This is a genomic window from Streptococcus macacae NCTC 11558 (assembly GCF_000187995.2).
Lineage (GTDB): Bacteria > Bacillota > Bacilli > Lactobacillales > Streptococcaceae > Streptococcus > Streptococcus macacae.
In genome coordinates, this window is record NZ_AEUW02000001.1 from 634388 (window position 1) to 692058 (window position 57671).

At 36.9% G+C, this 57671-nt stretch carries 53 protein-coding genes (2 of these 53 running past the window's edge); 12 read left to right on the forward strand and 41 right to left on the reverse strand.

Translation table 11 applies throughout. From position 1 onward, the window contains the following. The 5 genes from STRMA_RS03110 to STRMA_RS03130 form a co-directional block, all read right to left on the reverse strand. On the reverse strand, positions 1–414 hold the beginning of the coding sequence (locus STRMA_RS03110) for an ROK family protein (RefSeq protein WP_003081070.1). The gene continues 546 nt to the left of window position 1, outside the view; only the first 414 of its 960 coding nucleotides appear in the window; its start codon is at positions 412–414; its stop codon lies off the left edge, out of view. A gap of 106 nt (positions 415–520) precedes the next feature. After that, positions 521–1543 carry an alcohol dehydrogenase AdhP gene (gene adhP / locus STRMA_RS03115; RefSeq protein WP_003081077.1) on the reverse strand — a complete coding sequence of 341 codons (1023 nt, stop codon included), beginning with the start codon at positions 1541–1543 and terminating at the stop codon, positions 521–523. 332 nt (positions 1544–1875) lie between these two features. Continuing rightward, the gene (locus STRMA_RS03120; protein WP_003079285.1) at positions 1876–2724 is read right to left on the reverse strand and encodes an alpha/beta hydrolase; all 849 of its coding nucleotides are present in this window, start codon (positions 2722–2724) and stop codon (positions 1876–1878) included. Between the two features lie 182 nt (positions 2725–2906). Further along, the gene (locus STRMA_RS03125; protein ID WP_003079643.1) at positions 2907–3392 is read right to left on the reverse strand and encodes a GNAT family N-acetyltransferase; all 486 of its coding nucleotides are present in this window, start codon (positions 3390–3392) and stop codon (positions 2907–2909) included. Positions 3393–3439: 47 nt separating this feature from the next. Beyond that, positions 3440–5110 (reverse strand): formate--tetrahydrofolate ligase, encoded by a 1671-nt coding sequence (locus STRMA_RS03130; RefSeq protein ID WP_003078973.1) that lies wholly within the window; start codon positions 5108–5110, stop codon positions 3440–3442. A gap of 179 nt (positions 5111–5289) precedes the next feature. Between STRMA_RS03130 and STRMA_RS03135 the strand changes: the two genes are divergently transcribed. The 4 genes from STRMA_RS03135 (at position 5290) to STRMA_RS03150 (ending at position 8976) form a co-directional block, all read left to right on the forward strand. After that, the gene (locus tag STRMA_RS03135) at positions 5290–5979 is read left to right on the forward strand and encodes a phosphopantothenate--cysteine ligase (RefSeq protein WP_003080152.1); all 690 of its coding nucleotides are present in this window, start codon (positions 5290–5292) and stop codon (positions 5977–5979) included. Further along, complete coding sequence (gene coaC, locus STRMA_RS03140; protein ID WP_003078624.1) at positions 5972–6517, forward strand: phosphopantothenoylcysteine decarboxylase; 546 nt, start codon at positions 5972–5974, stop codon at positions 6515–6517. The genes STRMA_RS03135 and coaC overlap by 8 nt, the downstream gene beginning before the upstream one ends. A 73-nt stretch (positions 6518–6590) precedes the next feature. Then, positions 6591–7163 carry an ECF transporter S component gene (locus STRMA_RS03145; protein ID WP_003081821.1) on the forward strand — a complete coding sequence of 191 codons (573 nt, stop codon included), beginning with the start codon at positions 6591–6593 and terminating at the stop codon, positions 7161–7163. A gap of 94 nt (positions 7164–7257) precedes the next feature. Continuing rightward, on the forward strand, positions 7258–8976 hold the full coding sequence (locus STRMA_RS03150) for a phospho-sugar mutase (protein WP_003079385.1): 1719 nt from the start codon (positions 7258–7260) through the stop codon (positions 8974–8976). 113 nt (positions 8977–9089) lie between these two features. On the opposite strand, the gene STRMA_RS03155 is transcribed toward STRMA_RS03150, so the two are convergent. The 9 genes from STRMA_RS03155 to STRMA_RS03195 all read right to left on the reverse strand — a co-directional run bounded on the left by STRMA_RS03155 (position 9090) and on the right by STRMA_RS03195 (position 18600). Further along, positions 9090–10826 carry an ABC transporter ATP-binding protein gene (locus STRMA_RS03155; RefSeq protein WP_003081265.1) on the reverse strand — a complete coding sequence of 579 codons (1737 nt, stop codon included), beginning with the start codon at positions 10824–10826 and terminating at the stop codon, positions 9090–9092. Then, positions 10816–12555, reverse strand: a complete 1740-nt coding sequence (locus STRMA_RS03160) for an ABC transporter ATP-binding protein (RefSeq protein WP_003078500.1) — start codon at positions 12553–12555, stop codon at positions 10816–10818. The genes STRMA_RS03155 and STRMA_RS03160 overlap by 11 nt, the downstream gene beginning before the upstream one ends. Positions 12556–12572: 17 nt before the next feature. Next, on the reverse strand, positions 12573–13184 hold the full coding sequence (locus STRMA_RS03165) for a lysozyme family protein (protein WP_003078548.1): 612 nt from the start codon (positions 13182–13184) through the stop codon (positions 12573–12575). A 1-nt stretch (position 13185) separates the two neighbouring features. Then, a complete protein-coding gene (locus STRMA_RS03170; RefSeq protein ID WP_003080427.1) occupies positions 13186–14160 on the reverse strand; it encodes a nucleoid-associated protein in 975 nt (324 codons plus the stop codon). Further along, complete coding sequence (gene glyA / locus STRMA_RS03175; RefSeq protein WP_003082261.1) at positions 14160–15422, reverse strand: serine hydroxymethyltransferase; 1263 nt, start codon at positions 15420–15422, stop codon at positions 14160–14162. Before glyA ends, STRMA_RS03170 begins: the two co-directional genes overlap by 1 nt. A gap of 18 nt (positions 15423–15440) precedes the next feature. Continuing rightward, on the reverse strand, positions 15441–16031 hold the full coding sequence (locus STRMA_RS03180) for an L-threonylcarbamoyladenylate synthase (protein WP_040841754.1): 591 nt from the start codon (positions 16029–16031) through the stop codon (positions 15441–15443). Further along, positions 16024–16854 (reverse strand): peptide chain release factor N(5)-glutamine methyltransferase, encoded by an 831-nt coding sequence (gene prmC, locus STRMA_RS03185; RefSeq protein WP_003078723.1) that lies wholly within the window; start codon positions 16852–16854, stop codon positions 16024–16026. The genes STRMA_RS03180 and prmC overlap by 8 nt, the downstream gene beginning before the upstream one ends. Then, complete coding sequence (gene prfA, locus STRMA_RS03190; RefSeq protein WP_003079062.1) at positions 16851–17933, reverse strand: peptide chain release factor 1; 1083 nt, start codon at positions 17931–17933, stop codon at positions 16851–16853. Before prfA ends, prmC begins: the two co-directional genes overlap by 4 nt. A 91-nt stretch (positions 17934–18024) precedes the next feature. Beyond that, on the reverse strand, positions 18025–18600 hold the full coding sequence (locus STRMA_RS03195) for a thymidine kinase (RefSeq protein WP_003081419.1): 576 nt from the start codon (positions 18598–18600) through the stop codon (positions 18025–18027). A gap of 302 nt (positions 18601–18902) precedes the next feature. Between STRMA_RS03195 and STRMA_RS03200 the strand changes: the two genes are divergently transcribed. The 5 genes from STRMA_RS03200 to STRMA_RS03220 all read left to right on the forward strand — a co-directional run bounded on the left by STRMA_RS03200 (position 18903) and on the right by STRMA_RS03220 (position 23978). Then, positions 18903–19088: a 4-oxalocrotonate tautomerase gene (locus tag STRMA_RS03200; RefSeq protein WP_003081999.1), complete on the forward strand. Its 186-nt coding sequence runs from the start codon at positions 18903–18905 to the stop codon at positions 19086–19088. A 210-nt stretch (positions 19089–19298) separates the two neighbouring features. Beyond that, positions 19299–20234, forward strand: coding sequence for an FAD:protein FMN transferase (locus tag STRMA_RS03205; protein ID WP_003080169.1), 936 nt, complete (start codon positions 19299–19301; stop codon positions 20232–20234). Between the two features lie 27 nt (positions 20235–20261). Beyond that, positions 20262–20864, forward strand: coding sequence for an NADPH-dependent FMN reductase (locus STRMA_RS03210; RefSeq protein ID WP_040841756.1), 603 nt, complete (start codon positions 20262–20264; stop codon positions 20862–20864). Positions 20865–20876: 12 nt separating this feature from the next. Then, the gene (locus STRMA_RS03215; protein ID WP_003082434.1) at positions 20877–22076 is read left to right on the forward strand and encodes an NAD(P)H-dependent oxidoreductase; all 1200 of its coding nucleotides are present in this window, start codon (positions 20877–20879) and stop codon (positions 22074–22076) included. Positions 22077–22484: 408 nt separating this feature from the next. After that, entirely contained in the window at positions 22485–23978 is a 1494-nt protein-coding gene (locus STRMA_RS03220; protein ID WP_003078574.1) for a putative cross-wall-targeting lipoprotein signal domain-containing protein, read from the forward strand. 223 nt (positions 23979–24201) lie between these two features. Here the strand turns inward: STRMA_RS03220 and STRMA_RS03225 are convergent, their stop codons facing one another. The 11 genes from STRMA_RS03225 to gyrA form a co-directional block, all read right to left on the reverse strand. Then, a complete protein-coding gene (locus tag STRMA_RS03225) occupies positions 24202–25038 on the reverse strand; it encodes a glycosyltransferase family 8 protein (RefSeq protein ID WP_003080878.1) in 837 nt (278 codons plus the stop codon). A 122-nt stretch (positions 25039–25160) separates the two neighbouring features. Then, positions 25161–26681: an ABC transporter permease/substrate-binding protein gene (locus STRMA_RS03230; RefSeq protein ID WP_003080517.1), complete on the reverse strand. Its 1521-nt coding sequence runs from the start codon at positions 26679–26681 to the stop codon at positions 25161–25163. Next, positions 26678–27403 (reverse strand): ABC transporter ATP-binding protein, encoded by a 726-nt coding sequence (locus tag STRMA_RS03235; RefSeq protein ID WP_003080018.1) that lies wholly within the window; start codon positions 27401–27403, stop codon positions 26678–26680. The genes STRMA_RS03230 and STRMA_RS03235 overlap by 4 nt, the downstream gene beginning before the upstream one ends. Further along, positions 27400–27879, reverse strand: coding sequence for a MarR family winged helix-turn-helix transcriptional regulator (locus tag STRMA_RS03240; RefSeq protein ID WP_003080890.1), 480 nt, complete (start codon positions 27877–27879; stop codon positions 27400–27402). The genes STRMA_RS03235 and STRMA_RS03240 overlap by 4 nt, the downstream gene beginning before the upstream one ends. 457 nt (positions 27880–28336) lie before the next feature. Beyond that, positions 28337–29458 (reverse strand): AI-2E family transporter, encoded by a 1122-nt coding sequence (locus STRMA_RS03245; RefSeq protein ID WP_003078713.1) that lies wholly within the window; start codon positions 29456–29458, stop codon positions 28337–28339. 74 nt (positions 29459–29532) lie between these two features. After that, positions 29533–30969, reverse strand: a complete 1437-nt coding sequence (locus tag STRMA_RS03250; protein ID WP_003079495.1) for a 6-phospho-beta-glucosidase — start codon at positions 30967–30969, stop codon at positions 29533–29535. Between the two features lie 128 nt (positions 30970–31097). Further along, a complete protein-coding gene (locus STRMA_RS03255) occupies positions 31098–31745 on the reverse strand; it encodes an SGNH/GDSL hydrolase family protein (protein WP_003079185.1) in 648 nt (215 codons plus the stop codon). A 182-nt stretch (positions 31746–31927) separates the two neighbouring features. Further along, positions 31928–33190, reverse strand: a complete 1263-nt coding sequence (locus STRMA_RS03260) for an NRAMP family divalent metal transporter (RefSeq protein WP_003080049.1) — start codon at positions 33188–33190, stop codon at positions 31928–31930. 238 nt (positions 33191–33428) lie between these two features. Next, positions 33429–34400 (reverse strand): DUF1002 domain-containing protein, encoded by a 972-nt coding sequence (locus STRMA_RS03265; protein WP_003081972.1) that lies wholly within the window; start codon positions 34398–34400, stop codon positions 33429–33431. A 186-nt stretch (positions 34401–34586) separates the two neighbouring features. Continuing rightward, positions 34587–35345 (reverse strand): class A sortase, encoded by a 759-nt coding sequence (locus STRMA_RS03270; RefSeq protein ID WP_003078573.1) that lies wholly within the window; start codon positions 35343–35345, stop codon positions 34587–34589. After that, complete coding sequence (gyrA, locus tag STRMA_RS03275; RefSeq protein ID WP_003080912.1) at positions 35345–37801, reverse strand: DNA gyrase subunit A; 2457 nt, start codon at positions 37799–37801, stop codon at positions 35345–35347. The genes STRMA_RS03270 and gyrA overlap by 1 nt, the downstream gene beginning before the upstream one ends. 188 nt (positions 37802–37989) lie before the next feature. On the opposite strand from gyrA, the gene STRMA_RS03280 reads away from it, so the two are divergent. Then, positions 37990–38979: an L-lactate dehydrogenase gene (locus tag STRMA_RS03280; protein WP_003081961.1), complete on the forward strand. Its 990-nt coding sequence runs from the start codon at positions 37990–37992 to the stop codon at positions 38977–38979. A gap of 139 nt (positions 38980–39118) precedes the next feature. Here STRMA_RS03280 and nox read toward each other — a convergent pair whose 3' ends face one another. The 9 genes from nox to STRMA_RS03325 form a co-directional block, all read right to left on the reverse strand. After that, on the reverse strand, positions 39119–40495 hold the full coding sequence (gene nox / locus STRMA_RS03285; protein WP_003080172.1) for a H2O-forming NADH oxidase: 1377 nt from the start codon (positions 40493–40495) through the stop codon (positions 39119–39121). 295 nt (positions 40496–40790) lie between these two features. After that, positions 40791–41747 (reverse strand): ABC transporter permease, encoded by a 957-nt coding sequence (locus STRMA_RS03290; protein WP_003079665.1) that lies wholly within the window; start codon positions 41745–41747, stop codon positions 40791–40793. A 1-nt stretch (position 41748) separates the two neighbouring features. Beyond that, a complete protein-coding gene (locus tag STRMA_RS03295) occupies positions 41749–42822 on the reverse strand; it encodes an ABC transporter permease (RefSeq protein ID WP_003081969.1) in 1074 nt (357 codons plus the stop codon). Next, complete coding sequence (locus tag STRMA_RS03300; RefSeq protein WP_003081949.1) at positions 42815–44347, reverse strand: ABC transporter ATP-binding protein; 1533 nt, start codon at positions 44345–44347, stop codon at positions 42815–42817. The genes STRMA_RS03295 and STRMA_RS03300 overlap by 8 nt, the downstream gene beginning before the upstream one ends. 128 nt (positions 44348–44475) lie before the next feature. Beyond that, positions 44476–45525, reverse strand: a complete 1050-nt coding sequence (locus STRMA_RS03305) for a BMP family lipoprotein (RefSeq protein WP_003079647.1) — start codon at positions 45523–45525, stop codon at positions 44476–44478. An 85-nt stretch (positions 45526–45610) separates the two neighbouring features. Next, positions 45611–45997, reverse strand: coding sequence for a cytidine deaminase (locus STRMA_RS03310; RefSeq protein ID WP_003080758.1), 387 nt, complete (start codon positions 45995–45997; stop codon positions 45611–45613). Then, entirely contained in the window at positions 45987–46649 is a 663-nt protein-coding gene (gene deoC / locus STRMA_RS03315; protein ID WP_003078957.1) for a deoxyribose-phosphate aldolase, read from the reverse strand. Before deoC ends, STRMA_RS03310 begins: the two co-directional genes overlap by 11 nt. Before the next feature lie 18 nt (positions 46650–46667). Further along, positions 46668–47945 carry a pyrimidine-nucleoside phosphorylase gene (locus STRMA_RS03320; RefSeq protein ID WP_003080077.1) on the reverse strand — a complete coding sequence of 426 codons (1278 nt, stop codon included), beginning with the start codon at positions 47943–47945 and terminating at the stop codon, positions 46668–46670. Beyond that, positions 47932–48531 (reverse strand): class I SAM-dependent methyltransferase, encoded by a 600-nt coding sequence (locus STRMA_RS03325; RefSeq protein WP_003082322.1) that lies wholly within the window; start codon positions 48529–48531, stop codon positions 47932–47934. Before STRMA_RS03325 ends, STRMA_RS03320 begins: the two co-directional genes overlap by 14 nt. Positions 48532–48623: 92 nt before the next feature. Here STRMA_RS03325 and coaA point away from each other — a divergent pair, with 92 nt between their 5' ends. Next, on the forward strand, positions 48624–49544 hold the full coding sequence (coaA, locus tag STRMA_RS03330; protein WP_003078607.1) for a type I pantothenate kinase: 921 nt from the start codon (positions 48624–48626) through the stop codon (positions 49542–49544). A gap of 53 nt (positions 49545–49597) precedes the next feature. Next, entirely contained in the window at positions 49598–49849 is a 252-nt protein-coding gene (gene rpsT / locus STRMA_RS03335; protein WP_081479315.1) for a 30S ribosomal protein S20, read from the forward strand. A 126-nt stretch (positions 49850–49975) separates the two neighbouring features. Here the strand turns inward: rpsT and STRMA_RS03340 are convergent, their stop codons facing one another. From STRMA_RS03340 to pstA, 7 genes are all read right to left on the reverse strand, one after another. Then, positions 49976–51289 (reverse strand): sensor histidine kinase, encoded by a 1314-nt coding sequence (locus STRMA_RS03340; protein WP_003079730.1) that lies wholly within the window; start codon positions 51287–51289, stop codon positions 49976–49978. After that, positions 51279–51953 (reverse strand): response regulator transcription factor, encoded by a 675-nt coding sequence (locus tag STRMA_RS03345; protein WP_003081988.1) that lies wholly within the window; start codon positions 51951–51953, stop codon positions 51279–51281. Before STRMA_RS03345 ends, STRMA_RS03340 begins: the two co-directional genes overlap by 11 nt. A gap of 168 nt (positions 51954–52121) precedes the next feature. Next, complete coding sequence (locus STRMA_RS03350) at positions 52122–54668, reverse strand: M1 family metallopeptidase (RefSeq protein WP_003080305.1); 2547 nt, start codon at positions 54666–54668, stop codon at positions 52122–52124. A gap of 42 nt (positions 54669–54710) precedes the next feature. Next, on the reverse strand, positions 54711–55364 hold the full coding sequence (gene phoU / locus STRMA_RS03355; RefSeq protein ID WP_003078547.1) for a phosphate signaling complex protein PhoU: 654 nt from the start codon (positions 55362–55364) through the stop codon (positions 54711–54713). A gap of 22 nt (positions 55365–55386) precedes the next feature. Then, positions 55387–56145, reverse strand: coding sequence for a phosphate ABC transporter ATP-binding protein PstB (gene pstB / locus STRMA_RS03360; RefSeq protein ID WP_003080953.1), 759 nt, complete (start codon positions 56143–56145; stop codon positions 55387–55389). Positions 56146–56229: 84 nt separating this feature from the next. Next, on the reverse strand, positions 56230–57033 hold the full coding sequence (gene pstB / locus STRMA_RS03365) for a phosphate ABC transporter ATP-binding protein PstB (protein ID WP_003078931.1): 804 nt from the start codon (positions 57031–57033) through the stop codon (positions 56230–56232). 12 nt (positions 57034–57045) lie between these two features. Beyond that, positions 57046–57671 carry the 3' portion of a phosphate ABC transporter permease PstA gene (gene pstA, locus STRMA_RS03370; protein ID WP_003081317.1) on the reverse strand. The gene runs 262 nt beyond the window's last position, so the window shows 626 of its 888 coding nt (coding positions 263–888); the start codon falls outside the window, past its right edge; it ends in the stop codon at positions 57046–57048.

Below are 57671 nucleotides of genomic sequence, written 5' to 3' on the forward strand. Positions count from 1 at the left end.
GACTAAAGCCAAACCAACCCCTGTTCCTAATGTTAAAACTGCTCCGCACTGAATACTTCTTAAATTACCATATCTAGCTTCTGCTAACCCTGCAGCATTAGCATCATTAATGATAGTTACCGGTAGAGAAAATTTTGTTTTAAGAAAAGAAGCTAATGGAAAATTTTTTAGGTAAGGAATTAATCCCCCTCTAAAAATGTAACCTATCTCAGCATTTATTTGCCCTGGACAAGCGATACATAGACCTGATATTTGGGATTGATAAGTCTGAATTAATTTTTCAAGGCTATTTAGAAAAGTGCTCATGCTATCTTCAGTAAGAAATTTACCGGTCTGGTTCAACTCAAGTTTTCTGTCTATTAATGCATATTTAATAAAGGTTCCGCCGATATCTATAGTTAAGTATTGTGTCATTTAATCCGCCTTGTTACTTATTTACAGTAAAATAGAGTTGGAGCATTTTATATTTCCAACCCTATTATTATTTTGACTCTTCCTTTGAAAACGATATGATGGGCTATCAGCCTTCTTTTGTAAAATCTAAAACCATTCGTCCTTGAATTTGACCAGCTTCCATTTCGTTAAAAATTGCTGGTGCATCATCAACAGCTCGTTTTTGAACTACAGGGACAACTAAGCCTTGTGCTCCAAAATCAAAAGCTTCTTCCAGATCCTTTCGTGTTCCTACAAGAGAACCAACAACCCTAATACCATCTAAAACAGTTTTCACAATACTTAGTTCCATATATTCTGAAGGCAGACCAACTGCTACTACTGTTCCGCCTGCACGAACGCTATCAACAGCTTGATTAAAGGCGACTTTTGAAACAGCTGTCACGACTGCACCATGGCATCCACCTGTTAGCTCTTGAATGCGAGCAGCAACATCTTCAACTTCTTTTGCATTAATAATGATATCAGCTCCTACTTTTTTCGCTAAATCTAGCTTATCTGCATTGATATCAACTGCTACGACATGCGTATTAAAAACCTTTTTAGCATATTGGACAGCGAGATTTCCCAAACCTCCCGCTCCATAAATAACAATCCATTTACCTGGTGCTGCTCCTGCTTCTTTAATAGCTTTATAAGTAGTCACGCCAGCGCAAGTGATCGAACTAGCCTGAGCGGGATCTAGTCCTTCTGGAACTTTAACAGCATAATTTGCTGTTACAACAACATATTCACTCATACCGCCATCAACATTATAACCAGCATTCTTGACACTTCGGCATAAAGTTTCTCGTCCTGTTGTACAATACTCACAATGACCGCAGCCTTCAAAGAACCAAGCAATACTTACTCTATCACCTACTTTTAATGAGGTCACATCATCAGCGACTTCGGTAACGATACCGATACCTTCATGTCCTAATATTCTGCCTGGTACTTGCCCAAAATCACCATGGGCAACATGCAAATCAGTGTGACAAACACCGCAGTATTCTACTTTAACTAAAGCTTCGCCATGTTTGATTTGCGGGATTGGTTTATCCTTAACTTCAACACCTGTAGATGCTTCATTAACAACAATAGCTTTCATAGTAATACCTCCAAATAAATAGTTATAAAGTATTTTCTTTAATTATATAATTTTGTGAAAAAAATAGCAATATAGAGGTGAAGAAGTTTTAATATCTTAGTCTGGTAAATCCATCTGTAGCGTAGTAGTTTTATTCCTAAAGCTCTTGTAACAGTTTTACTCTTTTTCAAAGAAACGATCTCTAGATAATGAAATCTCAAAAATTAAAAAAAAGCAGACTGTCTTTGTGTGCTGCTCCCCAAAAGGTTAGATTCAAAATCTAACGATTTTTCAAGGGGAGAGTTCAACTGTCCTTGCTTTCCTTTTTAACTTTAAAACTTATAACATTCTTCTTATTTTCCCCATAAAAAGTTAATCAGCATTTTGTCAACTTGGGGATTTTCATGAAGATTGCTATGGCTGGCCATTTTCCCAGTAAACTTATGTTCCTTATAAGATTTAGCTCTGTCTCCGATGAGGTATTTTAATGTTTGCGATGATGTATTTGAAACGGGGCCATCAGAGCCATCTCCTTTATCACCATAAATATTTAAAACACTAACTTGGTTCTCAGGATAACGTTCACGTAATTGCAGTAATTCTTCATAAGCAGCAGTCGTTTGGCTAGGTTTTCCTGTCTTAGAATCAACTTCTACTCCTTCAGGTAAATCATACCCTTTAATACCATTAAAATGGCCAGCAATATCAACCTGTTTTTGCAATTGCGGTAAATTTTTATTCTGAGCGTTCTTTAGCATGTAAAAATTAATAGCCATATTTCCCATAGAATGGCCGACCATATTCATTTTTTTAAACTGGTAAGTTTTGCTTAATTGGCTAACAACTGCTTCAGCATATTTAGCATCTACATCATAATTTGGATTTTGATTATCAGCAAAGTTAACCATTACAATGGGATTAATGGCATTTTTAGGAATTTTTCCTTTCAGTACAACTTGGCCTTTATGATCAACTTCTGCTCGAATGACGGTTTTAGTAACACCTGCTCTTTTAGCCGCATTAACCATATGTTTTTCAGCATTAGCACTGCTGCCATAACCATGAAAGAAGAGTGTCGGAGCAGTTGATTGACTATATTTTCTTTTATTAAGATGTCCAGCTGGATTTTGAAAATAAAAAAATCCTAAAATAAAGGCAACGATAATGATAAAAAAGCCGCCAATGAAGTATTTCTTTTTCATTTTTATATTTATACTTTCTTTATACTATAGAGTAATAATTAGAGAATTATTATAACATATTTTTGCTAAAAATAGAATTTCTAGGCTTATAGGAAAACACTTTGTTAGACTATATGCCTTTAATTTATCTCATTTTATAATATATGAAACTAATAAACCACCCATCAAAGGAGTGGTTATGACTATAATCGTTTCTGCAGCCAAACAATATCGTACCATTTATCAAATTTGTAGCCTATTTTTTTAAAATGCGCAACTTGATCATAACCTCTTTTTTTATGAAAGGCTAGACTTGCTTCATTAGATAGGGTGATACAAGCTAAAAGATTAACAAAACCCGCCTTTTGAAGTGCGGCTTCTAAAGCATCATAGAGTTGGCTTCCAACCTGCTTTTTGCGAGCATCTTCTTTGACATAAACAGATAGTTCTGCAGTCCAATCATAGGCTGAACGGTCATAATAAGTTGAAGCATAAGCATAACCCTGAATAATTCCTTCTTCTTCTGCAATGAGATAAGGAAATTTTTTTAATGTTGTATTAATACGCTTTTCAAAATCTTTTATACTAGGAACTTCGTATTCAAAAGTAATCGCAGTATTTTTAACATAAGGGGCGTAGATGGAAACTAATTGCTGGGCATCTTTTTGACAAGCACTTCTAATTTTCATATATATCCTCCTTATCTTAATAATCAGTTGATTAGTCAATTTTAAATTTAAAATAAACCAAGAGCTGCCCCATCATCTGTGACATCCATATTAAGAGCAGCTGGCTTTTTCGGCAGTCCAGGCATAGTCATAACATCACCAGTAAGTGCAACAATAAAGCCTGCTCCTAATTTGGGAACCAAGTCACGAATAGTAATGGTAAATCCTTTTGGTGCTCCCAAAAGTGCTGGATCATCTGAAAAACTATACTGGGTTTTAGCCATACAGATCGGCAATTTATCCCAACCATTTTTTTCGATTTGAGTCATTTGTGTTTTAGCTTTTTTTTCAAAAATAACTTTGTCTGCACGGTAGATTTCACGCGCGATTTGACTAATTTTCTCTTCCACAGTTAGTTCATCATCGTATAAACGCTTATAATTTGCAGGGGTAGAATTAATAGTCTCTACCAATGTTTCAGCTAATGCTACTCCACCATCAGGGCCGTCAGCCCAAACACTGGCTAGTTCAACAGGCACATCAATCTGGGCACAAAGTTCACGCAATGTTGCAATCTCATTTTGTGTATCTGTTGCAAATTCATTAATAGCAACAACTGCAGGTATACCATATTTACGGATGTTTTCAACATGACGGGCCAGGTTAGCAAATCCAGCTTTAACAGCTTCTATATTTTCTTGACTGAGCTCATCTTTAGCAAGACCGCCATTCATCTTTAATGCTCGGATAGTTGCAACAATGACGACTGCATCAGGGCTTGTAGGAAGATTTGGTGTCTTAATATCAAGAAATTTCTCAGCCCCAAGATCAGCCCCGAACCCTGCTTCTGTCACTGTATAATCAGCTAAGTGAAGAGCTGTAGAAGTCGCAAGAACAGAGTTGCAGCCGTGGGCAATATTGGCAAACGGTCCGCCATGGACAAAAGCCGGGCTTCCATAGATAGTCTGAACTAAATTAGGTTTAAGAGCTTCTTTTAAGATAAGAGCCAGTGCCCCTTCTACTTTTAAATCACGAACATAAACAGGAGTACGATCATAACGATAACCAATAACAATATTTGCTAAACGTTCCTTGAGATCCTTGATATCTTTTGCTAAGCACAAAATGGCCATTATTTCAGAAGCCACTGTAATATCAAAACCATCTTCGCGCGGAATACCGTTTACAGGGCTTCCTAAACCAACTGTGACATGGCGAAGAGCTCGGTCATTTAAATCAACCACACGTTTCCAAATGATCCGTCTTTGATCAATTTTTAATTCATTTCCTTGATGCAAATGATTGTCAATCAGAGCCGAAAGTGCATTGTTTGCTGTTGTGATAGCATGCATATCACCGGTAAAGTGAAGATTGATATCTTCCATAGGCAAAACTTGAGCATAACCGCCACCAGCAGCTCCGCCTTTAATCCCCATCACAGGGCCAAGAGAAGGTTCTCGAATAGCAATCATTGCCTTTTTACCGATTTTATTGAGAGCATCAGCAAGGCCAATAGTTATTGTAGATTTTCCTTCACCTGCTGGAGTTGGGTTGATGGCTGTTACTAGGATAAGTTTACCAACTTTATTTTTTTCAGCAGCCTTAATTTTATCAAAGGTTAGTTTGGCCTTATATTTGCCATAGAGTTCCAAATCATCAAAGGTGATTCCTAATTTTTTAACAACTTCAGCAATAGGCTGTAATTCAGTGCTTTGAGCGATTTCAATATCTGTTTTCATATTAGCTCCTATTTATTTATTTTTATCATTATAACAAAGTTTTATAAAAAACGCATTTTATTATTGAAATACAGCATTATCATTCGTCTTTTGCTTTAATCATTTAAAAAAGATAATATAAACTTATTTTTTGATAATAAATGATTTACGCAGAGATATTTTTTTTGTAAAATAGCACTATGAAAATTTTGATAACATCCGGTGGTACAAGCGAGAGTATAGACAGTGTCCGCAGCATTACTAATCACTCAACAGGCAGACTCGGAAAAAAAATGGCAGACTTATTTTTAAATAAGGGAGATCATGTTACCTTAGTCACAACCGCTGCTGCTGTTAAGCCAAACAAACATAAAAACCTTTCTATTTTGGAAGTCACAAACGTTGAGAGCCTTATTGAAACTTTAGAGCCACTCGTGAAAGAACATGATATTTTTATTCATAGTATGGCAGTGTCTGACTATACTCCTGTCTACATGACCGATGTAAAAACACTAGAGCATACAAAAAATATGGAGACTTTACTGCATCATAAAAATACAGAAAGTAAAATTTCTTCAAAAGCTGATTATCAAGTTCTCTTCCTAAAAAAGACCCCTAAAGTTATCTCACTTGTGAAAAAGTGGAATCCTAACATTACATTAATTGGATTTAAATTGCTTGTTAAAACGAATAAAGAAGAACTTCTAAATACAGCTCGTGAAAGTTTGCATAATAATCAAGCTGACTATGTTTTAGCAAACGATCTTGCCCAAATTTCACATGATAAGCACATTGCTTATCTATTGGATAAGCACCATGTCTTTAAAGCACAAACTAAATCTGAAATTGCTCAGTTAATCTTTGAAAAGGTAAGGACAAATCATGACTAAAAAAATACTTCTTGCAGTGTCAGGCAGCATTTCAGCATATAAAGCAGCCGATCTCAGCAGCCGATTCACAAAGTTAAAATTTGATGTTTCAGTTGTAATGACTAAAGCAGCAACGGACTTCATCACCCCCTTGACCCTTCAAGTTCTATCAAAAAATCCTGTTTCTTTAGATACGATGACAGAAAAAGACCCTGCTGTTATTAATCATATTGAACTCGCTAAACAAGCTGATCTGTTTTTGCTGGCACCAGCTTCTGCTAATACGATTGCACATTTAGCTCATGGATTTGCTGACAATATCGTGACTAGTGTTGCTTTGGCTCTGCCTTCAAAAACACCTAAATTATTTGCTCCGGCTATGAATACCCAAATGTATGACCATCCTATCACACAAGAAAATATTGCCAAATTAAAAAGAATTGGCTATGAAGAAATTGAACCGCGGGAAAGTTTACTGGCTTGTGGTGATTTAGGACGAGGAGCTCTGGCAGATCTAGATAAGATTATCCAAAGAGCAGAAAAGCTGCTAGGATTCTGAGACTTCTTGGATTGAAAATAAATGTTTTTATCCAAGCAACAGATCATTTTACAGTTAAATTCAAGGAGGATTTATGAAAAAGAAAAGAAAATCATCTGATATCGCCATAATCGCTATCTTTTTTGCCATTATGGTGGTCATCCATCTGCTTTCAAATATGATCTTTAATCTCTGGCCAGTACCTATTAAGCCAACGATAGTTCATATTCCTGTTATTATAGCATCAATAGCCTATGGTCCTAGAATCGGAGCAACTTTAGGCGGACTTATGGGTCTAATTAGCCTTATCCATAACAGTCTTATTCTCTTGCCGACTAGCTATCTCTTTTCTCCTTTTGTGGAACACGGAAATTTTAATTCCTTGATTATAGCTTTTGTTCCTAGAATACTAATTGGTGTGTTTCCTTACTTTGTTTATAACTTACTTCCGAATCGTTTTGGACTTCTCTTAGCGGGAGCTGTTGGATCAGCAGTCAATACTCTCTTTGTTCTCACAGGTATTTTTGTTTTCTTTTCTTCTGTTTACGGCGGTAATATCCAAGCAATGCTAGCCGGGGTAATATCAGCTAATTCAATTGCTGAAATGATCATATCAGCAGTTCTTACGGTTATCATTATTCCTAGAATAGCTATAGTTAAAAAATAATCATGTGAAAGCGTGATTTTTTTTAATGAAAGTGTTATAATGAAAGCGGTTAATTATTAACAGCAATTTTCATTTATAAAGGAGTTTGTGCATAATGACTTATCAAGAAAATTATCAAAAATGGCTAAATTACACAGAGCTTCCTGACTATCTCAGGGAAGAATTGACGGCAATGGATGAAAAAACAAAAGAGGATGCCTTTTATACTAATCTTGAATTTGGTACAGCTGGTATGCGCGGCTATATTGGTGCTGGGACTAATCGCATCAATATTTACGTAGTTCGTCAAGCTACTGAAGGCCTTGCAAAATTAATAGAAACAAAAGATGACTCTATTAAAGAACGCGGTGTAGCAATTGCTTATGATTCTAGACACTTCTCTCGGGAATTCGCCTTTGAATCTGCACAGGTATTAGCACAGCACGGTATAAAATCTTACGTTTTTGAGTCTCTTCGTCCAACACCGGAATTATCCTTTGCTGTTCGGCATTTAGGAGCTTTTGCCGGTATTATGGTAACTGCCAGTCATAATCCAGCTCCATTTAATGGTTATAAAGTTTATGGGGAAGACGGCGGTCAAATGCCGCCAGCTGATGCCGATGCTTTAACAGATTTTATCCGCGCTATTGATGATCCTTTTTCAATTGCCTTAGCTGATTTGGAAACAAGCAAAGCTTCAGGTTTAATTGAAGTTATTGGTGAAGCTGTTGATGCTGAGTATCTGAAAGAAGTAAAAGATGTGAATATCAATCAAAAACTAATTGATGAATATGGCAAAGATATGAAAATCGTCTACACTCCTCTCCATGGTACGGGTGAAATGTTAGCCCGCCGTGCTTTGGCGCAAGCTGGATTTGATTCTGTCCAAGTAGTTGAAGCACAAGCCGTTCCAGATCCTGATTTTTCAACAGTTAAATCCCCAAATCCAGAAAATCAGGAAGCATTCCGCTTGTCCGAAGAACTGGGACGTCAGGTTGACGCGGATGTTTTAGTGGCAACAGATCCAGATGCCGATCGTCTTGGAGTTGAAATCCGTCAAGCAGATGGTTCTTACAAGAATCTTTCAGGAAACCAAATCGGTGCTATCATCGCAAGATATATTCTTGAGGCTCATAAAACTGCCGGTACTCTACCTACCAATGCTGCTCTTTGCAAGTCCATTGTATCAACAGAATTGGTAACCAAGATTGCTGAAAGTTATGGCGCAACCATGTTTAATGTTTTAACTGGTTTCAAGTTTATCGCTGAAAAAATTCAAGAATTTGAAGATAAGCATAATCACACCTACATGTTTGGTTTTGAAGAAAGTTTTGGCTATCTTATTAAACCCTTTGTTCGTGATAAAGATGCTGTCCAAGCTGTCTTAATTGTTGCTGAAATTGCTGCTTATTATCGCTCACGCGGTTTAACACTTGCAGATGGTATTGATGAAATCTACAAGGAATATGGTTATTTTGCTGAAAAGACTATTTCTGTTACTCTTTCAGGTGTTGATGGAGCTGCTGAAATCAAAAAAATTATGGATAAGTTCCGTGATAAAGGACCAAAACAGTTCAATGCCACTGATATTGTTAAGACTGAAGACTTCCAAGCACAGATTTCAACTACAGCTTCTGGAGTTGAAAAGCTAACAACACCGCCAAGCAATGTCCTCAAATATACTTTATCAGACGATTCTTGGATTGCAGTTCGCCCATCAGGAACTGAACCTAAAATTAAATTTTATATCGCAACTGTCGGTGATTCATTAATAGATGCGGAAAGAAAAATTGCCCATATAGAAAAAGAAATTAATCATTTTGTGGAACAATGATGAAATTCATAATATAAAAACGAGCAGGTTTAAAAATCCTGCTCGTTTTTATATTATGAATAGTAAATAAGAACTCATCATTATGGCTGCCTAACAAGTCAGATCTTATATTTTTAGGCTTGCTGGGTCATTTGCATACGGTAATAAACTCCTTTTTGTGCCATCAGCTCCTTATGTTTTCCATGTTCAACAATATTACCGTCAACCATTACAAGAATAATATCTGCATTTTGAATTGTGGACAGTCTGTGAGCAATGATGAAACTTGTCCGATTTTTCATCAGTTTTTCAAAAGCTTCCTGTACTAAACTTTCTGTACGTGTATCAATTGACGAAGTGGCTTCATCTAAGATTAAGATTTTAGGAATATGGACAAAAATACGCGCTATGGTCAGTAACTGCCTTTGCCCTTGCGACAGTGACTCTCCAGCATCAGCTAGGTAAGTATCATAGCCTTGCGGCAATTGTTGGATAAAGAAATTTGCATTGGCTGCTTTTGCTGCTGCAATGATCTGATCTCTGCTAGCTTGCGGATAGCCAAAAGCAATATTCTCCAAAACAGTAGCCGTTTTTAGCCATGTTTCTTGTAAAACCATTCCAATCTGTCTACGGTAGGAAGTCTTTGTATATTCTTTGATGGACTGTCCATCTAATAAAATATGACCGCTATTTAAATCGTAAAACCGCATCAACAGATTAATGAGTGTTGATTTACCAGCACCGGTTGGCCCAACAATAGCTACCTTAGACCCTTGAGGAATATCCATCGATAAATTTTTGATCAGTGTCTGATTTTTATCATAACCAAAGCTGATCTTATCAAACTCAAAAGATCCTTTGACAGAATCGCTTAGTAAAATTTTTGTGCCAGAATCCTTTGCTTCTTTTTCATCCAAAATGAGGTAAACTCTCTCGGCACAAGCTAGAGCACTTTGCAATTCTGATAAAACAGCTGTAATGTCATTAAATGGTTTCGTATATTGTGTTACATAATTTAAGAAGGTTGTTAGCTGTCCAACTGTAAAATGACCAGCTATAATACGAAAAGCACCTATCCCTGCTAATAAAGCATAGATCAAAGCATTAATAAAGCGAGTTGCCGGATTGATAGTTGATGAATAAAAAATGGCTCCCTGAGAATAGTCGGCATAGCTTTCATTTAACTGCTTAAAGCGATCAATAAATTGTTCTTGTGCATTAAAACTTTGAATCAGACTTTCTTGGCGTAAACTTTCTTCAATATGCTGTGTAAATTTTCCTCTTGCTCGTGTCTGATTTTGATAAAGCGAAAAACTTTTTCTGGCAATAAAGCGTGCTACAAACAAAGATAAAGGGGTCAAAGCTAAAACTAAAAATGCCATTAATAGATCTAATTTAGCCATAGTAATGATCGTCAAAATAATCGTTAGAAGTCCTACAAAAAACTGATTAAAGACCATCAAAAGACCATTGGACAGCTGCTCCACATCTGTTGTCATGCGGCTTACTAAATCACCTGAAGAATGTCTGTCCAGATAAGAAATAGGAAGACGGTATATTTTGTCAATAATCTTCTGCCGCAATGTCTGCGTATAAATAAAGACCAGATGATTGTAAATAAGAGGGTTTAACCATTGAATCAAAGTATTGAAGAGCACAACAAGGATCATTTTAAAGATAATCATCGGTAAGATACGATGAACATCTTTAGCAATGACAGCATCAACTGCCTGTCCAATTAAAACAGGAAAATAAACAGTTAGCCCAACTTGGATAAAAATACCAAGAAGGGCGCAAAAAACGAGTTTCTTTTGCTTGAGGATATCTGCTGTCAGTCGTTTAAGAATACTTTTATTATTTTTAGCTTTCACGGGCAGCCTCCTCTTGTGGATGTTGCGAATAATGAATCTCTTGATAAAGGGAAGTTGTCTCAAGCAGCTGTTCATGACTGGCTAGAGCAAGCTGTCTTCCTTGATCCAAAACTAAAATATTATCAGCTTGCAAAAGGCTGTTGGTTCTCTGAGATACCATGATCAAAACAGTATCTTTTAAATTTTGTTTAATCGCACTAAGCAATTTAGTCTCCGTTAAATAATCAAGGGCCGATGTGGCATCATCTAAAATAAGAACAGGAGATTTCTGAAGTAAAGCACGGGCAATCGTTAGGCGTTGTCTTTGGCCTCCTGAAAAATTACGGCCAAAAGCTTCCACCTGAGCATTTAGCTTTCCCTTTTTTTCATTGACAAAATCTAAAGCCTGAGCCATATCAAGAGCTTGCCAGAGCGCTTTATCTGTAACTTCTTCTTTAATTCCCAAAGTTAAATTTGAACGAATAGTTCCTTGAAATAATTCAGATTTTTGAGGAACTAAGCGAACCCATTGGCGCCACTCCTTAAGCGTTTCAGCACTTCTATGCTTTTGAAAAAGACTGACTCTTCCTTTTTGCGGAACATATAGATGCATCAATAATTGAATCAAGCTCGTTTTTCCAGATCCTGTTCCCCCAATAATTCCAAAAAATGAAGCATTGGGAACAGTAAAAGAGATATCCTGCAAAACAGGACTTGCTGCATGAGGATAAGTAAATGTTACGTTTTCAAGCTTATAGACGATATCTTCTTTTACAGTTTCTAAAGGTAAAGCTTGAGTAATATTTTCTTCTTTTTGTTCAAATACTTGATTAATCCTTTTAGCACTTATAAAACTTTGATTCAAAGAAGAAAGCATCATCGTTAGTTTTAAGAGTTCTACCAGGATTTGCAGCAAGTAATTTACCAAAGCAATTAACATTCCTTGGGTTAAAACATTATCTGCAATTGCTAGCTGCCCCTGCCAAATAACAATAATCAGCGTTGCATTTACAAAAAAATAGGTCAAAGGCGTAATCAAAGTGGCTAAGCGTCCTGTTTTCAATTGCCAATTTGTATAAGTCTCATTATTTTCTTGAAAATTCTTCTCTTCAGCTTGAACTTGACCAAATGCTCGAATAACACGGTTGCCTTCTAGTTGTTCACGTGTTAAGCTAACAATTTCATCCGTTAGCCGGCGAAGATGAGCATAAAGCGGATTGACAACTACTGACAATAGATAAACTAATAAAAACAGAGCTGCCACCATAGCCAAAAACCAAACGGTAAGACGGGGACTGATAAAGAAGGCCATTAAAACAGAGCCAAAAACGATAATAGGCGCTCGTAAAAAAAGTCTTAAGAATTGATTAATCCCCGTTTGAATCTGATAAGTATCACTGATTAAACGCGTGACCAGGCTTGAAGTGGTCAATTTATCTCTGCTTTCCTTAGGCAGCCGCATGATTTTTTCAAAAAGATCTTGACTTAGCTTTTTAGTATAGCCCACTGCTGCTCTTGCTGAGAAGTATTGTGCAAAAATAGCTACTATAATATTTAATAGTGCTAATAAAATCAGAAAGAAAATCATCAAATAGAGATGATTTTTATCATTATGAGGGATGTAACGATCTACTAATCTAGCAATTACTAGCGGTACCAAAAGCTCAAAAGAAGCTTCCAGCAATTTAAAAAGAGGACCTAACAGTGTTTCTTTAATATACCCTTTAAAATAAATCAATAATTTCTTCATTTTCTCTACACTGCTCACTATCTTTGAAACTTGCTGACGAATTGTATCAACAGAAGATTTAAACTAACTTGTTTGGCATAATAAATATTGCCGCCATTCTTATAAAGCTCACCGCCTCCATAAAATAAAGCAACTGCATTAAAGTAACGATAGGTTTTACCCGTCTTATTGCCTAAACTAGGGGCTACGACATTTTTAGAATAGCGTTTTGCCAATTTAATGGTGTTCTTCCCTCCATTTTTTGAAATAAAGCCAATGTAATTCTTGCCAAAGTTATAAGCTTGAACAGCTGACCAGACGTCTGTTTTCTTTTTTTGAGCTTCCTCCAAATTATCTGATAGGACAGTGATTCCCTGCCTCACACTTTCACGGCTGTCCCTTATGGTATTTTTAACTCCGCTGGAGCTTTCACTTGACTGCATTAAATCTTCCTCTTGCCCTTTCGTTTCTGTATATATCATGGCTAAAACAAGATTTTCATTGGCAGTCGTATCATTTTCATCAAGTACCTCTCTTACCATCGTTCGATAAGAAAGGACGTTTTTGACATTTTGATAAGTCGTAAATGTTCGATAGGCAATAAAGATAAGGAGAGCCAGTAGAACTATGCTAATTATTTTTTTCTTCATATTACTTATTTTGTATATCTTCAATATTTTTTATCAAGATCGAATAAGTTCCATTTTGATTTTGAATAAACTCCACTGATTCAGCATCCTGATAAATATTATTAGGGACTAAAAGTTCAATACCATTTGATAAAGACAGCTTTTGACTTTCCATTTTTTTGATTTGAGGTGAGTGATCAATGTCAGCTACTTTTACAGATTCTGGAATAGAATCTTTTAATTCATCAACAAAAGTCAAACGGGCTGTCAAATTAGAATCAAACAGCTGATTAGCTAATTTTTTTGGGGATAGCTCTTGATCTTCCTCTAAATTTTGGTAAATAGCAGACTTCATTTTTGATTGAAAAATAAAGTCATCCTGATTAAAATCATCAGCCACCTTTTGTGCTGTTTGCTCAACCATTTTGATAGATTTTTTTAAGGATTGCTCTGGTTTTACTTTAAGCAGATTTTCTGAGAAATAATTTGCAAAAGAACCATTATGCTTGATGCGTTTTTCAATCAGATAATACTGATGCGACTGCCGATTAATAATTAAAGCTTCATCTGGAGCCTGCGTGGCACTGGGTAAAGTGTTTTGTGTCAGCTGAATGGGCTTATCACCGTCATTTGTGATATGGGTCAGATTTTCTTTTAAAGCTATGCGCAAAAAAGCAAAATGTTCTATCCCTTCTTTGTCAAATTGGATAAATACTAAATCATTAGTTTTACGACTGTCACTGCTGACAAATTCTTCTTTCCAGGCTTGAGCAATAGAAACCGATGCTGTTTCAAAATCATCATTTAAATAGCTTAAGAAAGTATTATCTTCTGTCAGCAGGCCTCTTTTGGCATCTGCTGAAAAAACTTTGGTAAGTTTCTTTTGAAAATAAGCCTCAATTTTGGGTGTTATTGTCAAAGGTTTTTGAGATAGCATCAAATTGATATCATCCGTTGTCAATTGATGAATCACTATCTTCTTTATATAAAAATCCATTAAACCAAGCTTTCATAGAGAGGAAAAGCATCTGTCAATGCTTTGACTTCCTGACGAACGTCATCTAAAACAACTGTATTTTCGGTATTTTCAAGTGTTTTAACAATAAGTTCAGCAACCTTACGACACTCCTTTTGCCCAAAACCTCTTGCAGTTACTGCTGCTGTGCCAATACGGATTCCTGATGTTTTAAAAGGAGACAGTTTTTCAAAAGGAATGGCATTCTTATTCAAGGTGATATGCACCTCATCCAAAATATTTTGAGCTACCTTCCCATTTTCAACAACTTTTGTGACATCCACTAAGAAAAGATGATTTTGGCTGGCACCAGAGATGACTCGAAAATGGTCATGCTTATTGAAAATTTCTACCATAGCCCTGCAGTTATCAATAACTTTCTGAGCATAATCCTTAAAAGCAGGATCTAAATTTTCTTTAAAAGCTACTGCTTTAGCCGCAATAACATGCTCTAGAGGACCACCCTGAAGACCTGGAAAAATAGCTGAATTAACTTTTTTAGCTAAGTCCTCATCGTTTGTCAGAACGAGTCCACCGCGAGGGCCGCGAAGTGTTTTGTGAGTGGTTGTTGTGGTAATATGGGCATAAGGTACTGGACTTGGATGCAGTCCAGCAGCGACAAGACCAGCAATATGAGCCATATCAACCATCAATTTAGCACCGACTTGATCGGCAATATCCCGAAATTTTGCAAAATCAATAATATGAGAATAAGCGGATGCACCAGCAACAATTAACTTAGGTTGAACTTCTTTAGCCTGCTCCAGTATTTGATCATAATCCAGCAATTCCGTTTCTGGATCTACATTGTAAGCGACAAAGTGATAGGTCTTGCCAGAAAAACTGACAGGTGAACCGTGTGTCAAATGACCGCCAGCAGCTAAATCCAATCCCATAACGGTATCTCCCGGCTGAATAAGAGCCATGTAAGCTGCGGCATTAGCTTGACTTCCTGAATGAGGCTGAACATTAGCGAATTTAGCTCCAAAAAGTTCCTTGGCACGTTCAATAGCTAGATTTTCCACAATATCAACGCATTCTGTACCGCCATAATAGCGTCGGCCCGGATAGCCTTCAGCATATTTATTTGTTAAAATAGAACCTTGTGCTTTCATAACAGCCTTAGAAACAACATTTTCAGAAGCAATCAGTTCAATATTATTCTGCTGACGTTTTTCTTCTGCGTGAATCGCTTCCCAAAGTTCCTTGTCATAAGTTTCATAACTCTCTTTATCAAAAATCATTTATTTTCTCCTTACAAATTAAAAAATAATATCACTAACACAATTCTGAATATCAGTCTGTGTAATACTTCCTTGACGTAAAATTTTAGCTCTTGGTTTTGAAAGATCTAGTATCGTGGAATCAATACCTTTTATAGCAGAATCATCTTCAAGCCCTATCACTTGAGAAGGAAAGAACTTGCAAATCTCATGAAACTTTAAGCCGCTTTTTTGTCCCGATAAATTGGCTGAGGGACCTATAAGAGGACCGCACGCCTTAATATACGCTAAGGTTTTTGGATGGCTAGGAACCCGAAAACCTACTGTAGACATACCCGAATTGATCCAAGCAGGTACTTTTTCATTAGCTTTTAGGATAATTGTTAAAGGACCTGGGAGAAAAGCTTGATAAAGTTTTCTTAAAAAAGGAGGGTATTCTTTTGAAAAATGTAAAATATCCTCTAAAGAAGCAACATTCAAATTCATCGCTTTTTCTTTGGGACGTCTTTTCAGATCATAAACATTTTCGACTGCTTTTTGATGCAATGCTTGGGCAAAAAGGCCATAAACTGTTTCTGTAGGTAAAATAACTGCTTGATTCTCTCTTAGAGCTTTTTCTATTTTATCCATCATCCACTACAACCATTCTATCTTTGCCAAATATATCTTGTAAAAGCCGAACACGTTTTTCAGGGAAATAATCTTCAAATAGCCGAACGACTTTTTGACCTTGCTTATAGCCAATTTCCAAATAAATTTTTCCTTTAGAGCTTAAATGCTGAGCAGCATTTTCAGCTATATTTTGATAAACAGCCAATCCATCCTGATCAGCAAACAGTGCTAGATGGGGTTCATGCAAAAGAACATTTTTTTCAACTTCTTTCTTATCTTCAAGAGCAATATAAGGTGGATTGGAAACAAGGATATCAAATTTTTCTGAAATATGGCTAAACACATCTGAATGCAAAAAAGCCACTGTCAGATGATTGATCTGAGCATTCTCTCTGGCTACTTCTAAAGCTTTCTCTGAAATATCACTCGCTGTGATATCCCAACTTGCCCTTTCCTTAGCTAAGGACAATGCAATAGCACCGCTTCCAGTACCAATATCTAAAACTTTGGAACTTGCCGCATCATTTTCTGCCAAGATAAGCTGAACCAATTCTTGTGTTTCAGGTCGGGGAATAAGAACATGCTGATTAACCAGTAAAACCAAATCTGAAAAATGAACTTGTCCAGTGATGTATTGGGCAGGAATATGCTGTTTTAACTGAAGCATAATTTCTTCCATTAATTCCAAATCAGCTGCCTTAATCTCTTTTGCCTGATGAAGGATAAACTTTGTGTAGTCCCACCCTTTAATTTCCCTAAAGATATAAGACAAGCTTTCTTTTTCTTCACCTATACTGCTTAATTGGTCCTCATAGCGTGAAATAGCTTGTGCGTAGTTCATCCTTGTCCCAACTCTTCTAGCTTTTGTGTTTGATCATAAAGTACTAAAGCATCAATCACCTCATCTAACTTACCTGATAAAATACTGTCCAATTTTTGCAGTGTTAAGCCAATACGATGATCTGTTACGCGATTTTGCGGAAAATTATAAGTACGGATCCGTTCAGAACGATCTCCTGTGCCAACTGTTGATTTACGTTCGGCATCTTGCTCATCCTGAGCAATTTGTGCAAAGTGATCTGCAACACGAGCACGGATGATCTTCATAGCTTTATCGCGGTTTTTCTGCTGGGTTCTCTCCTCCTGCATTTCCACTTTAATTCCCGTCGGAATATGAATCATACGGACTGCAGTTGCTACTTTATTAACGTTTTGTCCGCCAGCACCAGAAGCATGGTAAATATCAACGCGAAGATCTTTAGGGTCGATATCATATTCAACTTCTTCTATTTCCGGCATTACCAGTACAGTTGCTGTTGAGGTATGGACCCGCCCTTGACTTTCTGTGACAGGAACGCGCTGGACGCGGTGGGCGCCTGATTCATATTTTAATTTTGAATACACAGATTGTCCTGAAACCATAGCAACAACCTCTTTAATCCCTCCGACACCATTGACTGAAGTTTCCATAACTTCAAATTTCCAGCCTTGATTTTCAGCATACTTTTGGTACATGGCTAAAAGATCACCCGCAAACAAAGCAGCCTCATCTCCTCCTGCAGCCCCTCGGATTTCCAGGATAATATTCTTATCATCATTTGGATCTTTGGGTAAAAGTAAGATTTTAAGTTTTTCTTCGTATGCTTCCTTAGCCCCTTTAGATGTTTTGAGTTCTTCCTTAGCCATTTCTTCTAACTCAGGATCGTCCGAAGACTCTTTAAGCATTTCCTCGGCATCTGAAATGGTCTGAAGAATTTTTTTGTATTCTCGATAAGCTGTTACTGTTTCGCGTATAGCTGCTTCTTCTCGCGATAATTCCATAAAACGTTTAGTATCGCTAACAATATCAGGGTCACTTAGCAGCTCTCCAAGTTCCTCATAACGGTCTTCAACTGACTGCAATTGTTCATAAATGTTCATTTTTTTGCCTTTCCTTACTCACTCATTTATGCTTTGGTATTTTGAAAATAATAACAATTAGCCTAACTTGTTTTACTAAAATAGAAGAAAATTATGTTTTAATTTCTGGATGAAAGTAATGCCTGCGGCATACTGGGATATAAGTTTCATTGCCGCCGATTTGAATCTGATGGCCTTGATAAACAGGCTGACCATTTTCAGTTCTTAAGACCATTGTAGCCTTTTTAGAGCAAAATTGACAAATGGTTTTAATCTCCTCAATTTTATCGGCTAAAAGCAAAAGATATTTGGAACCTTCAAACAGTTCATTTTTAAAATCGTTTTTTAAACCAAAAGCCATGACAGGTATTTGCAAATCATCAACAATTTTTGCAAGATCATAGACATTTTGTTTGGTCAAAAACTGGCTTTCATCAATTAAGATACAATAAGGCTTAGGGGATAAGTCCTTGATATATCTGTAAATATCTAGATTATCTGTGATAGGGATTGCTCTTTTGCTCATGCCAATTCTGCTTGCCACGACCCCAAAGCCATCTCGTATATCCAGAGCACTCGTCATGATAACAACCGGCTTTCCTTGTTCTTCATAATTATGAGCAACCTTTAAAATTTCTATTGTTTTTCCTGAATTCATGGTTCCGTATTTATAATACAGCTGTGCCAAGTTGCCTGCCTCATCTCTTATTGATATCTTATCTATTTTACCATAAAAATAGGCAAGTAGCATTTAAGTTAATAAAAAAAGAAACAGCCTGTTTAGAGATATTCTTTCCCAATCAGTCAGTTAGCTCCCTTCTCTGCCTTCAAATTAGATAGTATTTTCACTCTGATCAATAAGCAAAATCTTCTCATTACCATTGCCAAATCTGCCAAAATAACTATTTGAAGTCAATTTCTTTTTCTAAAAAACCATTTTTCTTTTAAAAAGTGTTAAAATAAAGGCATCATAATAAAGGAGGCAAAACTATGCCATTTGTTAAAATTGATCTATTTGAAGGCCGTTCTCAAGAACAAAAAAACGAGCTTGCCCGTGAAGTAACAGAAGTCGTTTCACGTATTGCTAAAGCGCCCAAAGACGCTATTCATGTCTTTATCAATGATTTGCCTGAAGGAAGTTATTATCCACATGGCGAAATGAAAAAACGCGAGTAAGCAAAAAATACTAAAATCAAAATAAGCTGATGACCTAAACTTTCTACAAGAAAAAAGCAGATTGATAGAGACTTACAAGAATATAAGGGAACAAAAGTTTAGTTTTACGACAATAACACGTTTACTTGTCAAACCCTTTTTATATCTCATCTTAACCTCAGCTTTAAAAAGCCTTATTCTATAAGATATAACCATTAAAGGAGTTAATAAATGCAGGTGCAAAAGACTCTTCATATGATGGGAACGACCATTGATATTTTGGTGGAATCCGATCAGGCAAAAGAACTGCTTACAAATGTTTGTTATTTTTTACAAATATATGATCATCGCTTTAGTGCTAATAGGAATGATTCTGAATTAATGGCTGTGAATAACAGTGCCGGTATCAAAGCTGTTCAGGTAGAACCTGAATTGTTTGAATTGATTGAAATCGGGAAAAACCAAAGTCTTACACAGCCAAGCAATCTTGATATTGCTATTGGTTCTCTCGTTAAAATTTGGCATATTGGTTTTGATGATGCTAGGCTGCCAAGCCAGGCTTTAATCAAAAAACAGCTAGCTCTTATCAATCCACATGATATCATTTTAGATGCTAAGGAACAAAGCATTTTTCTAGCAAAAAAAGATATGCAGATTGATCTAGGTGCTCTGGCAAAAGGATACATTGCTGATAAACTAATGATGTATCTGAAAGAACAAGAAGTTACTTCTGCTATGATAAATTTAGGCGGCAATCTATTAGTGTATGGCTCTAACCCAAATCGTTCCCAGGGATTTTGGCATATCGGAATCCAAAATCCTAAGCTGCCTCGAAATCAACATATAGGTCTGCTTAAAGTTTACAATCAGTCTGTTGTGACCTCTGGCATATATGAACGCCATTTCCAAACTAAAGGCGAAGATTATCATCACATTTTTGATAAAAAGACGGGTTATCCTATCAAAACTGATATGGCAAGTCTTACAATTGTTTCAGCTTCATCACTGGATGGTGAGATTTGGACAAGCCGTTTATTTGGTTTACCGATCCCTCTGGCTTTTAAAACCATCAATCAGACAGACTTTATTGAAGGGATTATTATTACAAGAGAGAATCAGCTTCTTATCTCAGACGGTCTTAAACACATTTTTACGTCATACTACTAACATTCATAGAAAAGAGGACTTCATATGATGACTCTCATAGGGTTAGTTGGTACTAATTCAGAAAAATCAACCAACCGCCAACTGTTACAATATATGCAAAAACATTTTGCAGACAAAGCCAAAATTGAATTAATTGAAATTAAAAATATCCCCATTTTTAATAAACCTAGCCATCACAAAATACCGATAGAAATAACAGAGATAGCTAAAAAGATTGAAGCTGCAGATGGTGTCATTATCGGCACACCAGAGTATGATCACTCTATTCCTGCTGTTCTTATGAGTGCTTTGGCTTGGTTGTCTTATGGTATTTTCCCCTTGCTTAACAAACCTGTTATGATCACTGGAGCTTCATTTGGGACTCTTGGCTCCTCTCGAGCTCAATTACAGCTTCGCCAGATTCTTAACGCCCCAGAGATCAAAGCCAATGTTCTTCCCGATGAATTTCTGCTTTCTCATTCGCTGCAAGCTTTTGATAAAGAAGGCAATCTGATTGACTTAGAAACCCGCCAAAAACTAGAGGCTATTTTTGATGATTTTCGTCTTTTTGTGAAAATGACCAAAAAACTGCAACATGCTCAGGATCTTTTAAAAAAAGAAGCTGAAAACTTTGACTGGGAAAGTTTATAGAAGGAGGAAATGATGAAATTCGTAGGATTGGTAGGTTCTAACGCAGAACAATCATATAATCGCAAATTATTAGAATATATAAGAAAGCATTTTAAAACTAAATTTGAGTTGGAAGTGCTGGAAATTGATAAAGTTCCCATGTTTAATCAGGATCAAAATTGGCAGGATAGCTTCCAACTCCGCCTTCTCTACAATAAAATGATACGAGCAGACGGTGTCATTATTGCTACCCCTGAACATAATCATACCATCACTGCCGCTTTGAAAAGTGTCTTAGAATGGCTCTCTTTTGAAGTGCATCCTTTTGAGAACAAACCTGTTATGATTGTCGGAGCTTCATACTATGATCAAGGCACTTCACGTGCTCAAGCACACTTACGAAAAATTTTGGATGCTCCAGGGGTCAGTGCTTATACTTTGCCAGGAAATGAATTTTTATTAGGTAAAGCTAAAGAAGCTTTTGATGATGAGGGCAATATTATTAGTGAAGCTACGATAACCTTTCTTGAAACTTGTTTAGATAATTTTATCAGTTATGTAGGGGTTGTCTCAACATTAAAAAAACCAAGACCAATTGAAAAAGAAGATCTCGACTGCAAGCACCCTATTTCAACTACAGTTACAGAAGTTGATCCTGACGATCCTGAATGGGTTGACAAGGTTGCTGAAATTACAGGAGCTGTTTCAGGAGATACTTATGTCAAGCTGGATCACGGCATTTTGACAGTTGATCAAATCAATATGTTCTTAAAAGCAATGCCCTTTGAATTGACCTATGCTGATGATAATAATCAATTTCTTTACTACAACAATACCCACCAAGATCCTGATACAATGTATGCTAAACGTATCCCATCTCAATCAGGAAGCCGTCTGTCAACCGTTCATCATTCACTGCCGCCTACACGTATGAAGAATGTCGAATGGGTCATTGGTACACTTCGCAATGGAAATCAGGAATATGTTCGAACACTTATCCCTAATTCTAATCCAGCTGTCCTCAATACCCATAATTACCAAGCCATGTATTATCCAGACGGATCCTATGCTGGTATTAATGAAATTGTCTTCAACTTTAAACCTTGGCTGGATTGGTATCTCCAAACAACTGGACAAACTTTAGTTGGAGGTGCAGATGCGACTTCTGGAGCTTCTGATAGCAGACATAGCCTTAATACAGCTGATGCCACCTCTGGAGCTTCGCAACATTAAGAATAAGGATACAATCCATCACTCAAAAAGTTCAACTTTGCTATTCCAGCTTAGCAAGCACACTTCTATCAACTTTTAAAGTCCAGTCAGTTAACCACTAGGACTTGTTGTACTTAAGATAAGAAGATTTAAAGGATAGAGCATACATGTTCTGTCTTTTTATATGGATTCTATGGATTTAAAATCATCTATTAGATACACGATCAAATTATAATGAATTTTCATTATCTATCCATAGGACTATGGTTTTTAATACTATTTTATTTCTATTTCTTTACAGAAATGCTACTAAAATGTAAAGAAAGTGTAGTTGGAAATCAGGTCAATTCATGATAAACTGTCTATTATTGTTGTTTTATCATTTAAAACTAATAATAATAGTAACAGATTAAATGCGAAAGGAATATCATGGAAAAGAAAATATTTAGTAAGCGAAAAACAAAGGTTGCTGGACTTTGCGGAGCTGTATTAACTTCTGCTGCTATTGCTATGGGAACAAGTGCACCGATTCAAGCAGATGAAACAGCTGAAGCTGCTCCCCAGGTTAATGTTGAAGCTGCTGAACAAACACAAACTTCAGAACAAGAAACCAGTGCGCAAACACAAGCAGCAACAGAAACAAGCTCAGTTGCTGAGACAGAAGCTTCTACCAGTACTGCAGCTGAACAAAATAACCCTCAGTCAAGTCTGCAAACAGTCACACAAGCTGATCAAACTGCCTCTCAAGCACAAGCTGCCGACCAGCAAACTGTCGCTGATACCAACAATACTAGCAACAAGCCAAGCACTGCTGCAACTGATAGCAATACTAATGCTTCTAGTTCACAGCAAACAAGAGCCAGCCAAGCAAGCAACAGCAGTCAAACAGCCGCTAATCACAGTACTAAAGAGGCATATGGCAGCACAAACTTTGACAGCACTTTAAACGCTTACGATAAAAGTGCTAACGTTGCCGATATTGTTTACAATGGCAAAAAAGATGAGTTTATCGTTGTTAATAATCCAAATGCAAAATATGAACCAAACGCACAAGAAATCGCTAAATATCTAAATGAATACCTGACAGAACTGCGCAGAATTAATAATATCAATATTCCTGTCCCTCCTGTTAGTCAATTAATGCAGAATTACGCACAGGCTCGTGCTGATGAAGAAGCTAAGGAACAAAATGGTTTAGATCATGGTACTAAGTTGGACTTTCCAAATGGGCCTAGATGGCGCTCTGAAAACGGCCATATGGATAGCTTTGACACTATCCGCCGCACCAATGCTCAAGGCCAGACTCTCTCTTCTGACAAAGCAACAGCTTATTATTTAGCACTTAATTGGTTTGCTGACTATTTCAATATCTTGGCAAATGATAATGACGGTAAACAAACATTCGGACACGCCATCAGTATTCTAGGTACTGGAGGTAACGCAATGGGATTAGGTTTTGCTGCAGGTCAAGGAAATGAAAGGGATTCTTGGTATGCTCAGCTTGAATTTTCCGGTACTAACGATGGAGTGGATACCTCAGGCTTCTCTGCTGCTAGAAACGCTAATGGGGAATGGGTTCTGTACTACAACGGCAGACCTGTTCGATTCCTGCCAAATACCACTTTTTGGTATATTCAAGCAGCTGCCAACCCAAATCACAATAATCGTCCTAATCAGCCTCAAGATCCAGGAGCTAATGGACAGCCACAAAAACCAGCAGCAGGCCAAAAACCTGTCACTGCTAAAGCAAAACTCATTGAAAACAGCAACAATGCTTTGAGCAGTAATTCTGACCAAACTCAGCTGCTTCCTAATACAGGAGATAAACAAAGCACTGCAAGTACTCTAGCTGTTTTAGGAGGAACTCTGGCTTTAGCTGGTCTAGGAATTTACCTTCTATCAAAACGTCAGTTTAAGAAATAATACCAATGCTAAAGTTAGCTAGTGTAGAGATAATAAAATATAAAATCTGAAGAGAACGAGATTCGTTCTCTTTTTTTGGCTAAGTAAAAGCAACATTTTATATAGATCATTTACTGCTATAAAAAATAAGTTAAGATCCCTTTTCTTAACTTATCTTTTATATCTATATGACTTGTTCTGATCTTTATGATTTAAATAAAGCAGTGATTAGAGAACTTTGCCCTTACTTATCTCTTTTATCTAACAATGCTGTTTGATGCTGATAATATTTATAGAGGGCTGCATAACGGCCACTGTAATCTGACCGCCAAGGTTTATCGCGGCCACAAAAATGGAGAAAAACAGTGTTTTTAATGACCCAGTCTAAATTCCACTCTCCCCAGCTGCGGGCAAAATAAAGCATATCATACCTTGTATCATAATTATAGACTTGATCTGGTATTTGTTTTATCTGTGTGCCATACAAAGCATTAAGAATATCTTGGTCAGGTAATAATAAAGTTCCTGCTTTTTTAGTAATATACTCCATAATATCCTGTCTCTTAATTTTATGACGGCAGGTTTCTAAATTCATCAGCAAAACCCCTGAATTAAAGTAACTTTCAGCCTCAAAATTATTCAGACGCAGCTTATTGACTAGATCTGTAATACTTTTATCAGCGACATGGCTTGCTGCTGCATAAAGCATATCTGCAATATCCAGGCGGTAAAGCGGCATGACATCATTTAAACAAAGAATATCAGCATCCAAATATAACATTTTTTCTAAATTTTGAGGAAGGTATTCCTGTGCTAGAAGGCGATAATAAATGGCTTCAGGATAACGGCTGCTCACAGGAGCATCCTTAAAATCCTCTTCTCCAATGACAACAGGAACATAATCAATCCCCAAAAGCAGGCAAAAATGTTTAATCATTTTATTCTTTTTAAGAGGGCGTTTCTGTAGAATATAAACAGTTATATTTTTACAAGAACTTGTCTGATAGACAGAATACAAGGTCACTTTAAATTGTTCAACAAAATGATCATCAATCGAAAATAATAAATTTAGTGTTTCCATAATTCTATTCTAGCACCTCTATAAATAAAAATAAAGGTGGGTTTTAGCTGAGAATACCGGTAAGTGAGGCTATTTAGCTGCTTATAAATTTTTTAAAAAAAGAAGACTTTGAACTGTCTTCTTTATTTTAGTAATTTTGCTTTTTTGAGATAATCTTGTGCGACTGCTCTAGCTGATCTGCCTTTAACCTTCACTTGATAGTTCATTTCTCGCATCTGATTTTCAGTAATTTTACCGGCAAGCTTGTTAAGAATTTTTCTTAGCTCAGGGTGTTTTTTCAGTAAGGCTTCACGCATTAAAGGGGCTCCCTGATAAGGCGGAAAGAGCTGCTTTGTATCTTTCAGAGTTACCAAATGATACTGTTTAATTTCAGGATCCGTCAAATAGGCATCTGTAATGTCAATATTCCCTTTTTGAATAGCCTGATAGCGTAAAGCAGGCTCCATAGTAGATACTTGCAGATTAAGTCCATAAAGCTTTTGAAGGCCCTTATTTCCATCTTTACGGTCATTAAACTCAAGTGTAAAACCTGCTTTAGCTGAACTTTCAAGCTGCTTCAAATCAGCAATTGATTGTATCTGGTGTTCTTTTGCCAATTTTTTTCTAATAGCTACTGCATAAGTATTTTGATAGTTCATAGGCTTTAACAAAATCAATTTATCTTGTTTTAATATTCCTGCACGCGCAGCTTGGTAAACCTTTTGAGGATCATTTGACAGTTTTGGAGGATTTTTGAGAAGACTGGAAGTGACGGTTCCAGTAAATTCTGGATAAATATCAATGTCTCCTTTTTTGAGAGCTTCATAAAGAAAACTGGTTTTTCCAAAATTAGGTTTGATCGTAACTGAAAGATTGCTGTCTTTTTCAATCAATTCTTTATACATATTAATGAGAATTTCAGGTTCAGGTCCTAGTTTTCCTGCGATAACAACTTCTTCTTTTGCTTGACTAGCTTTAATAATATTAGGAAGGTAAGAAGCTGTTAAACCAATTAGCATCACTAAAAAGGCAGACATAATCTTTTTTAAAGAAGCCTTCTCCAAAAATTTGATAAGAAGATTAAAAAGAATAGCTAACAGAGCTGAAGAAATGGCACCAATTAGAATTAGAGAACTGTTGTTGCGGTCAATTCCAAGGAGAATAAAAGATCCAATTCCTCCAGCTCCTATTAAAGCAGCTAAAGTTGCTGTCCCAATAATAAGGACAGCTGCCGTTCGGATGCCTGAAATAATAACCGGCATAGCAAGAGCTAATTCAAATTTTTTAAGCCGTTCCCACTTAGACATACCAAAAGCCAGTCCAGCTTCTGTCAAACTAGGATCAATGGTGGTTAGGCCTGTTATAGTATTTTGCAAAATAGGAAACAATGCGTAAATAACTAGTGCCAAAACTGCAGGAACAGTCCCAATTCCCATAAAAGGAATAAATAAGCCAAGAAGTGCCAAAGAAGGAATCGTTTGAAATATCCCTGATATTTGTAAGACCACTTCTGAAATTCGCTTTTGATGGCAAATAACTATAGCTAAAGGAATGGCAATGATGATAGCCAGCAGCAACGAAAGCAAAGAAATCTGCAAATGTTCTATTAGTGACTGCACCCATTCCTCGAAGCGATCTTGAAAGGTCATAATGAGCTTGTTCATTGCTTCTCACCTCCAAATAGGTTAGCTACAAAGGTATTTGCAGGATGCTTTTCAATATCAATCGGGCTTGCTAGCTGGACAATTTCCCCGTTTTGAAAAACAGCAATGCGGTCAGCTAACTTTTTGGCTTCTTCAATATCATGCGTCACAAAAATAACCGTGATTCCTAATTCCTCTTGTAAAGAAAGCATAAGATCTTGCAATTGTTTTCTAGAAATAGCATCTAGAGCTGAAAAAGGCTCATCCATCAGCAGGATTCTGGGATTGGCAATGATAGCTCTTAAAATACCGACACGCTGCTGTTCCCCTCCTGATAGATCGTTAGGATAGCGTTTTAAATAATCATCAGCTGCTAAACCAACTTTATCTAACAGGCTTCTTGTTTTTTCAAATCGCTTTTTCTTAGACCATCCCTTCATTTCAGGGATCAGTTCAATATTTTCCTCTACTGTCAAATTAGGAAAAAGCGCAATTTGCTGCAAAACATACCCTATGTCTAAACGCAACTCCCGCAAAGGAAAACGTTCGATTTCTTTACGATCTAATAATATGCTCCCCTCACTAGGTTCAACCAAACGGTTAATCATTTTTAAAGTTGTTGTCTTTCCGCACCCGCTCGGGCCAACCAGGACAAAAAATTCTCCTTTAGCGACTTCAAAATTTAATTGATGGATAACTTCATCTCCATCATAAGATTTACTAATATTATCAAAACGAATCATAAGGTCTCCTTTGTCGCTTCTTCTTCTTTTTCACTAAAATAAATCTGCATCTGAGCCGATAATGCTTGATAATAACGCTCAGTCAGCTGAATAATACCTTTTTGCTCCTTTGCAGATAAGGTATTTAGCGCTTCTTCTTCTATTTTTTCTAAAGGCTGAATAATGGTTTCTGCATATTTTTTACCTTGCTGAGATAGCATTATCTTTTTCTCACGGCGATCTTTTTGATTTATAAGAAAACAAATATAGCCTTGCCTCTTCCAATTTTTCAAAGCAGCACTGACAACCTGTTTCGTTGAATAAGTTTTGGCAACAATCTGCTTTTGCGTAATTCCCTGTGGACTGTAATAAAGCCATAAAAGGATAAAGAGAGCCTTACTTTTGAGGCTGTTTTTTCGAGCATAGTGCTCATAAAGAGACATTTGTTGGTCAAAAATATGTAAGTATTGCTTCGTCTGTTTTTGTGATTTTCGCATTATGTATCTCCGCTTAAAAGCCTAACTTTGCTAAAAGTTTGTAACTGTCATTAAGAATGAATTCTTATTAATTTGAGGGCTATCGCTTTTTAGATAAAGCTCTCCTTTTCAGCATTTCTAAACTAGAATTAATTAGCAAGAATAATTAGTCAAATTATTTTACTAATTGACTGCTATTTTAAAAGATTGGGTAATTCCAATCTTTTAAAATACAGTATATCATTAAAGGTGTGACTTAAAGATTTTAATAAGTTATCATTGTCCTTACATTTTATCTCATTTCTGGTTCACTAAATCTAACTTTCTAAAATCCAAGCTGCATTTCTACACAACCGCAACTTATAGCACCAAAGCTTAAAATCTTTGTGCACGCACTTAGCAAATAACTAAAACGGAAATTGCAAAAAGTTTGTATTCAACATCCAATTAGGCAATTCACACCAAAGTCGAGGAATTTTTAATTTTCTTGATTCTTTTGCGTCTGCTTTTTATAAACATGGTCCTTAATAATCTGATAGATACTAGCCAAAATAGGCACAGCAATCAACATACCAACAATTCCTCCTAAAGCTGCACCGACAGTAATAGCTAAAAGAACCCACATTGAGGGAAGGCCTATTGAGCTGCCGACAACTCTTGGATAAATGACATTGCCTTCAAACTGCTGTAATAAGACAACAAAGACAACAAAGACAAGAGCTTGCGACAGAGACTGTGTCAAAATTAAAATGGTACCAATCGTCACACCAATATAAGGACCTACAACCGGTATCAAAGCAGTAAAAGCAATCATAACACCAACTGTAGCAGCATATGGAATATGTAAAAGACTCATTCCTGCTGCAGTTAAAGTTCCTAGTATCATAGCTTCCAAAGTCTGGCCAACAAAAAAACCATGAAAACGTCTGTGCAAAATTTCAACAAGGTAATGGACTGTTTTTGCATATTTTCCTAAATAAGTATCAACTAACAGATTAAACTGACGGCTAAGCTTCTCTTTGCTAGCCAGAACATACATTGAAAATACAATACTAACAAAAATTGAAATTAGAGTTGAAGCAATTGAGGTTACAGAAGTCAAAACATTGGTTAAGACGGATAAAAATTGATTCAAAATCTGGCGGCTGTAACCTGAAATTAATTTGCTGAGTTGTGCATCAGAACCAAAAGTGGCTAGTACTTTAGAAACTAATTTATTATTTTGAATAGTCCTAATCACAGCCTGGATGTCTTTAGGGTTAATAGACAGGAGCGACCTAACACTAGCGATTAAATCCGGCAAAACAATAGTAAAAATCAAAAAGACGACAAAGACAAATGTCGCATAAGCCAGAATCATCGATAAAGGACGTTTTACCTTTAAAAGGATAGGAAGGCTAATAAATTTATCATAGAGTCTCTCATAAGCACTCATGACAATATTAACGATATAAGCAATTGCCGCACCAGTTATGAAGGGAGATAAAGCTCTCAATATGGTATTAATAAAGTTAGCTCCTGCAGACCAATTTGCCAAAATAGCAAAGCAAATGAAAAAAATTAAAACAGGATAAGCGATATAGGATTTTTTTATTTTCATAGCTTTTATTATACACTAAAGTAGACCTAAAAGGCTAGCTTATGCTCAATATTCTTGATAAAATAACTTTCAATTTATAAATCCGTTCCATTAGAAGCGATAACCTTTTGATACCAAGTAAAAGATTTCTTTTTGAAACGCTTGAGTGTTCCCTTTCCTTCATTGTCGCGGTCGACATAGATAAAGCCATAGCGCTTTTTCATTTCACCTGTACCGGCTGATACCAAATCAATGCAGCCCCAAGTCGTATAACCTAAAAGTTCGACACCATCCTCATTTACAGCCTCATTCATAGCTTTAATATGCTCACGTAAATAATCAATCCGATAATCATCTTCAACATAGCCATTTTCATCTGGCTTATCTATTGCTCCCAAGCCGTTTTCAACGATAAACATTGGTTTTTGATAACGATCCCAGATAGCGTTTAATGTAATGCGAAGTCCAAGCGGGTCGATTTGCCAGCCCCATGCTGATGATTTCAAATAGGGGTTTTTAAGGGAAGCAAAAATATTACCTTGGCTTTCTTCCCCTGCTTTAGGATCGGCCGAGGCAACACGGCTTGAATAATAAGAGAAAGATACGAAATCAACTGTATTTTCTTTTAAAAGCTGCAAATCTTCTTGTGTCATGACGATATGTAAACCAGCACGCTCAAATTGTTTCTCAGCATAATGAGGATACTCTCCTCTTACTTGTACATCAATGAAGAAATAATTGGATCGATCCTCCTGCATTGCCTGCCAATAGTCAGCAGGATTGCAGGTATTGGGGTAATATTGGCCAGCGGCCAGCATACAGCCCACTTTGTTTTGAGGGTCTATTTCATGCGCTAACTTAGTTGCAATAGCCGATGCCACTAGCTCATGATGAGCTGCCTGATATTTAACTTCTTCTTCATTTTCGCCTGCTTCAAAATACAGGCCAGCTCCCATAAACGGAGCATGAAGAATCATGTTGATCTCATTAAAGGTTATCCAGTATTTAACCAACCCTTTAAATCGTGTAAAAAGAGTCCGGCAAAGACGTTCGTAAAATTCCAGCATTTTACGGCTGCGCCAACCGCCATATTCCCTAATCAGATGCATAGGACAATCAAAATGGGTTATGGTTACCAAAGGTTCAATACCATATCGATGACACTCCTTAAAGAGATTTTCATAAAATTGCAAGCCGGCTTCATTAGGCTCTAATTCATCTCCTTTAGGAAAAATACGTGTCCAAGCAATAGATAGACGATAGGTTTTAAAACCCATCTCACCAAAAAGTGCTATATCGTCTTTAAAATGATGATACATGTCAATAGCTTCTGCAGCTGGATAGAAATAGCCTTTTTTAAAAGTAAACATTTTTTTCTGACCAGCAATAATCGCAAAACGATCTGCCCCAGTTGGAATAAGATCAACATTAGCTAGGCCGCGGCCATCAAGATTATAAGCCCCCTCACACTGATTAGCTGCTGTTGCACCGCCCCATAAAAATTCTTTCGGAAATGGTTTTACATCTGTCATCTTTTCTACTCCTTTTCAAATAATAAATGGCAAAAATAAGAGAAGTTCTTTCTCTTATTAGTTATGACGGAAAAACAATTGATTAAAATCTATAAACCATAAAAATTTCTTGCCTACCTTATTAAATCTTAGAGATATCTTTTTAAAATAAGAGAAACTTTTCTATATCCTTCTTGAGTCAGATGCAGTCCGTCAGTTGTATTTTCTTCAGCTAAATTCCCTTTTTTATCTAACAAAGAAGGGTATAAATCAATATATTCAGCACCCGGCAGAGCCTGTATGCGCTGATTTAAAAGTTGAATATTTTTATTTTTCCTGATTTTGACTTTAGCAGCATATTGGGGATTTTCATTAACAGGCAAAAGAGAGAGCAAATAAATTTCTGTCCCTATGCTATAGACTCTAATCTGCGCTATCATATCAACTATTCTAGCTACAATATCAGATACAGCATAACCTTTGCCTAGATCATTAATACCAATCATTAAGAAAATTTTAGCAGGCTCTAAAGTCAGAGCTTGCTCTTGTAAGTGTTTTTGCAGCCAGATCGAATCGGTCCCAGCAATCCCTCTGTTGAACAAAGGCAAATCATGACCAAGGTATTTCTTTAAAGGAAAAAATTCAGTAATAGAATCTCCTGCAAATACAATACCGGCTTTCTTTGTTTTTATATTAGCCTTCTTAAAAGATTGTAAACGCTCTATTTGATAAGCCGCAAGATCAGTCCTACTCTCTTCCTTTTGCCTGCTTGCAATCGTTTGGTTTTGGTTTTTCATCTTTTTACTTCTTTCCTTATATTTTATAAAATACGAAAAAGAGCAGAAACAGAAAAAAAGGTCATGATGCTGCGCAAGCATTATTTTTTTCTGTTCCAAACTCTTACTTCATGCGTTATGGATCCAGCCATATTAAGTCATTTCAAGGGTTTCAAGTACTTCGTTATCATTATTACTCTTAGCTAGCTAATAAAACCCAGCTGATAAACGAGGAAGAAAAGGGCAAATCCTGCAAGGTAAATAATACCTGAAATAGACAGCCAGTAGAGCCAAGGTGATAGCTGATGTTCTTTATCATTAACTAAGGTGAAGTTTAGATAAGCATAAATTGGTGTTGTCAAAAATGAAGCAATCATAGCAAAACGCATCAAAGTAGCAACATCTCCTGCAAATAAAAGAACAATTAAGATACCTGCAATAGAAGTCAGCGTTATCCAAATATTTAAGTGTTTTTGACTGGCCTCTTTTTTATGAAACAATAAACGAAGACTTTCATTATTAGCACGTGAGTAACCATCAATAACAGTAATGGTTGTACCAAAAATACAAAGAAAAGCAATAAAAGCAATCAGCAGACGCGACCAATCCCCAATGGCATAAGCATACATATTAATAAACTGGGCAATATAAGCTGCACTTGCGCTCTTAACAGCTTCACCTGATCCAAATTGAATCATGGCACCAAGAGCCAGAAAAATGAAAGCAAGAATAGCCGTCCCGATATAGCCGACATTAAAGTCCAGAAGACCATCTTTATAAGTAACCTTGGTTGTCCGGCGCTTTTCAACAGTCCACATTGAATTGATAGCAGAAATCTCAATAGGAGCCGGCATCCAACCCATTAGTGCAATAATAAAAGGCAGAGCACTTAACTGCCAAGGTGAAGGAGCTTTAAAATCCGGAGACAGCTCTCTGTGTTTAAAAACGGCAATAACAACGGCTAAAGTTGTGGCAAGAGTTAAAGAAATCATCACAAATTTTGAAAGACCATCAAGAAATTGATAACCGCCAATTAAAAGCATAGCCCAGGTCACAACAATCAAAATAGTCGTTAATTGTGAAATAGACAGCCCAAAACCATTAGGAAAAATATTATATAAAATAGCTGCAGCCAAAATACCAACAGCTGCTGTATTAACAACAGCCGAAAAGATATTCATAATAAAAAATGCCCAAAGATAAAGGCTACCCTTATCTTTATACCCTTCAATAATACTTCTATTGTGCTGTAAAGTATATTGTGATCCAAAACGGAAAAATGGATACTTAAATAAATTAACCAAAAGTACAATAATAGCCAGTTGCCAACCATAAATTGCTCCTGCTTGTGTGGAAGACACAATGTGAGAACCTCCCACTGCTGCAGAGGCCATTAAAATACCTGGACCGAAAGCTCTAAATTTTTCTTTCCAAGTCGTTGAGCCAGCTTTTGTATTTTCTGTCATAAAACTTTTCTGCTCCTTTTATAAAAATTATCAGACTTTTCAGAATCTGATATATTGTTATTATAACACCACAGTAAAAAGAGTCAATATGGTTTTTCATGATTTTTCTAAAAATTACATTAAAAATTCAATTATTTCAAACGAGCAAAAAAGGGCAAGAGCAATTCAGAAAAAGTCATTTTTGCATCACTCTTGCTCTTTGAAGTTTTTAACAAGTCTTATTTTTCATCGTTAATGATTATGAAAATAGGCCTTTAATAGAATTGACCAGCCACTGCCAAATTTTTGTTAAAATACCCTTTCCAGATTCCAAGGCTTTATTAGCATCGAAATGGATATTAAGTCCTTTAAATGTTGATTGAGCTTTTGAAATAATACTGTTTTTCAAAGAACTAAGGGATGACTTAAATCCTTTGGTGTGAATGACTTCACTTTTAGATAATTTGATGGCAAAATTAACGATTAAGCTAATTTGGCTTTTAGACATTGAACGGTCAAGCCCATAGTTTTTTAAAGTACTCTCTACAATTTTGCGGGCCTCTGTTTCACTTAATTTTTCCCCTTTATCTGCAACAGCCGATTTTATATCGGTAAGGGCAACATTTAATTTATCAGCATCATAGCCCTTTTTCCCCTTATTCTCAGCATTAATACCAGACAGAGTATTCAATTCTTCTTGGGCCAGCCCTTTACTTTCATCTGAGACAGTCGCTCCATTTTCTTCAAGTGAATAATAAATACCAGCTAATGCTGACTCACCTGTAACTGCAATCGGAGCAGCCACAGTGATTTTGGCATGCTGAATTCCCAGCGTTACAGCAGCATTTCTATACATATCTTGAGTCACTTTTGTGATATTATTTGGTGTCTCAATCTTAACATTTAGTGTTTCATTGCTTCCTAATTTTTGAATCTTAACTGATGAATACAATTGTAGACTTGGATCATCAGCCACATTCATAATTTTAGCATAACTGCTAGTATTCAGTGTTTTTACTTTTGTATCCTTTTCAGCATTATATCCTAAAAGGTTTAGAGTCTGTGTCTTTTGTTCTTCGCTTAAAGAATAGCCCATTATATATTCAGGCTGGACATATGTCTCATCAATAACTTTCTGAACTGAGCTAGCATCATCAGCCTGAGCTGTTGCAAAGGACAAGAGAAAAACAAAGCAAAAACTCCAAAAAATAAGTATTTTTTTTAAACTCATAAGGTTTCCTTTCAAAAATAAGAATTTCATCAGCTTTTTTCATTATAGCACAAGCAACTAAAATAAAGCTAAATAGCTGACACAAATACAATGTCAGTAGCTAAAACTTTTTAATGATAGACATATTGCAATCATAGGAACTGTGTTTTCCTTACTAAAAGAAACCCGCAAAAGCGAGCTCCTTTTTCATAAAGAAATTTGATTATAAGATTGATTAAAAGCTTGTTTAACTTCCTCTTTCACCTGCTTAAAATCCTCAGATTTTTCTAAAAGACCATGTACAATAATCCGCTCTGTTGCTCCAGGATCCGTACAAGTCACTAAGGTCACTTCATTTTTTCCGGGACTGTCATTAACAACTTCAACATGTTCTGGTGTAACAGATTTCACTTCACTGATACGATAAGTATAGACTTTTTCTTTATCTGTAAGATAAATTTTCATTCCTTTTTTCGCATTGTCTAAAGGTGAAAAAAGCATTTTTGAAGAACCTGTCATTCCAAAAACGTGATGACTGGCTAGAGCATAATTCTTCTGTCCCATGACTTGGTTTTCTTTCATAGTCCCAGCCCCATAAGTCAATCCAATGTTATTTAACCCTTTGAAAATAGGTAGATTAATCTTCAAGTCCGGTATAGCAATGCCGCCAATAACTGGCAGTTTTTGGGCTGACATCTGAGCACTTAAAACAGATTCTGTACTAATTGATTTAACCTTTTTAAAATCAAAAGAAGAATCAGCAGATTTATTTTTTTCGATCTCCTTTTGACTAATCTTAGAAACCTGATATTTATTTGAGTTCCAGGCAATTAAACTGTTGCGAATCGGTCTATTAAAAACTAAAGCTAAACCAAGCATTAAGAGCAAGATGAGAAAGAAATTCTTGAGAAATCTTTTCTTTCTTTTTTTACGATACGGTCTTGTGGCATTATTTTTTGTTTTCATTAGTCTTCTTCTGTATTACCTTCTTCCTCTAGCTCTTGGGGTTTAACAAGAGCAAATGTAACAATCTTAGCTTCCTTATCTAAACGCATGACTTTCACTCCCATTGCTGAGCGGCCTGTTTGAGAAATATTAGCGACACTTGTCCGAATGATAACACCAGTATTTGTAATAAGCATAATATCCTCATCACCATCTACCGTCACAAGCCCTGCAAGCTGCCCATTTTTCTCAGTAATATTAACCGTTTTAATCCCTTTACCGCCGCGGCCTTTGGTTGGATATTCACTTGCTGCAGTTTGCTTACCATAGCCTTTTTCAGTGATTGTTAGCACCTCTTGGCTATCAGAAACAGCCGCTGCTCCAATAACAATGTCCTTGGGACGCAAACTAACTCCCTTGACACCTGTGGCAGTGCGTCCCATATTTCGAACAGTATTTTCTTTAAAACGCACCGAATAGCCAGAGCGGGTACCAATAATAATGTCTTCTTGTCCATTTGTCAAAAGCACATTAATCAGCTCATCACCGCCGCGTAAATTCAGAGCTTTTAAGCCATTTTGGCGAATATTAGCAAAGGCTGAAACCGTTGTCCGCTTGACAATTCCTTCTTTTGTAGTGAAAAAGAGATACTTATCATGAAAATCATTGGATTTTACATTAATAATGGTCTGGATCGTTTCTGTCTCTTCTAATTTCAAAAGATTCACAATCGGCAGTCCCTTGGCAGTACGGCCGTATTCTGGTATTTCATAACCTTTCAGACGATATACTCTGCCTCTATTTGTAAAGAAAAGCATCGCATCATGGGTGTTGGTTGACACAAGTTCACGAACAAAGTCATCATCATTGACCCCTGTTCCTTGAACACCGCGGCCTCCGCGTTTTTGTGCTCGGAATTCCCCCTGTCCTAAACGTTTAATATAGCCATTGTTAGACAGCGTTATCAAGACATCTTCTTCTTCAATAAGATCTTCGTCCTCAAGCGATAAAACTTCACCCACCATTAGCTCTGTACGCCGGTCATCAGCAAATTTACGTTTTATTTCATCCAGCTCTGTTTTAATAATAGTAACCACCCGTTCTGGCTTGGCTAAAATATCTGTTAAATCAGCAATCAAAGCTAGAAGTTCTTCGTATTCGGATTGAATCTTGTCCCGTTCTAAGCCAGTCAAACGGCGCAAACGCATGTCAAGAATAGCTTGGCTTTGCCGTTCTGATAAATCAAAACGACTCATCAATTCTGCTTGCGCAATGGTATCTGTTTCACTATTTCGGATAATGCTAATAACCTCATCTAAATGATCTAAAGCTATCAGCAAACCTTCTAAAATATGTGCTCGGCTTTCAGCTTTGGCCTTATCAAACTCAGTACGTCTAACAACAACCTCTTTTTGATGTTCAATATAATTGTCCAAGATTTGCCTAAGCGATAAAATTTTAGGCACACCTTTTTCAATCGCTAACATATTGAAACTAAAGTTTGTCTGCAAGCTAGTTAACTTAAAGAGGTTATTGAGAATGACATGAGCACTGGCATCCCGACGGACCTCAATGATGAAGCGAACACCTTCACGGCTGGATTCATCCCGTACAGCAGTAATTCCCTCAACACGCTTCTCCTGTGCAAGACGCACAATATGCTCATGAACTTTTGTCTTATTAATCATATAAGGGAACTCTGTAACGACAATACGTTCCCTGCCAGACTTTGTCACTTCAATCTCTGTACGAGCTCGTAAAACAATAGATCCCTTGCCAGTATCATAAGCCCTGTGAATACCAGATTTTCCCATGACCAGAGCTCCTGTAGGGAAATCTGGTCCAGGAAGAACTTCCATCAGTTCACGCGTTGTAACATCAGGCTTATCCATAACAAGTTTTACCGCATCGATCGTTTCTCCCAAATTATGCGGCGGAATATTTGTCGCCATACCAACGGCAATACCTGTTGCTCCGTTGACCAAAAGATTAGGAAAGCGCGAAGGTAAAACGAGCGGCTCTCTTTCACTGCCATCATAGTTATCAGCAAAATCAACTGTATTTTTATTAATATCACGGAGCATCTCAAGTGCAATCTTGCTCATGCGTGCTTCTGTATAGCGCTGAGCCGCTGCCCCATCTCCGTCCATTGATCCAAAATTTCCATGCCCATCCACAAGCATATGGCGATAGGACCACCATTGTGCCATACGCACCATTGCTTCATAGATTGAAGAATCTCCATGAGGATGGTATTTCCCCATAACATCCCCAGTAATACGAGCGGATTTTTTATGCGGCTTATCTGGAGTAACACCTAATTCATTCATTCCATATAAAATCCGGCGATGAACAGGTTTTAAACCATCGCGCACATCTGGAAGTGCACGTGAGACAATTACGCTCATAGCATAGTCAATAAAACTTGTCTTCATTTCACTTGTTAAATTAACATCCACTAAATTTTTATCTTGCATTAAAAAATGCTCCATTTCTAGAATAAAACTCAATAGTATTATACCACAAAAAAAGTTCCTTTTCAGCTATTCTACTATAGTTTTGCAATCCCTTTTAAATTATTAATGACTTTCTTAACAAAAAGTGATAGAATAAATAATGTATAAATATATACCTAAATTTTTTATAAGGAGATGTTTAGAAAAAAATGACTTCAACTAAACAACACAAAAAAGTTATCCTTGTCGGCGACGGTGCTGTAGGGTCATCCTATGCCTTTGCCTTAGTTAACCAAGGTATTGCACAAGAACTTGGTATTATTGAAATTCCACAGTTGTATGAAAAAGCAGTTGGTGATGCTCTTGACCTTAGCCACGCGCTTGCTTTTACTTCACCAAAGAAAATTTATGCTGCTAAATACGAAGACTGTGCTGATGCTGATCTTGTTGTGATTACTGCCGGTGCTCCGCAAAAACCAGGCGAAACCCGCCTTGATCTTGTCGGAAAAAATCTCGCCATTAACAAATCAATCGTTACACAAGTAGTTGAGTCAGGTTTTAACGGTATCTTCCTTGTTGCAGCTAATCCTGTAGATATATTGACTTATTCAACATGGAAATTTTCAGGCTTTTCTACTGAGCGTGTTATTGGTTCTGGTACATCTCTTGATACGGCTCGTTTCCGTCAGTCACTCGCTGAAAAACTTAATGTTGATGCACGTTCTGTCCATGCTTATATTATGGGAGAACACGGCGATTCAGAATTTGCTGTTTGGTCTCATGCTAATGTTGCTGGGGTTAACCTTGAAAACTACCTTCAAGACGTTCAAAATTTCAATGCAACTGAATTAGTTGACCTATTTGAAGGCGTTCGTGATGCAGCCTATACTATTATCAATAAAAAAGGGGCAACTTTCTATGGTATCGCAGTAGCTCTTGCCCGCATTACAAAAGCTATTCTAGATGATGAAAATGCTGTACTTCCAGTTTCTGTATTCCAAGATGGCCAATATCCTGGTGTTAAGGACTGCTTTATTGGACAGCCAGCTATTGTTGGAGCACACGGTATCGTTCGTCCTGTAAATATTCCTTTGAACGATGCTGAAAAACAAAAAATGCAAACTTCTGCTAAAGAATTGAAGGCTATTATTGACGAAGCTTTCTCTAATGAAGAATTTGCTGCAGCTGCTCGCAATTAATTTCTTTTACATCAAAAAAGTAAGTCTGAAGTCAAAAAGCTTCAGGCTTACTTTTTTATTTTGAAATTCTTTTCTTAAAATTTTAAAGGTATTGATAACTTTCTTATTGCAGGCTTTTTAAGTCCTTATATACTCACAGTCACGATTCTGCCGCAGATGCTGCTTTGCTAATATAATTATTTGGCTGATTGAAATGCGGAAGGAAAAAATAATCCAATAAAGCTAAGCGATCAATAGTGACATTTTCCTGAATGGCCAGCGAGAACATATGAATTCCCATAGACATATCCTCACGTGAAGCCATTTGTGCCCCAAGAACACGACGGCTTTCTTTGTCATAAACAATTTTAATAGTCACAGGGTAGTTATTATGTTCAATAAAAATCGCTTTTTGAAAATCTGTATATTCTGTTACGGCGGGATCATAACCAAAGCGTTTAGCCTTCTCTTTTGTCAATCCTGTTGAAACCATATTGAGTCCAAAGATAGAGATACCATTTGATCCTTGAACACCTAAGGATTCTATTTCATGTCCTGCTGCATTATGGCCAGCTACAATACCAGAGCGTAAAGCATTGGAAGCTAAAGCGATATAATTAGTAGCTTCTATAGCATTGTCGTAGACTGTTGCACAATCACCAATAGCATAAACATCAGGCATGCTTGTTTCTTGCTTTTTATTCACAAGAAAAGCCCCGTTACGAAAAGTTTCCAACTGACCAGCACCTAAAGCCGTATTAGGACGAAAACCAACTGCAAGAATTACCATATCAACATCGCGTGTCGCCTTATCAGTAACAATACGCTCAACCTTGCTATCTCCTTGGATAGCTTTTACTGTTTCTCCAAAGGCTAATTCTATACCGTTATCTTCTAAATTCTGACGCATCATATCTGAAAGGTCACGATCATAATATCCTGCTAAACAAGTATCTACAACATCAATCAGAACAACATCCTTACCAATCCGTTTAAACGCTTCTGCTAATTCAACACCAATATAGCCAGCACCCACAACAGCAATGCGATTGAGATGTTGGCTTTTATCCTGAAGCTTTTCAATCACTTGCTCAGCATTTTGGTACAATTTAACAAACTGAAGATTTTCTAATGTTGCTTCAAAAGTACGGCTTCCTTCTTTAATAGCTGCTCCTTCAATTGGAGGCAAAATTGGAGTTGAACCAGTTGCTAAAATTAACTTATCATAAAATTCAACATGCTCCTTTCCATCAACGATGGCAGTAACAGATTTGGCCTCATAATCAATAGATGTAACTGGAGAATTCATATACACCTTAGCACCTTTTGACTCAAACTGTTCTTTATCAGCATAAAAGAGCCCTTGAGGTCCTGAAATTTGCTTACCAATCCAAAGCGCCATTCCACAGCCTAAAAAAGATATATTAGAATTTTGATCAAAAACAACAACCTCATGCTCTTCGCTATAGTTATCTAATATAGTATTGATACTATAGGTACCAGCATGATTTGCACCTACTATAACAATTTTTGACAAAATAAGTTCCTCTTTTCCATTAATTTTTCTTTTTTAGTATATCACTAGAATGAAACGCTTACAATTTTTATGCTCACAGCAAATGATTTCGGTCTGAGCTGCTTTTTCTATCCCGGACCTAATATCATTTGCTTCCACATTTTTGATAAGCGCCGTTAAAATACGTCTCAAATTATTTAAACCGTTAAAAATATAAACTAAATAGCTGTCGTCCTTAAATAGAAAACTTCATTTTTCAGCCATAGTCGGCTTCAAACTTTAACTGCTGTACTGCACTGCTTTTTGATTGCAACAGTTATTTTGATTTGATGTAATTAACACCGTCCGCTTTAGGAGCCACAGCTTGACCAAAGAAAACAGCTAAGACGATTATTGTCAGGACATAAGGTGCAATTTGCAGATAAACAGTAGGAATTTTCGCTAGAAAAGGGAGCTGAGCGCCGATAACAGCTAAACTCTGTGAAAGACCAAAGAATAAGCTTGAAAGCATAGCACCAATAGGATTCCATCTTCCAAAAATCATAGCTGCTAAAGCGATAAAACCTGGACCTAAAATAGTTGTCCCAGCAAAATTTACCGAAATTGATTGCGCATAAATAGCCCCGCCAATACCTCCAAGAAGTCCTGAAATCATAACGCCTAAATATCTCATCAGATAAACATTAATTCCTAGAGTATCCGCAGCCTGAGGATGTTCACCGACAGATCTTAGACGCAGTCCAAACCGTGTTTTAAATAGGATAAACCAGGCTAAAACTGAGAAAACAATAGCTATATAGGCTACTAAACTTGTTCCTTTAAAGAAAATCGGTCCAATAAAAGGAATATTGGATAAAATTGGAAAATCAAATTTACCAAAGGACTGCTGGATATTATCTGTCTGTCCTTTATTATACATTGCTTTAACCAGAAAAACAGCTAAAGAAGGAGCCAAAAGATTAAGCACTGTCCCAGATACAATATGATCTGCCCTAAAATTAATAGTAGCTATTGCATGGATTAAAGAGAAAAGTAATCCGACAAAACCGCCCACAAGTGCAGCAATCCAAGGCGTAGCCTTCCCAAAAACTTGAACAAATTCTAAGTTGAAAACAATACCCGCAAATGCTCCCATTACCATAATTCCTTCAAGACCCACATTAACAATACCAGATCTCTCAGAAAAAACACCACCAATACTTGTAAAGATAAGAGGTGTGGCATAAACTAGCATTGAAGATACTAACAGAGCCAAAATATTTTCTATACTCATTTTATGGCTTCACCTTTCTTTTTTTAGGTTTAATATAGCGTTCAATAATATAATGGGCCCCTACAAAGAATATAATAAGAGCCATAACCACTTTAATCAGCTCTGGCGGTGTCCCCACGTGACTAGCATCGCTGATACTCATTCCTGGTGCACCAACACTAAGTGCAGCAAAAAGAAAGGCCGAAAGAAGAATACCAAGCGGAGAATTCGCTGCCAACAAACTAACAGCCATACCATCAAATCCAATAGCCAAAGAGCTTGTCTGAACATAAACATTGCCAAATGTTCCCAAACCTTCTACAACACCGCCAAGTCCAGCAAGAGCTCCAGAAATAATCATGGATAAAACAATAGTTCTTTTAGATGACATGCCAGCATATTCACTCGCTTTAGGATTTAAGCCAACAGACCGGATTTCAAATCCCAGTGTTGTTTTCTTCAGTAAGTACCAAATAAGAAAAATAGCTGCTAGGGCTAAAAAGAAGCCCAAATTCATACGAGAATGATCTGTTAAAGCTCTGAGCCAATCGGATTGATAGCTGGCATTCTTACTGACATCAATACTAGAATCAGTCGTCCGCATAAGGTTTTTAGCAAAACCATTTTGGATAATAGCATTTCCGATGTAAAGGACAATATAATTCATCATAATCGTGACAATAACTTCGCTGGTACCAAGATAAGCACGTAAAAAGCCTGGAATAGCTCCCACAATTCCTCCTGCTGCTGCTCCAATTAATACCGTCAATATAATCAAAAGAGGACGGGGCAAATTAGGATTCAACAAAGCAAACCAGCCTGCAGCAATCCAACCGGCATAAGCCTGACCTGATAGACCGATATTAAAGAAACCAGCACGGCTGGCTACGGCAAAGCCCAGGGCAATCAAAATAAGAGGCCCCATAGCACGAAAAATTTCTCCAATATTCTTAATACTTCCAAAAGCTGTATTAAAAAGACCCTCATAAGCCCAAATGGGATCATAACCAAAAATCAGCATAATGACAGCACCCAGCAAAATTCCTAAGACAACTGAAATCAAAGGAACGACAATTTGTTGCATTTTCTTAGACATTTACTTTCTCCCCTTTAATTTCTTCGCCAGCCATAAGCATGCCAAGCTCTTGTTTATTTGTTCTTTCTGGATCGACAATGCCTTGAATTTTTCCATCATAGATCACTGCAATTCTATCAGAAAGATTTAAAATTTCATCAAGTTCAAAGCTTACTAATAAAACAGCTTTTCCCTTATCACGCTCCTCAATGAGACGCTTATGAATATACTCAATAGCTCCTACATCAAGTCCCCGCGTTGGCTGACTGACAATGAGTAAATCAGGATCCCGATCAACTTCTCGGGCAATAATAGCTTTTTGCTGATTTCCTCCCGAAAATCCTTTAGCTGCGACAAGCTCATTAGCCCCTCGGATATCAAACTCTCCCATAAGTTTACGGCCATATTCATTTATTTTATTGTAGTTCAAAATACCTTGCTGACTTAAGGGTTTTTTATAATATGTCTGCAGCGCCATATTTTCTGCCAGTGTCATATCTAAAACTAAACCATCACGATGGCGATCTTCAGGAACATGGCCAACACTTAATTCTGTAATCTGACGTGCTGATAATTTTGTCGCATCTTTTCCCTTAATCTCTAACTTGCCTGATTTTACTTTACGTAAACCCGTAATAGCTTCTACCAGCTCTGTCTGTCCATTGCCGTCAATACCTGCAATGCCAATAATTTCTCCGCCTCTTGCTTCAAGAGACAGCCCCTTAACAGCAGGTATCCCCCTGTTTTCATCAACAACTAAATTCTCAATGGATAAGATTACTCCTTGAGGTTGGGCTGGCTTTTTTTCTGTTTTGAAAGAGACAGATCGGCCGACCATCATTTCAGCTAAATCCTGAGAAGTTGTTCCAGCAACCTCAACCGTTTCAATGCTTTTCCCGCGTCTAATAACAGTCACTCTGTCTGCAACAGCTCTGATTTCATCTAATTTATGAGTAATCAGAATAATGGATTTGCCTTCTTTGGTCAGTTTTTTCATAATAGCCATCAATTCTTTAATTTCAGATGGCGTCAAAACAGCTGTAGGTTCATCAAAAATAAGAATGTCTGCACCGCGATAAAGAGTCTTTAAAATTTCAACGCGCTGCTGGGCACCGACTGATATATCACTGATTTTAGCATCTGGATCAACAGATAAATGATATTGTTCAGACAGCTCTTTTATATCTTGACTGGCTTTTTTTAAGTTCAGAACACCCTTTTTTAACACTTCATTGCCTAAAATGATATTTTCAGTCACAGTAAATGCTTCTACCAGCATAAAATGCTGATGAACCATTCCAATTCCCAATTGCGACGACTTAGAAGGGGAATCAATAGTAACGGCTTGTCCATTCACAAAAATCTCTCCGCTGGTCGGCTCAAGCAAACCAGCTAGCATATTCATTAAAGTCGATTTCCCTGCTCCGTTTTCGCCAAGCAAAGCGTGAATTTCGCCCTTTCTAAGATTGAGCTTAATATGATCATTAGCCACAAAATCACCAAATTGTTTAGTGATATCTCTCATTTCAATGACATTTTGCGTCATGGTCTCTTCCTTTCAGAAATTTTATATTTCAGCAAAACCCACTATTGTAATAATAGTAGATTTTACTGAGACATAAACATCTCAGCTTTCAAAAAGGCAACCACTTAAGATTGCCCTTTAATACTTACTTATTTTTCTGGGACTTTTACTTTACCAGATATAATTTGCTTTTTAGCTGCTTCAATAGCCGATTTTGTATCCTTGGATAAGCTGGTTGTTGCAATATCAACACCTTTATCTTTAAGACCATATCTGGTCACTTTTCCGCCTGGGAATTTTTTATCAGCTGTATTTGTAGAAATCAGCTGAACAGCCTTACCCACTTCTTTTAAAGTAGAGGCTAATACAAAGTTTGATTTTTTACCATCTTTGGCAGTGTATTTACCTTCTCCTGATTGATCGCGGTCTACACCAATAACCCATACTTTGTCAGCTTCTTTAGCTTTTTCATTTAGAGCTTTTGCTTCACTAAATACACCAGCTCCGCTGCCGCCGGCAGCATGATAAATAACATCTGCTCCACCTGCATATTGGGCAGCAGCAATTGTTTTCCCTTTAGCAGAATCTCCATAAGAACCTACATAATCCACTTGAATTTGGATAGATTTATTGACAGATTTAGCACCTGCTTCAAAGCCCTTTTCAAAACGTGAAATAACTTCTGACTTAACACCGCCGACAAAGCCAACCTTATTAGTCTTAGTTGTTTTTGCAGCAGCAATACCAGCAAGATAAGCTGCTTCATTATCAGCAAAAGTGACGCTGGCTACATTTTTTTGCCCCTTAATGATATCATCTACAATAACATAGTTAACATCGCTGTTATCCTTAGCTGTCTTTTCAAGGGCATTGTGAAGGTTGTATCCGATACCAAAAATCAGCTTATAACCATTTGTTGTAGCCGTATCTAAATTTGATGTATAATCTGATTCATTGGTCGATTGGAAATAGTCAAACCCTGTCCCTTTCGTTAAACCATTATCTTTCCCCCATGCCTGAAGGCCTTCCCAGGCAGACTGATTAAATGATTTATCATCAACACCGCCAGTATCAGTAACCATAGCAACTTTCAAGTCAGTCTTTGCATTAGCGTTGTTTCTCGCTGCACGATTTCCGCACGCAGTAAGCGCTAAAGCAGCGACTGCAGTTAAACCTAAACCAATAAATTTCTTGTTCATCAATATGAACCCTCCTAAATTTTATAAGCAACATGATGTTGCTGAGATAACACTATTAATCATTTGATAGAAAATAATAGAAGCCTTATTTTAAATCTAAAAATGAATAGGGAAGCAAATCGCCAACTGTCATCTTGGCTGTTCTGCCATCTTTAGCCGCTAAAGTCACTTGAGCAGTTGGCTCAAAAAACTCCGCCATTACCTGACGGCAGGCTCCGCAAGGTGAAATAGGCTCTTGCGTTTCACCGTAAATAGCGATTTCTTCTAAATCACGCTGACCCTCAGAAATAGCTTTAAAAATAGCCGTTCGCTCACCGCAATTGGTCAATCCAAAGCTAGCATTTTCAATATTACAGCCTTGATAGATCTGTCCGTCCTTAGCCTTTACTGCAGCTCCAATTGGAAAATGAGAATAAGGAACATAAGCATTTTGACTTGCTTCAATAGCTGATCTTATTAAATCAATAGCCATCGTTTGTTTTCTTTCCTTCCATAATGGCAACACCAGCAGATGTTCCAATACGTGTCGCACCTGCTTCAATAAAGGCTTGAACATCTGCCAAAGTACGTGTTCCTCCTGCTGCTTTAACACCAAAATCCGGCCCTACAGTCTGACGCATAAGTTTAACATCAGCTATAGTTGCTCCAGCAGTTGAAAAACCCGTTGAGGTTTTAACAAAATCAGCTCCTGCTGCTACAGCCGCCTGACAAACTTTCACTTTCTCCTCATCTGTCAGCAGGCAGGTTTCCAGAATAACCTTAACGATCTTTCTGCCGCTGGCATTGACAACAGCACGAATATCCTCTTCCACAAAATCAAAACGGCCTGTTTTAACTTGTCCGATATTAACAACCATATCAACTTCATCGGCTCCATGACTAATGGCATCTTGTGTTTCAAAAGCTTTGACAGCACTAGTTGTTGCTCCCAAAGGAAAACCAATAACGGTACATACTTTGACATCTGTTTTTTCAAGGGCCTGAACGGCATAAGAAACCCAAGCCGGATTGACACAGACACTGGCAAAATCATATTTTTTAGCTTCTTGTATCAGTTTATCAATCTGATCTTGGTTACTCTCAGGTTTTAATAAAGTATGATCAATATACTTATTGATTTCCATGTTATCCTTTCTTAACAATCAAGTAATGATTTTTAAAATTTCAGTTACTTTCATTTCTTCCTTATCTATTTTAACATTTTTTTTGAATTCTGTAAGTAAGTTTTCCGATAATTTTTCATTGGCATAAATCTCTGCTAGTAAATCGCCTTTTTGAATCGGATCGCCAACTTTTTTATAAAAAACAATTCCTGTTTCATAGTCAAGAAAATCCGTTTTTACCGCTCGGCCAGCTCCCAGACGCATGGCAAAAAGTCCAAAAGCTAAAGCAGGCAATTCCTTAATATAACCGTCTTCATCAGCGAAAATTTTGGTCACAAATTTTGCTTTTGAAGGACGGTATAGATCCTTTAAATCACCGCCTTGATAGACAACCATTTTTTCGAATTTTTGAAGTGCTTGACCATCAGTCAAATGTTTTTTGATTTCAGCTAAACTTCTTTTTTGCCCCGCCAATTTCAATAGTAATTGTGCCAATCGACAAATAAAGTCAGTAATATCATGACGGCCTTTTCCTTGCATAATTTGCAAAGCCTCTAGAACTTCTAAACGATTACCGATAGCTTGCCCCAAGGGCTGACTCATATCTGTTATGACAGCAACAGTATGGCGCCCCACTTCCTTGCCTAGACTGACCATAGTCTGAGACAGCTCCTCAGCCTCTTTTAAAGTTTTCATAAAAGCTCCATCACCAACCGTTACGTCCAATAAGATACAATCAGCTCCTGCTGCTATCTTTTTACTCATAATAGAGCTTGCAATTAAGGGAATAGCATCTACAGTCGCTGTAACATCTCGCAGAGCATAAAGGAGTTTGTCTGCTTTAACAAGTTGATCAGACTGACCAATAACAGCCAAGCCAAGGTCTTGCACTTGCTGCACAAATTCTTCTTGGGAACGTTCAATCTGGTAGCCTTTGATGGCCTCTAGCTTATCCAGAGTTCCTCCAGTATGCCCTAAGCCTCGACCGCTCATTTTAGCAACAGGAACCCCAAAACTGGCTATAAGAGGAACTAAAATCAAGGTAACTTTATCGCCAACTCCACCAGTTGAGTGTTTATCGACTTTCACTCCAGAAATGCTTGTTAAATCTACTGTTTTGCCAGAAACAACCATCGCCATGGTTAAATGGCTCGTTTCTTCTGCAGTCATCCCTTTAAAATAGACTGCCATAGCAAAAGCTGACATCTGATAATCTGGAATAGATCCATTAACATATCCCTTAATAAGCCACTCAATCTCGTCCTTATTTAAAGCTTGGCCATCGCGTTTTTTTTGTATTAAATCAACTGCTCGCATCTTTTATACTTCTAAAGATATAGTATCCTTTATCCTTTCTTAATACAGTAACATTGCCAAATATCTCTTTCATCTTTGCTTTAGCACTTGGAGCACCCTGTTTTTTCTGAATAACAATAGTCAAGCTGCCATTTTGTTTTAAATAATCAATGCTTTCTGCGATAATCGTGTGGACAACCTTCTTTCCAGCTCTGATAGGGGGATTGCTGATAATATAATCAAAGACTCCGCTAACTTTTTCATACACGTTAGAGTCAATGATAGTCACCTTAATGCCATTTTTCTCAGCATTGAGACGAGCTAAATCTAGAGCACGCTTATTTATATCAACCATAGTTGACTTAACACCTTGCACTTTGGCTAAACTAATGCCAAGCGGACCATAGCCGCAGCCGACATCTAGCAAGCTTTTCCCGCTTTCAAGGTTAAGACTGGCCAATAAAACTTGACTGCCATAGTCTACCATCTTTTTGCTGAAAACTCCGGAATCCGTTAAAAATCGAAATTTTTCACCTAAAAGATTGACATTAATTTCTTGTCTATCGTGCTGACTGTCTGGATTTTCTTCGTAGTACATATTATTCATTTAAACTAAGCTCCTCTTTGTGCTCATCAATTTTAGCATACTTTGAAACGGTTTTCAATTCATTATGGTATAATAAGTTTAAAGGAGACTGTATGGCAAACGAATTTATCAATTTTGAAAAAATATCACGAAAAGACTGGCAGCACCTTCATCAAAAATCTCAGCCGCCTTTAAGCGAAGATGAATTAGAATCAATCAAAAGTTTAAATGATAATATCAGTATTAAAGATGTTACTGATATCTATTTACCCTTAATTAATTTGATTAAAATTTATAAAAAATCTCAAGAAGATCTGAGGTTCTCTAAAAGTATCTTTTTACAGCAAGATATGAACAGCCGTCCTTTTATCATTGGCATCTCCGGTTCTGTAGCTGTGGGAAAATCAACCACAAGCCGCTTATTACAGCTCTTGCTGACAAGAACCTTTCAAAACTCTGCTGTTGAATTAGTAACTACAGACGGTTTCCTTTATCCTAATAATATTCTCTCAGAGAAAAAACTATTAAATAAAAAAGGGTTCCCTGAAAGTTATGATATGGAATTACTGATTGATTTTTTAGATACTATAAAAAATGGGCAGCCAGCAGCTGTTCCGGTCTACTCACATGAAATTTACGACATTGTTCCTAATCAAAGTCAGACAATCAAGGCCCCTGATTTTCTCATTATTGAAGGTATAAATGTTTTTCAAAACCCTCAAAACAATCGTCTTTATATGACAGATTACTTTGATTTTTCAATTTACATTGATGCTGACAGTAACTACATTGAAAACTGGTATTTAGAGCGTTTTATAGCTCTTCTTGAGCTAGCCAAAAACGATAATGATAACTATTATCAACGTTTTCTAAAAATGAAAGAAAAAGATGCCTTGGCATTTGCCAGAGATATTTGGAAAAACATTAACCTAGTCAATTTAGAAAAATATATTGAACCAACACGCAACCGCGCTGAACTAATACTTCATAAAACAGAAAATCATAAAATAGATGAAATCTATTTAAAAAAATGATTAGGTCTTGTCAAAAAGGCAGAATTCCTATATAATAGTGTAGTTAGTATATTATGGAGGTGAAAACTGTGGCAAATATTAAATCAGCGATCAAGCGTGCTGAACTCAACATTAAGCAAAATAAACGAAATTCAGCTCAAAAATCAGCTATGCGTTCTGCTATTAAAGCTTTCGAAGCAAACCCAACGGAAGAACTTTTCCGCGCAGCTTCTTCAAGTATTGATAAAGCTAAATCAAAAGGTTTGATTCACAAAAATAAAGCAAGCCGTGATAAATCACGCCTTGCCAGCAAATTGGCTAATTAATCTTAAAAAAACCTCTTTTTAACAAAGAAGGTTTTTTTCTTTTATGCAATCTGGCAACTAAGCTTTTCCATTCAAGTTCAAGAATCGGCTTATCTAGATACAGCTAGCTGCTGGTGCTAACTGGTTTTACTTATTGAGTGTTATACGGACTTCAAAGATAGTTCCTTGCGGTTTTCTGTCCTTTATAAGAATACTTCCTTTCAAGCTATCCGTAATTTGCTTAGCTAAGGAGAGACCTAAGCCTAGTCCTCCCTTCTGCCGTGTTCTTGCTTTATCAACACGATAAAAACGATCAAAAATTTTCTTTTTATCTTCATCTGCTATACCAGGTCCGTTATCAGAAACAGAGAAAAATAAATTACGGTCAGTCGTTTTAAGGTCTATCCAAATCTCACCATTATTATCAGTATATTTAACAGCATTATCAAACAAAATTGTCATAAGCTGCTTCAGCAAAGTTTTATCTGTTTTAATCGATCGGTTGACTTTATTTTTTATATGCAGGGCTTTCCCATTTTCTTCAGCAATCATTTGAAAATTCCTAAAAATTTCCTCGAAGAAAATCGGCTGTATATCTGCTAACTCTGGTTCAATACCATCATCACGACGCGCTAAATTCAACAGATTTGTTGTTAAAAGGCGCATATTCCTAACTTCTTCTAAGCTTGAGGCTATAGATTCTGAAGAATCAAAGATGGTTGCCTCTGGTTTTCGAAAGAGACTTTCCAAACGATTCTGTAAAACTGCCAAGGGAGTTCTTAATTCATGACTAGCGTTTTCAACAAAAGATTTCTGCCTTTCATAATTTTCCAAAATAGGCTTTCGGCTCCATTTAGCTAAATAAAAACTTGCAAAAACGGAAATAAACCAAAAAACAATCATGACAGTAATAATGATAGATACATAACGCTTGTTAGCCTGTTCAAGCTGCGTTGTATTAACGACAATAGTAGCAAATTTTACCTTAGGGTAAAAGCGGCTCTTGACCTTGACAGTAATTGTGCGATAAGTTTCGGTCTGACCATAGACATTCTTAGTTTTCTGCTGAACTATTTCACCGATTTCACTTAATTGGGGGCGAATACGGTAAAGAGATGAGAAAGCATTAATACTATTAAGAACACGGTGTTTTTTATCATATAAAATGGTATCTGTATTAGCTGCCATTTCTCCATTTGTTTTTACTTTGAAGGGAAAACCACTCTCCTCCTCTGATCCGTCTGGCAAAATGACACCATGAGACATATTCATGGTTACATAATCTTCAATATTTCCTTTTGCCGTTTTTAGACTATTATCTACAGAAGAATAAATTCCAAATTGCATAACCTGTATGATAATAATGGTCATTACAAGAAATATACCTGTAAATACAGCAAAGAAATGACCAAAAAAGGTGATATTTTCTCCTGATGTTTTTTTTCTTAATCTAGTTAGCATTTCTTAAAATATACCCTACACTGCGCAATGTCTCCAAATTTTTACCAAACTCAGTGTTTTTTAGTTTTTTCCTTAGTTTTGAAACATATACCTCAACAACAGACAAGGTCGTATCACTATCAAATCCCCAGATACGATCAAAGATCTGTGACTTTGGTAAGATAACATTTTGATTTTGAAGGAAGTAAACCAATAAATCAAATTCTTTCCCAAGGAATTCAATCTCTTTTCCCCCTACCGTTACTGTATTCGTCGCTGTATCAACTTGCAATTGATCGTACGATAGATTATTGTCAGTTAATTTGCCAGAACGCTTCAACAGCGCTTGAATACGCATCTTGAGTTCCTCTAAATAAAACGGTTTCGTCAAATAATCATCTGCCCCTAATTCGAATCCATGTCCTTTATCATCCAGTCCTTCTTTAGCTGTCATAATAAGCACCGGGGTTGAAATATTTTTTTCGCGCAGTTCCTTTAAAACCTGAAAACCATCTTTTTCTGGCAGCATAAGATCTAATAAAATGAGATCATAGACACCGCTTTCTGCTTCGTACAAGCCTTCTTCTCCATCAAAAACCTGCATAACATCTGCAAAATTATCTAAAAAATCAAAAATTGAGTTAGAAAGACTGACGTCATCTTCTACTAATAATAACTTTATCATACTTTACTCCTTTTTATTTATTATAGCATAGCTTTTTTCTGCAACCAGCCATAGTTGCTTAAAATCCTAAAATTTTTAATATTAGTTTAGAGAATAATTCTTAAAAGACACTTAAGTTATTTCTTTCTAATATAAAAACGGATAATCATCGCGATTATCCGTCAAATATTATAAACGATGAAGAATCGCTTTTTCAACAGCAGTTTTTTCTTCATCAATCAAGGCAAGACGTGCAGCAATTTCTTTGATTCCCATTGTAATATTTCGGCTAATAGCCAAATCAGCCAATTGAGGTTCAAAGAAAGCCTTATATTCTTCAAAACGTTCATGAGTTTTAAAAATATTTGCCGGAATAGTAACAAACCGATCAAAGCTCATGTCTCCGCCCAATGTTTCTTTAATCCAAGTCCAATTGCGACAAGCCCAAGTCCAAATCGCTTCTTGTGTAAATGTTTTTCGAAGAAGGAAGGCATACCACATAGAAAGATCTTGCGGCTTAATGACATCTTTATTTTGCAATTGTAATAAAATGTATTCCACCGTCGCTTTAGATCTGGTATAAGATAAAGCATTAGCTAATTGTCTGCGAAGATTCCCATCATTTGTCTTAACGTAAGTATCCAGATAGAAGGCTACGAGTTCATTCGTTTCAGCATGTTTAACTTGATTAATTAATACTTGAAGCCGGATAGCTGCTGGGATAGCTGCAAGATTATCCTTATAATAAGTAAAGATAGCTTGTGCTTGTTCATTAGCATCCAAATCATCAGCATAAATCATATTTGCAATTGTAATTTGACGCACCATCTCATCTTCATCTGTCTCTTCTTCTTTTTTCTCAAAACCAAGACGGTCATAATTTCTTTGGAATACATCGCGCACAATGGATTTAAAAGCCACTTCAATTTGACTGCCTTCCTCAATAAAGCGTTCTAAGCCATTAATGAGCTGTTCAGTCGCTGCAGCCATCATGTAAGACGTCTCATCGCTTAATTTTAACAATAGAGGCACTAGATCTGCATAGGAAATCTGACAGCTTTCGGCAAGGAGACGGCGCTCTTGAATAATTTGCAGTTTTGATATCTTATCCAAGTTTTTAAAATCGGCAAAAACAGCTTCCAACAATTGACCAATATAGTTCGTAATATAGTGTGCAGTATTATCAGTATTCAGACGCAGTGCTCCCCGATCTTTATTTTTCTCTGCTAGCTGACTAAAATTGGGGATTTCTAAAAATTCATCTGTTAAGGTATCAGGCAAACCCTCCCAATTACTATTTAAGGGAATCTGCCACAGTCGCTTTTTATCCTCGTGTTCACCTATAAAAAACTGTTTTTGCGAAATTTTTAGGGTATCATCCTCCAGCTTGATTGATACGATTGGATAGCCAGGCTGCTCCAGCCAGGCATCCATAAAACTGGCAACATCCCTGCCCGAAGCAGTCGATAAGGCACTCCAAAGATTGCGGCCAGTAGTATTGCTGTATTGATATTTTTCAAAATAGGCCTTTAAACCTGCAGCAAAATCTCTATCTCCCAGCCAGCGCCGCAGCATATGCATTAAACGGCTGCCTTTAGCATAAACGATAGCAGGATCAAACAAAGTGTTAATTTCATCTGGATGATTAACCGTTACATGGACGGACTGAACACCATCTGTCGCATCGCGTTTAAGAGCATAGGGAACCCCTCCTGTTTGAAAATCTTCAAAGATATTCCACGAGGGCTCAATAGCATCAATAGCTACGTATTCCATCATATTAGCAAAACTTTCATTGAGCCAGAGATCGTCCCACCATTTCATTGTCACAAGATTTCCAAACCATTGATGGGCTATTTCATGAGCGATAACAAGCGCTACTTGCTGCCGGCTGTCAGCTGTAGAATTGTCATCCACTAAAAGATAAACTTCACGATAAGTCACAAGACCCCAATTTTCCATAGCTCCTGCTGAAAAGTCAGGTAAAGCAAGATGGTAAGACTGAGGAATTGGATAAGCCACATTAAAGTAATCTTCATAAAAGTCAATAACTCTAACAGCGATATCTAAAGCAAAATTAAGAGAATCTATTTTATGCGCCTGAGTTGCAAAAACACCTACTTCTGTTCCATTTTTAGTAAATGCTCTCTTCCCTTGAAGATTTCCCAAAGCAAAAGCTAATAAATAAGAAGACATACGGGGTGTGGTATCAAAAGTCCAAACACCTGTCTCCTCTCTGCGGGCAACATTAATTTCAGGCATATTGGATAAGGCAATATCTCCTTCTTCCTGATCAAACTTAAGCGTTAAATCAAAAGTTGCTTTTGCTTCAGGTTCATCAATACTAGGAAAAGCTTCGCGTGCAAAATGGCTTTCAAACTGCGTTGAAATGACATCCTTTTTTATACCATTAACAGTATAATAAGAGGGATAAATACCGGTCATATTATCTGTTATTGTGCCTGAAAACTCAATAACCAGCGTCATACTTCCTGTTTCAGGAAGGTCAATATGAACTGCCTCATGGCTATTATCCAAGTTATAGTTCAACTCATTATTATCTAACAATACTGAATGAATTGTTAGATCCTTTTGATGCAGAGAAATCGCATTATCAAGCGCCTCTCCATTTATAGCAACATTCCCGGAAAATACTTTTTCTTGGCGGTTAATATCCAAAAAAATATTATAGTTTTCCGGTACAAACTTTTCAATAAAGTGTTCTACAATCTCCATGTGATCCCTCTATTATTCATTCCAAAATTAACTATCATTATATCATAATTCAATAATTTTTCCTGTTTTAAGATAGACAATCCACTCGCAAATATTACGGGCATAATCCCCAATGCGTTCTAAATACATCAAAACTTGGAAGTATTCTTTTCCTGCAAAGGCGGCATCGGGTGTTTTCCTGATTTCTTCAACAGCTAAATTTTGAATATCTTTGAAGTAGTCATCAATGATTTCATCAGTTGCTGCAATTTCATAGGCTTTTCTATCATCACCATTGATATAAGCATTCAAGGCCTCCTCTACTATCCGTTTGACAGCTTTTCCCATCTCATTGATTTGCTGTTCTACATCAGGCAGGCGCTCTTCCCCCTTCATACGAATGGTAGCTTTTGCAATTGACGAAGCATGATCTCCCATTCGTTCGATATCACTCGATGCTTTAAGAACAGTTATAACCATTCTTAAATCATTAGAGACAGGCTGTTGCAAGGCGATAATCTCTAAGGACTTCTTTTCCAGCTTTGTTTCATACTCATTGATAAGATCGTCAGAAGCAACAATTTCTTTTGCTAAATCACGATCATGGCTAATAAAAGCACGAACTGCTTTATCAATTTGTGCTAATACTTCTGTTCCCATAGCATAAAATTGGTTATGTAATTTTTCCAATTCTTCTTCAAACTGCGGTCTTAACATTTTCTTTTTTCCTTTTTAAATTTTATCCGAATTTTCCTGTAATATAATCTTCAGTTTCTTGTTTTTGAGGGTTCATAAATACTTCTTTTGTATCTCCAAATTCAATCAAATCACCTGCTAAAAAGAAGCCTGTACGATCTGAGATACGTGTGGCTTGCTGCATTGAACGTGTCACAACAGCCATTGTATATTTTTCTTTCAATTCATAAAGTGTATCTTCAATTTTTCCAGCTGAAATTGGATCTAATGCTGAAGTCGGTTCATCTAAGAGAATCATTTTAGGACTTGTTGCTAAAACTCTGGCAATACAGACACGCTGCTGCTGTCCTCCAGACAAACCAACTGCTGAATCATGCAGACGGTCTTTAACTTCTTCCCAAATAGAAGCACCGATTAAAGATTTTTCAACAATTTCATCTAAAACTTTTTTATCTTTGACTCCTTTCAGGCGAAGACCATAAACAACATTTTCATAGATGGTCATCGGAAAAGGATTGGGCTGCTGAAAAACCATGCCAATCTCTTTGCGTAACTCGACTGTATCTGTACGAGGGCTATAAATATTATGTCCATTATATATGATAGACCCTGTAACAGTCACTTCCGGGACAAGATCGTTCATCCGATTAACAGATCTTAAAAGAGTTGATTTCCCAGAACCTGAAGGGCCAATCAAAGCTGTGATTTCATTTGGATACAAATCAAGTGATACATTATTAAGTGCTTTCTTCTTATCATAATAAACAGATAAATCACTTATTCTTAAAATAGGTTCTGTCATTTCTTCCCTTTCGTGAGATATGAGTTCTTGAAAATCACTGGCTGCTCTAATCTAAAGATAGAAGCATTACAATATCAAATTTAGCTAACCGAAACGGCCAGAAACATAGTCGCTGGTTGATTGTAATTTAGCATTTTGAAAGATATTATTGGTTTTATCGTATTCAATAAGATCGCCAAGATAAAAAAAGGCTGTATAGTCGCTAGCACGAGCAGCTTGCTGCATATTATGCGTAACAATAATAATAGTATAATTTTCCTTAAGCTCAAACATCGTTTCTTCCAATTGCACTGTTGCAATAGGATCCAAAGCTGAAGCTGGTTCATCCATCAAAAGAATCTCAGGCTTAACAGCAATAGCGCGCGCAATACAAAGACGCTGCTGCTGTCCTCCCGATAAAGTAAAAGCCGATTTATGCAAATCATCTTTTACTTGATCCCAAAGAGCAGCCTGTTTCAATGATGTTTCAACAATTTCATCCAAAAACTGCTTATCTTTAACACCTAAGCGTTCATAAGCAAATGTAATATTTTTATAAATTGATTTGGCAAAGGGGTTAGGTCGCTGAAAAACCATGCCAATATGTTTGCGCATCTCATAAACATTAATTTCAGGTTTATTGACATCAATTCCTTCATAGATCACTTGACCTGTAACTTTTGCTATATCAATAGTATCGTTCATCCGATTGAGACTGCGCAAATAAGTTGACTTACCAGAACCTGAAGGACCGATCAAGGCAGTAATTTTATTTTTTTTAAACTGCATATCAACACCCTTAATAGATTCATTATCGCCATAATAAACATGCAGATCTTTTGTTTCTAAAGCAATAGAGTCTTCAGAAAAAGTGATAATATGCTTTTTATTCCAATCATACTTGGGCATTACTATTCTCCTTTAAGCTGCCGAAGTTAACTTTTTATGCAATTTTTTACCGATATAACGAGCAGAAAGATTAAAAATCAAGATAAAAATGAGCAATACTGCTGCGCTTCCTTCAGATACTTTAGTAGCATCTGGAATAGTTCCTTCACTGTTGACCTTCCAAATATGAACAGCAAGTGTTTCTGATTGACGGAAAATCGAAATAGGACTGGTAATACTAAGAGGATTCCAGTTTCCCCAATCAAGTGCCGGTGCCGATTGACCCGCCGTATAGATCAGTGCTGCCGCTTCTCCAAAAATGCGTCCGGAAGCTAAGACAATGCCTGTCACAATCCCAGGTAAAGCTTCTGGAATAACAACATGTAAAACTGTCTCCCAGCGTGAAATGCCAAGAGCTAAACCTGCTTCACGCTGGGTATGGTGAACATTGCGTAAGCTGTCTTCAATATTACGTGTCATCTGAGGAAGATTAAAAACAGTCAAGGCCAAGGCTCCTGAAATAATCGAGAAACCATATTGAAATTGCACAACAAAAATCAAGTAACCAAAAAGACCGACAACAACTGATGGTAAAGAGGATAATATTTCAATACATGTTCGGATAAAGTCTGTTAGCCTACCCTTTTTGGCATATTCAG

Coding starts and splice junctions, on each gene's coding strand:
- adhP (WP_003081077.1), bottom strand. CDS start 1,543: ATGAAAGCTATTGTTGTTAATGAAGCATCTACAGGTGTTGAAGTTAAG.
- STRMA_RS03120 (WP_003079285.1), bottom strand. CDS start 2,724: ATGAAAAAGAAATACTTCATTGGCGGCTTTTTTATCATTATCGTTGCC.
- STRMA_RS03125 (WP_003079643.1), bottom strand. CDS start 3,392: ATGAAAATTAGAAGTGCTTGTCAAAAAGATGCCCAGCAATTAGTTTCC.
- STRMA_RS03130 (WP_003078973.1), bottom strand. CDS start 5,110: ATGAAAACAGATATTGAAATCGCTCAAAGCACTGAATTACAGCCTATT.
- STRMA_RS03135 (WP_003080152.1), top strand. CDS start 5,290: ATGAAAATTTTGATAACATCCGGTGGTACAAGCGAGAGTATAGACAGT.
- coaC (WP_003078624.1), top strand. CDS start 5,972: ATGACTAAAAAAATACTTCTTGCAGTGTCAGGCAGCATTTCAGCATAT.
- STRMA_RS03145 (WP_003081821.1), top strand. CDS start 6,591: ATGAAAAAGAAAAGAAAATCATCTGATATCGCCATAATCGCTATCTTT.
- STRMA_RS03150 (WP_003079385.1), top strand. CDS start 7,258: ATGACTTATCAAGAAAATTATCAAAAATGGCTAAATTACACAGAGCTT.
- STRMA_RS03160 (WP_003078500.1), bottom strand. CDS start 12,555: ATGAAGAAATTATTGATTTATTTTAAAGGGTATATTAAAGAAACACTG.
- STRMA_RS03165 (WP_003078548.1), bottom strand. CDS start 13,184: ATGAAGAAAAAAATAATTAGCATAGTTCTACTGGCTCTCCTTATCTTT.
- STRMA_RS03170 (WP_003080427.1), bottom strand. CDS start 14,160: ATGGATTTTTATATAAAGAAGATAGTGATTCATCAATTGACAACGGAT.
- glyA (WP_003082261.1), bottom strand. CDS start 15,422: ATGATTTTTGATAAAGAGAGTTATGAAACTTATGACAAGGAACTTTGG.
- STRMA_RS03180 (WP_040841754.1), bottom strand. CDS start 16,031: ATGGATAAAATAGAAAAAGCTCTAAGAGAGAATCAAGCAGTTATTTTA.
- prmC (WP_003078723.1), bottom strand. CDS start 16,854: ATGAACTACGCACAAGCTATTTCACGCTATGAGGACCAATTAAGCAGT.
- prfA (WP_003079062.1), bottom strand. CDS start 17,933: ATGAACATTTATGAACAATTGCAGTCAGTTGAAGACCGTTATGAGGAA.
- STRMA_RS03200 (WP_003081999.1), top strand. CDS start 18,903: ATGCCATTTGTTAAAATTGATCTATTTGAAGGCCGTTCTCAAGAACAA.
- STRMA_RS03205 (WP_003080169.1), top strand. CDS start 19,299: ATGCAGGTGCAAAAGACTCTTCATATGATGGGAACGACCATTGATATT.
- STRMA_RS03210 (WP_040841756.1), top strand. CDS start 20,262: ATGACTCTCATAGGGTTAGTTGGTACTAATTCAGAAAAATCAACCAAC.
- STRMA_RS03215 (WP_003082434.1), top strand. CDS start 20,877: ATGAAATTCGTAGGATTGGTAGGTTCTAACGCAGAACAATCATATAAT.
- STRMA_RS03220 (WP_003078574.1), top strand. CDS start 22,485: ATGGAAAAGAAAATATTTAGTAAGCGAAAAACAAAGGTTGCTGGACTT.
- STRMA_RS03225 (WP_003080878.1), bottom strand. CDS start 25,038: ATGGAAACACTAAATTTATTATTTTCGATTGATGATCATTTTGTTGAA.
- STRMA_RS03230 (WP_003080517.1), bottom strand. CDS start 26,681: ATGAACAAGCTCATTATGACCTTTCAAGATCGCTTCGAGGAATGGGTG.
- STRMA_RS03235 (WP_003080018.1), bottom strand. CDS start 27,403: ATGATTCGTTTTGATAATATTAGTAAATCTTATGATGGAGATGAAGTT.
- STRMA_RS03240 (WP_003080890.1), bottom strand. CDS start 27,879: ATGCGAAAATCACAAAAACAGACGAAGCAATACTTACATATTTTTGAC.
- STRMA_RS03245 (WP_003078713.1), bottom strand. CDS start 29,458: ATGAAAATAAAAAAATCCTATATCGCTTATCCTGTTTTAATTTTTTTC.
- STRMA_RS03250 (WP_003079495.1), bottom strand. CDS start 30,969: ATGACAGATGTAAAACCATTTCCGAAAGAATTTTTATGGGGCGGTGCA.
- STRMA_RS03255 (WP_003079185.1), bottom strand. CDS start 31,745: ATGAAAAACCAAAACCAAACGATTGCAAGCAGGCAAAAGGAAGAGAGT.
- STRMA_RS03260 (WP_003080049.1), bottom strand. CDS start 33,190: ATGACAGAAAATACAAAAGCTGGCTCAACGACTTGGAAAGAAAAATTT.
- STRMA_RS03265 (WP_003081972.1), bottom strand. CDS start 34,400: ATGAGTTTAAAAAAAATACTTATTTTTTGGAGTTTTTGCTTTGTTTTT.
- STRMA_RS03270 (WP_003078573.1), bottom strand. CDS start 35,345: ATGAAAACAAAAAATAATGCCACAAGACCGTATCGTAAAAAAAGAAAG.
- gyrA (WP_003080912.1), bottom strand. CDS start 37,801: ATGCAAGATAAAAATTTAGTGGATGTTAATTTAACAAGTGAAATGAAG.
- STRMA_RS03280 (WP_003081961.1), top strand. CDS start 37,990: ATGACTTCAACTAAACAACACAAAAAAGTTATCCTTGTCGGCGACGGT.
- STRMA_RS03290 (WP_003079665.1), bottom strand. CDS start 41,747: ATGAGTATAGAAAATATTTTGGCTCTGTTAGTATCTTCAATGCTAGTT.
- STRMA_RS03295 (WP_003081969.1), bottom strand. CDS start 42,822: ATGTCTAAGAAAATGCAACAAATTGTCGTTCCTTTGATTTCAGTTGTC.
- STRMA_RS03300 (WP_003081949.1), bottom strand. CDS start 44,347: ATGACGCAAAATGTCATTGAAATGAGAGATATCACTAAACAATTTGGT.
- STRMA_RS03305 (WP_003079647.1), bottom strand. CDS start 45,525: ATGAACAAGAAATTTATTGGTTTAGGTTTAACTGCAGTCGCTGCTTTA.
- STRMA_RS03310 (WP_003080758.1), bottom strand. CDS start 45,997: ATGGCTATTGATTTAATAAGATCAGCTATTGAAGCAAGTCAAAATGCT.
- deoC (WP_003078957.1), bottom strand. CDS start 46,649: ATGGAAATCAATAAGTATATTGATCATACTTTATTAAAACCTGAGAGT.
- STRMA_RS03320 (WP_003080077.1), bottom strand. CDS start 47,945: ATGCGAGCAGTTGATTTAATACAAAAAAAACGCGATGGCCAAGCTTTA.
- STRMA_RS03325 (WP_003082322.1), bottom strand. CDS start 48,531: ATGAATAATATGTACTACGAAGAAAATCCAGACAGTCAGCACGATAGA.
- coaA (WP_003078607.1), top strand. CDS start 48,624: ATGGCAAACGAATTTATCAATTTTGAAAAAATATCACGAAAAGACTGG.
- rpsT (WP_081479315.1), top strand. CDS start 49,598: ATGGAGGTGAAAACTGTGGCAAATATTAAATCAGCGATCAAGCGTGCT.
- STRMA_RS03340 (WP_003079730.1), bottom strand. CDS start 51,289: ATGCTAACTAGATTAAGAAAAAAAACATCAGGAGAAAATATCACCTTT.
- STRMA_RS03345 (WP_003081988.1), bottom strand. CDS start 51,953: ATGATAAAGTTATTATTAGTAGAAGATGACGTCAGTCTTTCTAACTCA.
- STRMA_RS03350 (WP_003080305.1), bottom strand. CDS start 54,668: ATGGAGATTGTAGAACACTTTATTGAAAAGTTTGTACCGGAAAACTAT.
- phoU (WP_003078547.1), bottom strand. CDS start 55,364: ATGTTAAGACCGCAGTTTGAAGAAGAATTGGAAAAATTACATAACCAA.
- pstB (WP_003080953.1), bottom strand. CDS start 56,145: ATGACAGAACCTATTTTAAGAATAAGTGATTTATCTGTTTATTATGAT.
- pstB (WP_003078931.1), bottom strand. CDS start 57,033: ATGCCCAAGTATGATTGGAATAAAAAGCATATTATCACTTTTTCTGAA.